The sequence below is a fragment of the Eikenella sp. genome (assembly GCF_057315495.1).
Window position 1 is genome coordinate 1 of sequence record NZ_DBHKXY010000018.1, and the last position, 44118, is coordinate 44118.

Genomic DNA, 44118 nt, shown 5'->3' on the forward strand with positions numbered 1-44118 from the left:
GGGCGAATTGGTGAAAGGCATGGGCGTAACGCTCAAAAACTTCTTCGCCCGCAAAAACACGATTTACTTCCCCGAAGAAAAAACGCCGCAATCCGTGCGCTTTCGCGGCCTGCACGCCCAACGCCGCTATCCGAACGGCGAAGAACGCTGCATCGCCTGCAAACTGTGCGAGGCCGTCTGCCCCGCCATGGCGATCAACATTGAAAGCGAAGAGCGCGAAGACGGTACCCGCCGCACCACCCGCTACGACATCGATTTAACCAAGTGCATCTTCTGCGGCTTCTGCGAAGAAGCCTGCCCGACCGATGCGATTGTGGAAACCCACATCTTCGAATACCACGGCGAGAAAAAAGGCGATTTGCACTTCACCAAACCGATGCTCCTAGCCATCGGCGACCAATACGAAGCGGAAATCGCCAAACGCAAAGCGGCCGATGCGCCGTACCGCTAAAGAACGGAACGCCCGCAGAGTTTTCAGGTAGCCTGAAACGATTGTATGAAATACGAGCAAAACCTGAATATGAAACATGAACAAGATTTCAAAACTGTTGCTGTTTTTATTGATGCCGATAACGTCCCTGCTAAAAAAATAGATTTCATCATTAATGAGCTTGCCAATTATGGCGCGGTCATGGTTCGAAAAATCTATGGTAACTGGAAGAGCGATAGGCTTAAAGGTTGGGAAGAGGTTCTGCTAGATTATGCACTTGCCCCCGTTCAGCAATTTGATTACACCAAAGGCAAAAACGCAACGGATGTGGCCTTAACAATTGACGTAATGGATATGCTGTATTCGGGCAAAATAGACGTATTTTGCATAGTCTCGTCCGATAGCGATTTCACCCCCCTTGCTATGCGCGTGAAAACTGAGGGCAAACAGGTTATTGGATTTGGTCGGCACAGTACATCAAAAGCATTGGTTGCTGCGTGTAATAAATTCCTATTTTTAGATGACAAGCAACACGTAATCACTGATTTGAATGTTAATGTTGCTTCCAGCCGCCGCAATGGAAACCAGCTTAAAATGGACACAGCATTGATGAATTTATTGAGGAATGCTGTTGCAGATTGCTGTGATGAAAACGGTTGGGCAAGCCTGAATCGTGTAGGGCAAGTGGTTAGTAACCAATCATCGTTTGACAGCAAAAATTATGATTATGCCAAACTGGGTGATTTAATCCGTGCAATTGATATTTTTGAGACACAATTAGCAGAAAATCGTTCGCAGCTCTTAGTCAGGAATAAACGGCAAAAGCAGCCCATATAAATGTTTTTGGGTAGCCTGAAAAAAGTTGGCCGTACTAGGAAATTTTAAAAAATCAAACCAGGAAAGTACAAAAGTATGAACTTTCAACTTATTCTGTTTTACCTGTTGGCCGCCATCATCCTGTTCGGCGCGCTGAAAACCGTAACCGTGAAAAACCCGGTGCATGCCGCGTTGTATCTGGTGCTCACTTTCTGTATGAGCGCGATGATGTGGATGCTGATGCAGGCCGAATTCCTCGGCATCACGCTGGTGGTGGTGTATGTGGGCGCGGTGATGGTGCTGTTCCTGTTCGTGGTGATGATGCTCAACATCGACGTGGAGGAAATGCGCAAAGGCTTCTGGCGCAACGCGCCGGTGGCCGCCGTGGTCGGCGTGCTGATGGCTGTGGCCCTGATTATGATTTTGGTTGCGCCTGCCACCGATTTGGCCGCCTTCGGCCAGATGAACGACGTGCCGGCCGACCACAGCAACGTGCGCGAGCTGGGCACGCAGATTTACACCACCTACCTGCTGCCTTTCGAGCTGGCAGCCGTGCTGCTGGTGCTGGGTATGGTGGCAGCCATCGCGCTGGTACACCGCAAAACCTTCAAGCCGAAATACATCAATCCGGCCGACCAGGTTAAAGTGGACGCGAGAAAAGGCCGCCTGCGCATGGTGAAGATGGAAGCCGTGGTGCAGAGGCCGTCTGAAAGCGAAGAAAACAATGGCGAAGCCGCCGAATCCGACGCCGCCGAAGGGGAGGGCAAAGCATGATTACGATTACGCATTATCTGGTGTTGTCCGCCCTGTTGTTCGGCATCAGCGCGATGGGCATTTTCATGAACCGCAAAAACGTGCTGATTTTGCTGATGTCGATCGAACTGATGCTGTTGGCGGTGAACTTCAACTTTATCGCCTTCTCGCGCTACCTCGGCGACAGCGCGGGGCAGATTTTCGTCTTCTTCGTGCTCACCGTGGCCGCGGCCGAATCCGCCATCGGCCTGGCGATTATGGTTTTGGTATACCGCAACCGCAACACGATCAACGTAACGGATTTGGACAGCCTCAAAGGCTAGGGCTACCTGAAAACAGGCCATCTGAAAGTTTCAGGTAGCCTCAAAAGGAAGCCGGAGAGGCTACCTGAAAACGAGCCGCACAAAATTGAAAGATTTATCCGTAAGGATGGCAACAACATGACTGACATGACTTTATACCTCATCATCGCCCTCACGCCCTTGGCGGGCTGTTTGCTGGCCGGGCTGTTCGGCAACACCATCGGCCGCCGGGGCGCGCACACGGTTACCATACTCGGCGTGGCCGTATCCGCCGTGCTGTCGGCCTATGTGCTGTGCGGGTTTATCGACGGCAGCCGTGCCAAGTTTGATGAAAACGTCTATACCTGGCTGACCATGAACGGGCTGGATTTCTCGGTTGGCTTCCTGGTGGACAGCCTTACCGCGCTGATGATGGTGGTGGTTACTTCTGTGTCGCTCATGGTGCACATCTACACCATCGGCTATATGGCGGACGAAGAAGTCGGCTACCAACGCTTCTTTAGCTATATTTCTTTGTTTACCTTCAGCATGTTGATGCTGATTATGTCCAACAACTTCATCCAGCTTTTCTTCGGCTGGGAAGCGGTCGGTTTGGTGTCCTACCTCCTAATCGGCTTCTATTTCAAACGCGACAGCGCGATTTTCGCCAACCTGAAAGCCTTCTTGGTGAACCGCGTGGGCGACTTCGGCTTCGTGCTCGGCATCGGCTTGGTGCTGGCCTATTTCGGTGGCAGCCTGCGCTATGCCGACGTGTTCGCCTACCTGCCCAATGTGGTCGGCAGCACCCTGTTCGGCTGTGATTTGATTACCATCACCTGCCTGTTGCTGTTTGTCGGTGCGATGGGTAAATCCGCCCAATTCCCGCTGCATGTGTGGCTGCCCGATTCCATGGAAGGCCCGACCCCGATTTCCGCGCTGATTCACGCCGCCACGATGGTAACCGCCGGCCTGTTTATGGTGTCGCGCATGTCGCCGATGTATGAGCTCTCCACTACTGCGCTGAGCGTGATTATGGTGATTGGTGCAATTACCGCGCTGTTTATGGGCTTCCTCGGCACGATTCAAAACGACATCAAACGCGTGGTGGCCTATTCTACTCTGTCGCAGCTCGGTTATATGACCGTGGCTTTGGGCGTGTCCGCCTATTCCGTGGCCATGTTCCATGTGATGACCCACGCCTTCTTCAAAGCCCTGCTGTTCTTGGCGGCGGGCAGCGTGATTATCGGTATGCACCACGACCAGGATATGCGCAATATGGGCGGTCTGCGCAAATACATGCCGATTACCTGGTTCACCATGCTGCTGGGCAACCTCGCCCTCATCGGCACGCCGCTGTTCTCCGGTTTCTATTCCAAAGATTCGATTATCGAAGCGGTTCACGCCAGCAACCTGCCCGGCAGCGGTTTCGCCTATTTCGCCGTGCTGGCCAGCGTGTTCGTTACCGCGTTTTACGCCTTCCGCCAATACTTTATCGTCTTCCACGGTAAAGAACGCTGGCGCGAAGCCAAGCATGACCATGACGACGACCACGGCCACCACCACGGCTTGAAACCGTCCGACAACCCGCACGAAAGCCCATGGGTGGTTACCCTGCCGCTGATTTTGCTGGCGATTCCGTCCGTGATTATCGGCTACATCGCCATCGAGCCGATGCTGTACGGCGATTTCTTCAAAGACGTGATTTATGTCAATCACGAGCTGCATCCGGTGATGCACATCATGAAGGAAGAATTCCACGGTGCAATGGCCATGGTGTCGCACAGCCTGTACACGCCCGTGCTGTATCTGGCCGTCGGCGGCGTATTGGCCGCGTGGTTCCTGTATGTGAAAGCGCCGCAGCTGCCCGCCAAAATCGCGCAGACCTTCCGCCCGGTGTATGTGTTGTTTGAAAACAAATACTACCTCGACAACATCTACTTCGCCGTGTTTGCCAAAGGCACGCGTGCGTTGGGCAACTTCTTCTGGAAAGCCGTCGATACCGCAATCATCGACAACGGCCTGGTAAATGGTGCGGCCAAACTGGTCGGCGCGGTGGCAGGGCAGGTGCGCCGCCTGCAAACCGGCTTCATCTACACCTACGCCGCCGCCATGGTTTCCGGCGTGCTGGTGCTGATTGTGGTGTTCTTCTGGCAGCTTTGGTTCAGATAAAGGCTACCTGAAAAAATGGATGCCGATATTTTGCCTGATACACTAGCCGAAGTGCGGCAGGAGATTGACGCGCTGGACAGCCAACTTATCGGTTTGCTGGCGCAGCGGCAGCAGTTGGTTGCACAGGCAGGCCGTCTGAAACCCAAGCACGACGCACAGGCCGTGGCTGCGCCCGAAAGGGTGGCGCAGGTGTTGAAGGCACGGCGCGAACAGGCAGCGGCGGCAGGCTTATCGCCCGATGTGGCGGAAGCCGTGTGGCGGGCTATGATTGCCGCCTTTATCCGTTTCGAGCAGGAAGTAAACCATTCGGGCGGGACAGCTAATTAAGGCTACCTGAAAACTAAAAGGCCGTCTGAAAACACTACACAGAGGAAAAAATGAGCGCAACCGACATCATCCGCGCCGCCGAATTCACCGCCGAGAGGGCATGGGGCGCGCGCAGCATCGCCAATCTAAACGGCACCACCGTGCGCCTGCATTGGACGGACCGGCCCTACAAATGGCATGTGAACGACGGCGAGGAAGTGTTTGCCGTGATGGACGGCGAAGTCGATATGCATTACCGCGAAAACGGCGAAGAGCGCATAGCACGGCTGCAAAGCGGCGACATCTTCTATGCCGGCATCGGCGCGGAACACGTCGCCCACCCGCGCGGCGAAGCGCGGATTTTAGTGATTGAGAAAGAGGGCAGCGTTTAGGCTGTTTGAGGCCGTCTGAAAAGCGGCAAACGCAGAAAAACGACGATTTATTTATTCAAACCACAGGTTACAACTATGTTTTCTAACCATCTTCTCAGCTTGGCAATTTGGCTGCCGATAGCCGCCGGATTATTGGTGCTGGCTACCGGCTGCGACCGCTGTGCCCCCTTGGCGCGGATACTGGCTTTTGTCGGCGCGCTGGCCGGTTTTCTGGTTACCGTGCCGCTGTTTACCCAGTTCGACCGCTTGAGCGGCGGCTTCCAGTTTGCCGAGCTTTATGCGTGGATTCCCGCGCTCAACATCAACTATTCGTTGGGCGTGGACGGCATTTCCGTGCTGTTTGTTATCCTCAACGCCTTTATCACGTTGATGGTGGTGCTTGCGGGCTGGGAAGTGATTCAGAAAAAGGTGGCGCAATACATGGCGGCCTTCCTGATTATGTCCGGCCTGATCAACGGCGCGTTTGCCGCCCGCGATGCCATGCTGTTCTATATCTTCTTCGAAGGCATGCTGATTCCGCTGTATCTGATTATCGGCGTGTGGGGCGGGCCGCGCCGCGTGTATGCCTCGGTGAAACTCTTCCTCTACACGCTGATGGGTTCGTTGCTGATGTTGGTGGCCTTGGTGTATTTGTCGCTGCAAACCGGCGGCAGCTTCGCGATTGAAGATTTCCAAAACATCAAACAAATTCCGCTGTTTACCCAACAGATTCTATTTGCCGCCTTCTTCCTGTCGTTTGCGGTGAAAGTGCCGATGTTCCCGGTGCACACCTGGCTGCCCGATGCGCACGTGGAAGCACCCACCGGCGGTTCGATGGTGCTGGCGGCGATTACGCTGAAACTCGGCGCATACGGCTTTTTGCGCTTCATCCTGCCCATCCTGCCTGATGCATCGCGCTATTTCGCCCCCGCCATCATCGTGTTCAGCCTGATTGCGGTGATCTATATCGGCATGGTGGCTTTGGTACAGACCGATATGAAAAAACTGGTGGCCTATTCCTCCATCAGCCACATGGGTTTCGTTACCCTGGGCATGTTCCTGTTCACCAATCAGGTGCAGTTGCAGCCGTGGGCGTTGAAAGGTGCGATTATGCAGATGATTTCGCACGGCTTCGTTTCCGCCGCCATGTTTTTCTGCATCGGCGTGATGTACGACCGCCTGCACAGCCGCAATATTGCCGACTACGGTGGCGTGGTTACCGTGATGCCGAAATTTGCCGCCTTCATGATGCTGTTTGCCATGGCCAACGCCGGCCTGCCCGCCACTTCCGGCTTCGTGGGCGAATTTATGGTGATTATGGGCGCAGTGAACTACAACCTGTTTGTGGGTGCGCTGGCCGCGCTGACGCTGATTTTGGGCGCGGCCTACACGTTGTGGATGTACAAACGCGTGATTTTCGGCGCGGTGAATAACCCGCATGTGGCCGAAATGAAAGACATCAACCGTCGCGAATTCGCCATTTTGGCGATCCTCGCCGCCGCCGTGCTGGGCATGGGCCTGTGGCCGGAGCCGTTTATTGCCGTGGTGCATCAAGCGGCCAACGATTTGATCGCGCATGTGGCGCAAAGCAAGATTTGAGGTGTGTGAATGAACTGGACTGATTTGAACTTAATCCCCGCCATGCCCGAAATCGTGTTGCTCACGGCATTGTGCGCGGTGTTGCTGGTGGATTTGTGGCTGCCGGATGAGAAACGCGGCATCACTGCCGGCTTGGCTATCTTGGGCGTGCTGGCCGCTGCGGTGTTTCAGGTAGCCTTATGGCCGGGAGAGCCGGTGGAAACCTTCAATGCCATGTTTGTGTTGGACGGTATGTCTTATGCGGCCAAGCTCGCGGTTTATGCCGTGGTGCTGGTGTTGTTCGTGGTGTCGAGAGGCTACCTGAAAGCGCGTCAGATTTATAAAGGCGAATTCTATTCGCTCACTATGTTTGCGCTGCTGGGCATGTGCGTGATGGTGAGCGCCAACCATTTCCTCACCCTGTATATCGGTTTGGAGCTCCTATCGTTGTCGCTGTATGCGCTGATTGCACTGCGTCGCGAGGATACCCGCGCCAGCGAGGCGGCCTTGAAGTATTTTGTGCTCGGTGCGTTGGCTTCCGGTCTGCTGCTGTATGGCATTTCCATGATTTATGGTGCTACAGGTTCGCTGCTCTTGCCGGAAGTGCTGATGGCAGGGTTGGGGCAGTCGGCCAATCCGTGGTTGCTGAAGCTGGGCTTGGTGTTTGTGGTGGTGGCGGTGGCGTTCAAGCTGGGCGCAGTGCCGTTCCATATGTGGGTGCCGGATGTGTATCACGGCTCCAGCACTGCCGTTACCGCGCTGGTGGGCACGGCGCCGAAAATTGCAGCTGCAGTGTTTGCCTTCCGTATTCTGGTGACCGGCCTGGGCGCCCTGCACACCGATTGGGTACCGATGCTGAATATGTTGGCACTGGCTTCGCTCTTGGTGGGCAACTTGGCTGCCGTGATGCAGACCAATATCAAACGTATGTTGGCCTATTCTACGGTATCGCATATGGGCTTCGTGCTGCTGGCGTTTATGGGCGGCCTTGAAGGCTTCAGCGCCGCACTGTATTACGCGCTCACTTATGCTCTGATGGCGCTCACCGGCTTCGGCGTGCTGATGTTGCTTTCGCGTGAAGGGCGTGATTGCGAGGAAATCGCCGATTTAGCCGGCCTGAACCAGCGCCACTCCTGGTATGCTTTCCTGATGCTGCTGGTGATGTTCAGCATGGCCGGCATTCCGCCGCTGGCCGGCTTCTATGCCAAATTCAGCGTGCTGAAAGCATTGGTGGGGCAAGGCTTTGTGTGGTCGGCAGTGTTTGCGGTGGTGATGTCGCTGATTGGCGCGTTCTACTACCTGCGCGTGGTGAAAGTGATGTATATGGACGAATCCGCCGAGCCGGCACAAGCTCCAGTTATGTGTGTAGGGGGTAGGGTGTTGCTTTCCGCTTGCGCCTTGGCCTTGCTCCTGTTCGGCCTGATGCCGAGCCTGCTGATGGATTGGTGCGTATATGCGCTGGGAAAAACCTTCTAAACCAATATTGGGCGGAGCAGAGCGATGACTGCGGCTATGTATCTGCTGTTGCTGGTGGCCTTAGTGTGTGCCAACCTGCCGTTTGTTACGGTGCGCTGGTTTGGCCTCAAAAGGCTACCTGAAAAACGCTTTGCCCACCATTTGCCGGAACTGCTGGTCGGTTTTTCCTTTGTGGCCTTGCTGGCCTATATGTTGGAGGCACAGGCCGGTAGCGTGCACCGCCAGCATTGGCAGTTTTATGTGGCGGTGGTGTGCCTTTATTTAGTGTTCGCCTTTCCCGGCTTTGTGCTGCGCTATTTTTGGCACGGCCGTAACAGAGAATAGGGCTGCCCGCCTCATGCAATAAGGCTACCTGAAAGAAATCTCTCGCTTTGGCAGGGTTTCAGGTAGCCTTAAATCATGCCACATCATTTTGTTTTAATTCTGCCTTCTCATCCTGAGGCGCACTGCGTATAATGCCGCCTCCGCAAACCATCAGCCCCGCAATTACGGGACACCTGAAAGAAGAACCAAACCATGAAAAAAGTCTATATCCGCACCTTCGGCTGCCAAATGAACGAATACGACAGCGACAAAATGCTCGCTGTCCTTGCCGAAGAACATGGCGGCATCGAGCAGGTTGCCGAGCCGGACAACGCCGACATCATCCTGTTCAACACTTGTTCCGTGCGCGAAAAAGCGCAGGAAAAAGTGTTTTCCGATCTTGGCCGCATCAAACCCATCAAACAGAAAAATCCAAACGTAATCATTGGTGTGGCGGGCTGCGTCGCCTCTCAGGAAGGTGCAGCAATTATCGAGCGTGCGCCTTATGTGGACGTGGTGTTCGGCCCGCAAACGCTGCACCGCCTGCCCAAAATGATTGTGGACAAGGAAACGACCGGCTTGTCGCAAGTCGATATTTCCTTCCCCGAAATCGAGAAATTCGACCACCTGCCGCCCGCCCGCGTGGAAGGCGGCAGCGCGTTCATCTCCATCATGGAAGGTTGCTCCAAATATTGCAGCTTCTGCGTGGTGCCTTATACGCGCGGCGAAGAATTCTCCCGCCCGCTGAACGACGTGCTGACCGAAATCGCCAATTTGGCGCAGCAAGGTGTGAAAGAAATCAACCTGTTGGGGCAGAATGTGAACGCCTATCGCGGCGAAATGGACAACGGCGAAATCTGCGACTTTGCCACTCTGCTGCGCATCGTCCACGAAATCCCCGGCATCGAGCGGATGCGCTTCACCACCAGCCACCCGCGCGAGTTTTCCGATGCCATCATCGAATGCTACCGCGACCTGCCCAAGCTGGTGTCGCACCTGCACTTGCCGATTCAAAGCGGTTCCGACCGCGTGTTGAGCGCGATGAAACGCGGCTACACCGCGCTGGAGTACAAATCCATCATCCGCAAACTGCGCGCCATCCGCCCTGATTTGTGCCTGAGCAGCGACTTCATCGTCGGCTTCCCCGGCGAAACCGAGCGCGAGTTCGAGCAAACGCTGAAGCTGGTGAAAGACATCGCCTTCGATTTGAGCTTCGTCTTCATTTACAGCCCGCGCCCTGGCACTCCTGCAGCCAACCTGCCGGATGATACGCCGCACGAAGAAAAAGTACGCCGTTTGGAAGCGCTGAACGAAGTCATCGAAGCGGAAACAGCGAGCATCAACCAAACCATGCTCGGCACGGTGCAGCGCTGCCTGGTGGAAGGTGTGTCCAAAAAAGACCCCGACCAGTTGCAGGCGCGCACGGCGAACAACCGCGTGGTGAACTTTACCGGCGACGTGTCGCTCATTAATCAAATGGTAGAGATCAAAATCACCGAAGCCTTCACCTTCTCGTTACGCGGCGAGCTGGTGGAATAAGGCAAAGGGCTACCTGAAAATTTACTAGGAAGGATAAGCATGAAGAAAATCGCGATAACCGCGCTATTGGGTTTGTTGCTTGCCCCTGCTTATGCCGAAAATCAGCAGGGTTTTGACCAGGATGAAATCTATCAGCAGGTTCAGCTAACGAGCGAATATATTGAAAACGAGCTGAGCAATATCGTGCTGGCGAATTTGGCCGTGATGTCGCCCGAACAAGAGCGGCGGCTGAATACGAGTAAACAGGCAGAAAATGTGTTTAATCAGAGAGCTCGGCGCCAGCTTATGCAAACCTGGCCTGACTATATGAATCGCTGTTATGCCGGCAATGCGGCTAGATTGTGTGCCTATCGCGATATGTATTTCCATCAAATATTTGAATTTGTTATGAAACAAGCTGGCGATCGGCAGCGGATTGTGCCGCTCAATGCGCAAACCCGCGCCTGGATACGGCAGAACCCCCAATTGTCGGAGCAGGCTTCGGCTGAAATAGCTGCGATAGTTCATGAGGCGGGTTTGTAAAGCAGTGCGCTTCGGTATTTTCTTGCCACGGATTCGAGGTGCATGTTTTCAGGTAGCCTGTCAGCATTTTAGGCGTACAATCGTGCTTTTCGGGTATGCAGAAAGGAACAACATGATGAAATTCAAAACCACCCTGTTGGCCGGTATCTTGGTGTTGGCTTGCGGCAGCAGTGCGGCAAAAACCATCGAAGTCAGCCAAGGGTACGGCCTCGATTTCCGCACTCAAAACTACACCCGCCAAAGCACCGTAGTAAACGGCCAAACCGTAGCCTATCGTGCCTATGAAAATATCGTGTATGTGGCTAATCCGGCCGACAGTGCTCATCAAACCATCAATATCTACATCCCCGAAGCCTATTTCAACGGCGGCAGCATCAACGGCTACACCGCGCAAACCGCGCCCATCTTCCTGCCCAACCAAATCGGCGGCTATATGCCAGCCAAAGCCGGTGTGCCGGGGAAGGGTGGTTTCGGCCCAAGCAAAGAGGGGCAGGTTGACGCCATGCAGGCTGCTTTGGCCAGAGGTTATGTGGTGGCCTCGCCCGGCGCGCGCGGCCGTACCGCCGCCACCGGCAAAGCGCCTGCCGCGATTGTTGATTTGAAAGCAGCCGTGCGTTACCTGCGTTTCAACGATGCGGTGATGGCAGGTGATGCCGAAAAAATCATCTCCAACGGCACCAGCGCGGGCGGTGCTTTATCTGTGTTGCTCGGTGCCAGCGGCAATCAGGCCGACTACGAGCCCTATCTGCAACAGCTTGGTGCCGCTCCGGCCAAAGACCATATTTTCGCCGTTTCCGCCTATTGCCCGATTTCCATTTTAGATCATGCTGATGCTGCCTATGAATGGCAGTTTAACGGCGTGAATGACTACCAAAAAATGGATATTTCCATGATCGATTACCATGTTGAACGCAAATTGGTAAACGGTACGCTCACCAACGGGCAAATCCAAATTTCAGGTAGCCTTAAAGCCCAATTCCCAGCCTATGTGAACAGTCTGCACCTGCGTGATTCGCAAGGCCGGGCACTGCGGTTAGACGCGCAGGGCAACGGCAGCTTCAAAAACTATGTTGTCTCCTTCCTGCGCCGCTCGGCCCAAAGCCAGCTGGATGCAGGCAAAGACTTGAGCAGCCGCAACTGGCTCACTATCCGCAACGGCAAAGTGAGCGCCGTGGACTTTGCCGCCTATGCCAGCACCACCGGCCGCCAGAAAACCCCGCCAGCTTTCGATGCGTTGGATTTGAGCAGCGGCGAAAACCAACTGTTCGGCACCGCCACCACCGACAAACAGCACTTCACCGACTTCTCCTACCAACACCGTGCCAATGCGCAAGCCACCCTGGCCGACCCGCAGACGGTGAAGCTGATGAACCCGATGCATTACATTAGCCGCCACACCGCGCCACAGCATTGGCGCATCCGCGTTGGCACTGCCGATAGCGATACCTCGCTGGCCATAGCTGCTATCCTCACCGCCAAGCTGCAAAACAGTGGCAAACGGGTGGACTTCGCCCTGCCGTGGGACGTACCGCACAGCGGCGATTACGACTTAGACGAACTGTTTGATTGGATGGATAAAACCGTACGCCGGCCGCGCGGCTAACCACTGAGGCTACCTGAAAAATGTTCGGCGCATGTTTTCAGGTAGCCTTTATAATGCGTCAAACACAAAGCAAAAGAGACATAGGCTCGCTGAAAATTAAACCGGAGCCAGATCCAGTCAGAAACCCTTATACCAACCCTTTTCCCAACCACACTTGAAACATCATGCAATCCTTTCTAGACCGTTATTTCAAACTTTCCGAAAACAAAACCACCATCCGCACTGAGCTGATGGCGGGGCTCACCACCTTCCTCACCATGTGCTATATCGTCGTGGTGAATCCGCACACCCTGTCGCAGGCGGGGATGGATTTTGGTGCGGTGTTCGTGGCTACCTGTATTTCCGCCGCCATCGGCTGCCTGATTATGGGCGCGCTGGCCAATTATCCGATTGCGCTGGCGCCCGGCATGGGGCTGAACGCCTATTTCACCTTCAGCGTGGTTAAAGGCATGGGCGTGCCGTGGCAGGTGGCGCTGGCGGCGGTATTTGTGTCCGGTATCATATTTATTTTGTTCAGCTTTTTGAAAGTGCGCGAAATGCTGGTGAACGCGCTGCCGATGAGCCTGAAAATGGCGATTGCCGCCGGCATCGGCCTGTTTTTGGCGCTGATTGCGCTCAAAGGCTCGGGCGTGGTGGTGGGCAATGAGGCCACGCTGGTGCACATGGGCGAATTCCGCTTGCCGGTGGAGGGGCAGCCGGGCGTGTATACGCCGAATTGGCCGATGCTCTTGGCGCTGCTGGGCTTTTTCATCATCGTGGTGCTGGATTATTTCCGCGTGCGCGGCGCCATCATCATCGGTATTTTGGGCGTTACCCTGCTGGCGGTGCCGCTGGGGCTGACCCGCTTCGAGCGTGTGGTGTCGGCCATTCCCAGCGTGGCGCCCACCTTTATGCAAATGGATTTCAACCATCTGTTTTCAGGTAGCCTGGTTGCAGTGATTTTCGTATTTTTCCTGGTGGATTTGTTCGATAGCACTGGCACGCTGGTGGGCGTGGCGCACCGTGCCGGCCTGTTGGAAAACGGCAAGTTGCCGCGCTTGAAAAAAGCCCTGTTTGCGGATTCCGTGGCCATTGTGGCTGGTGCAGTGTTGGGCACTTCCTCTACCACGCCCTATGTGGAAAGCGCCTCCGGCGTGGCTGCGGGCGGCCGCACCGGGCTTACTGCCGTTACCGTGGGCGTGCTGATGCTCGCCTGCCTGTGGTTTTCACCGCTGGCCGAAGCTGTGCCTGCCTTTGCCACTGCGCCTGCGCTGTTGTATATCGGCATCCACATGATGCGTTCGGCCACCGAAATCGACTGGCACGACATGACTGAAGCGGCGCCTGCCTTCCTTACCATGGTGTTTATGCCGTTTTCCTATTCGATTGCCGACGGCATCGCCATGGGTTTCATCAGCTATGCCTTGGTGAAACTGTGTTGTGGCCGATCCCGCGACGTACCGCCCATGGTGTGGGGCGTGGCCGTATTGTGGGCATTGAAATTCTGGTTCTTAGGCGCATAAGGCGCGGTTGACTAGCAGAGAGCAAAGGCTACCTGAAAGTTTTCAGGTAGCCTTTTGGTATGTGTGGCAGAAATGAGAATATGGTGATGCTTCAATAGGAATAGTTCAGATATTTGAAAAACGCAGCAAAATTCTGCGGAACATGGTTTGGCGGCAGCTTGTTGCGTCAGCTGCTATCCATGGCAGTGTAAAGGTGGAATATGGTTATACATGGTTGCCAAATTAAATCAGCATAAATATTCCCTAATTCTTTGCTAATTATAGATAAGTATAGTACGATTAATTTGAATGATTTTAATAAGGCGGGGCTGAGCATGGAGTTTCTGCACGCAATCAACCAATCCTTGTTTTTGTTTATTAATGCCGATCATGATGATCATCCGAGCGGCATAGTGATTGCTTTGTTGATAGCAGAGTATTTAACCGCCATCACGCTGGTTGCGGTGGCGGTTTACTTGGTTTGGAAACATCGGTATCGGCGTGTTATCTGCTTGAATGTGCTGTGCAGCCTGCTGTTGGGCATGACGGCAACTTATCTTATCCGCAAGGGCTGGCATGTGCCGCGGCCGTTTGATATGCAGCTGGGTACCAATTTCTTGGCACACAGCGTCACTTCGTCTTTTCCAAGCAAACACATGACTTCGCTCACTGCCCCGCTGATGAGTATGTGCCTGTTTGCTCCAACGCGGCTGGTGGGCGTGGCCGGCTTGGTTGTGGCAATGAGCGTGGCATGGTCGCGGGTGTATCGGGCGTGCATTGGCCGCTGGATATGGCCGGGGCGCTGCTGGTGGGTTTGCTGGCGGCTTTAACCGTAAAGTATGGCTTACGCCCGTTGTGGATGCGCTGGCTTGATACGGCCGATGGCCAGTTTGCCATTCAGGATAAACAGGCTACCTGAAAACGTTGTGCCAAGAGAAAGAGGCTACCTGAAAGTTTTAGCTCGATTGGAGCTATGCTTTCAGGTAGCCTGTTTTTATTGGGCTTTATGGCGAATCCATTGAACTTCCAATACGGCGTTAACCCGCCTTATATCGATTGCCATTTGATCGGCTATGGACACACTTGCCCAAATCAATCATAACGGCGGCATTTAATATCGGAATCCTCGCAGAAGATCGCGTTTTGCTCAGCCTGGCAGGCGCGGCGGACTTGGGCGCGGGCGAGGCCTTCGTTGTGGCTGGTGGCTTCATAGGTTTTGCTAAACGGGGTAACGCTGCACACATAAGCAGGATTGCGGCCTGTGCGGTGCTCAATGACGACTTCGCGCACATTGCCGTTGCGGGCAGGTTGATTGCGTTCCAACACGGCAATGCGTGCTTCCAAATCGGCAATGCGCCGCTCCAGCGTACTAATGCGCGCGGCATCGTCGGCCGGCGCGGCATAGAGCGCGGTGGGCAGGGTGGAGAGGGCAAGGAGGAGGGGAAGTAGTTTTTTCATGAAAATCATTGAGTTGGGGTTGAAGTTGTATTTCAGGTAGCCTTTTCGGGGGCGGAATGCTACCTGAAAAATGGAAAATAAAACAGGGCAGGTGTGAATGAAAGGGTTGGGGGTTTGCCTAGTATGGGTGAGCCGATACCCAGCTGGTTGGTTTTGCTCAAGCTTCAGTTCGGCAAACGGCGGCAGATGCTTTGCGCCATTTCTTGACCGGTTTGGTCGTCGATTTGGGTTTGACGCATGGTGCTGGCATCGAGGCTGTCGATGCGCAGGGCGATGGTTTTGGCCTGGCGATCACTATCGAGGATGGTGGCGATGCGGTGCTCTATGTTACGGAGTTCTAGATTGTTGCCGATGGTTTGGCGGGTAGCAGCATCATGCTGCGGGCGGGCACGGTTGCTGTTCCAGACGAGGATCAGGGTATCGTTGGATAGTTGCCAGGTGCCAGTGGCGCTTTGCTGGAAACGGAAGTCAAGGCCTTGGCGGCGGAAGGTATAGTCGCCAATACTGTTGGCGTAGTGGTTGGGGCGGAGGGTGAGGCTGTCGGTAACGGTGGCATAGATGCTGGGGTATTCTGTGGTGCAACGCCATTGGCCGGCAAGTTGGGCTTCGTTGAGAGGCGCTGCATTAGCGGCGCTGATGGTAGCGGTGAGGATAAGGATGGGAGTGAGTTTTTTCATAATGGTTCTGGTGCAGATAAGGTTGGTTTGGTGGGAGTTAGGTTTCAGGTAGCCTGCTTCTTGCCACAGGCTACCTGAACCTTATGGCTAACGCCTTACACGCCTGCTAGGTTGCAGAGGTATTGCCATAAGAGCGGCACGGGGCGGCCGGTGGCGCCTTTTTCTTTGCCGGTTTTCCAGGCGGTGCCGGCGATGTCGAGGTGCGCCCAGGTTTGCTCTTGGGTGAAATGGGCGAGGAAGGCGGCGGCGGTGAGGGTGCCGGCGGGGCGGCCGCCGATATTTTGCAGGTCGGCAAAGTTGGATGTGAGCTGCTCGCTGTATTCTTCAAACAGGGGCAGTTGCCAAGCTTTGTCGCTGCTTTGGCGGGCGGCTGCGAGCAGGCTGTCGGCCAGTTCCTGATTGTTGGCCACCAGGCCGCTGGCGGCGCTGCCCAGTGCGATCACGCAGGCGCCGGTGAGGGTGGCTACGTCGATGAGGGCGGCGGGCTTGAATTGGGCGGCGTAGGTGAGGGCGTCGCACAGGATTAGGCGGCCTTCGGCATCGGTGTTGAGGACTTCGATAGTGGTGCCGTCCATGGCGGTTACGATGTCGCCGGGCTTGTTGGCGGCGGCATCGGGCATGTTTTCGCAGGCGGGGGCGACGGCGATGAGGTTGATGGGCAGTTTGGCGCGGGCGGCGGCAATGAAGGTGCCGATTACGCTGGCAGCGCCGCACATATCGAATTTCATTTCGTCCATTTCGGCACCGGGCTTGAGGGAGATGCCGCCGCTGTCGAAGGTTACGCCTTTGCCTACCAGCACGACGGGTGCGGCATTTTTATCGGGCGCGCCGAAATAGGAAAGCTCGATGAGGCGCGGCTCTTGGGCACTGCCTTTGGCTACCGACCAAAATGATCCCATGTGCTCGCGGATGTAGTCGGCACCGAGGATTTTGGCAGATGCTCCGGCGGCTTGGGCTTCGGCGCGGGCGGTATCGGCCAAATAGGCGGGCGTACAGATGTTGCCGGCGGTGTTGCCGAGGTCTTTGCACAGATTGATGCCGTGCAGCAGGGCTTGGGCGCGGCCGAGCGCATCTTGGGCGGATTGGTCGGCGGCGGGAGCATAGAAATCGGCCTGTTGCAGGGCGGCGGGTTTGGCGGTTTTTTTGAAGCGGTCGAAACGGTATACGGCTTCGCCCAGCGCGATAGTGAGTACATTGAGAGCGTCGACCAATTCGGCGGTGGAGAAGGCGCTCAAATCGATGGCAAGCACGGGCTGCTTCTGTGCCCAACCGGCGGCATGGCGGAAGGCTTTGGTCAGCGTGTCGCGCTCTGTGTTGTCGAGTTTGAGCACGGCGGTGTCGGCAAAGCTGCCGTTGGCGGGCGTGTGGGCGGCGGCGAAGGGTTCGCTTTCGGTGAGCGTACCGTAGAGTAGGGCGGCGGTTTCATCGACCGGGGCGGCGGTGCACAAAAACAGGCGGGCAGCTTGGCCGGCGGGCAGGGCGTCGGAGTGGAGATGGAATTGCATGTTGGTCCTTGGGTTGATTAGGGTGGAAAACGGGTGGCATTTTATCGCTTGGCGCGGGGGAAAGGCTACCTGAAAATAAATGGGTGCAAAACAAAAGAACAGGCTACCTGAAAATTTTCAGGTAGCCTGTTTATGATGCAGCGATAAAAGCTTACATCACTTCTAGCGTGTCGATACCCAAGAGGCTGAGGCCGGTTTGCAGGGTTTGGCCGGTGAGGGCGGCCAGCTGCAGGCGGGTGTTGCGGGCGCTGCCTTCGGCTTTGAGGATGGGGCAGGCTTCGTAGAAGCGGGAGAACAGGCTGGCCACTTGGTAGAGGTAGGCGGCGAGGTAGTGCGGGTAGGAACTGTCGGCCACGGTTTGCAGTACGTCTTCAAACTTCAAAAGTTCGGCGGCGAGCTGGCATTCCAGGGGCTCGGTGAGCACGGGCTGTTCGGTCCGGCTCCATTCGCCGGCTTTTTTCAGCACGCTCTGCACACGGGTGTAGGCGTATTGCAGATAGGGCGCGGTGTTGCCTTCAAAGGAGAGCATGTTGTCCCAATCGAAGATATAGTCGCTGGTGCGGTTTTTGCTCAAATCGGCATATTTCACGGCACCGATGCCGACGCTGCGGCCGATTTGGGCGGCGGTGGTGTTGTCTAGCTCGGGATTTTTCTCTTTCACCAAGGCGGTGGCGCGCTCTACGGCTTCATCGAGCAGTTCGACCAGCTTCACGGTGTCGCCACTGCGGGTTTTGAAGGGTTTGCCGTCTTTGCCCATCATGGTGCCGAAGCCGATGAATTCGGCTTTTACGTTTTCAGGTAGCCAGCCGGCTTTACGAGAGGCGGCAAAGAGTTGGCCGAAATGCAGGCTTTGGCGGGTGTCCACTACATAGATGATGTGGTTGGCTTTGAGCTCGCGCACACGGTAGCGGATGCAGGCCAAATCGGTGGTGGCGTAGAGGAAGCCGCCGCCTTGTTTCTGGATGATGAAGGCGGCGGGATCGCCTTCTTTGTTTTTGAATTCATCGAGGAAGACTACTTTGGTACCGCCGTCGTCTACGGCTAAACCGCTGGCCAAAAGTTCGTCTACTACGGGCTGCAAGTCGGCATTGTAGGAGGATTCGCCGCGCACATCTTCCGGTTTGAGCAGCACGCCGAGCCGGTTATATACGTTTTGCGCGTGTTTGAGCGACATGGCCACAAACTGCCGCCACAGGGCGAGCACGGCTTCGTCGCCGCTTTGCAGTTTCACCACGTATTCGCGCGCGGTGTCGGCAAAGGCCGGGTCTTCATCGAAACGCACTTTGGCGTTACGGTAGAACTGTTCCAAGTCGGCCAGTTCGAAATGTTCGTTCTGCGCCTGCTGTTCTACCAAATAGGCCACTAACATGCCGAATTGGGTGCCCCAGTCGCCCACGTGGTTTTGCGCAATCACACGGTGGCCGAGGAAGGAATGGACGCGGTTGAGGCTGTCGCCGATGATGCTGGAGCGCAGGTGGCCGACGTGCATTTCTTTAGCCAGGTTGGGCGAGGAGTAGTCGATAACGATGGTCTGCGGTGCGGCGGCCTGCGCCACGCCGAGGCGGCCGCTTTGCAGGGCGGCGTGCACTTGCTTGGCCAAAAACTGCGGGTTCAGGCGCAGGTTGATGAAGCCGGGGCCGGCCACTTCGGCGGAGGCAATCAGCCCGTTGCCGGCCAGGGCTTCGGCCACTTTCTGTGCCAGCTCGCGCGGGTTTTGTTTGCGCTGCTTGGCCGCGCCCATCACGCCGTTAATTTGGAAATCGCCGAATTCGGGGTTTTTGGCCGGTTGCAATACTACCGGTGCGCCTTCGATACCGGCAGCGGCAAAGGCTTGTTCGGCTTCGCGGTTAAGGAGATGAGATAAGTTCATGATGTTTTCAGTTTTGGTAGATAAACAATAAAAATCTGTAATTTAGCTTCGGGTTAAGCGCTGCACGGCAGCAGCGACCAGCAGGGTGGCGGCGATGCCGCACACGGTGTGTAGCGCAAGAATCAGGCCGGCATGTAGCCAGTCTTTGTGCAGCAGGCGTACGGACACCTCGCTGGAAAGCGCGGAAAAGGTGGTGAGGCTGCCGAGAAAGCCCACTATCAGTGCATTTTGCAGTGGCTGGGTAAGCTGCTTGCCGGCCAACAGTAAGCCCAATACCGTGCCGGCCAGCAGGCAACCGAGCAGGTTGGCCAACCAGGTGCCAAAGGCGAATTGGGCAAACAGCGGATTGAAACGCAAACCCAGCTGCCAGCGCAACAAGGCGCCGAGAGCGGCGCCAACGGCAATCAAAGCGGGCTGGCTGTAAAGCGGCAGATTCATTTTTCAGGTAGCCTTTGGGCTTTCAGGTAGCCTTCAGATAGCAGGCTGTATGCTAGTTCGGCTTTGATTGTATTGCAGTGTAAGGCCGTTTGTCTTCAGGCTGGTTCTATTTTCAGGTAGCCTTAAAGCGCAGCAATCAGCTGCAGCACCATTTTGGCGGAATGCACGGAAGCAGTCTTTAAAAAGGTTTCGAAGCTGATGTCGGCTTCTTCGTCGGCGAGGTCGGAAATAGCGCGAATAACCACAAACGGCACGCCGAAGCGGTGGCAGCTCTGAGCGATGGCGGCAGCTTCCATTTCTACTGCCTGCACATCGATAAAATGGCGGCGCACTTCAGCCACGGATTCGTTGCTGTGTACGAATTGGTCGCCGCTCACAATCAGCCCACGGTGTACGGCGGCGTGTTCGAATGCGGTGGCGGCTTTTTCCGCAGCGGCGCACAGGGTGGGGTCGGATTCAAAGCGCGCGGGCATATGCGGTACATGACCGACGGCGTAGCCGAAAGCAGTAACGTCCACATCATGATGCGCAGTTTGCGTGCCGATTACTACGTCACCCACTTTCAGTTCGCCGCCCAAGCCGCCGGCGCTGCCGGTGTTGATGACGAAATCGGGTTGATGGCGTTGCAGCACCAAGGCGGTGCTGAGCGCAGCATTCACTTTGCCAATGCCGCTTAAGGCCAATACGACGTTTTTACCGGCGTATTCGCCGCGATAAATTTCGAAATCGGCCACATGCGCATTGCGCAGATTTTGTAGATTTTCTTTGAGCAGCTCGATTTCCGGCGGCATAGCGCCGATGAGTGCAATGGTTTGGGACATGGTTGGATTCTTTCAAACCGCCCGCACAGGCAATGGATGCGGGCGGCGTATGAATAAGCAAAACGCACTGCCTGTAAGCAACAGCCAGTGCGCTGGGGATGCCTGTTTATTGCTCGGCGTCGGCGGCAGGTTTCTGCTCGGCGGGCGGCTGCAGGCTCACGGCGCGTGCCGGAACAATGGTGGAAATCGCGTGTTTGTACACCATTTGCGTTACCGAGGTGTTGCGCAGCAACACCACATATTGGTCAAACGACTCTACCTGTCCTTGCAGTTTGATGCCGTTCACCAAATAAATGGATACCGGCACATGTTCTTTGCGCAGTGCGTTTAGAAAAGGATCTTGTAACATTTGTCCTTTAGTTGCCATAGTTTATTTTACTCCGATTATTTTTGTTCAAACTTTTTCAGGTAGCCTCCTTTTTGCGGGATATTTCCCGTGCCGGGCGGCTGAAAACTGAAAAAAGGTGGCGAATTGTAGCCGTTTGGTGCAGCTTTTTCCAACCTTTTTATGCAAGCTATTGATGAGTAAAGTTCTTTTTATGAGGCAGGTCAAACCGAATGCGCGATAGGCTTGCTTTGGATGGATTGTTTATAAACGTTGGAATTTCGTTGCTCTTGTATAATCCGGTAGTTAACGCGATACGCATAAAGGGAAATTAAGATGGGCATCAAACATTGGCCAGAAAACGAGCGGCCGCGCGAGAAACTGTTGCATCGTGGTGCGGGAGCATTAAGCGATGCGGAACTGTTGGCCATCCTGTTGCGGGTAGGTACGCAGGGGATGAGTGCGGTGGATTTGGCACGCTATCTGTTACAGGAATTTGGCTCACTCAACCGACTGTTTTCCGCACCTGCCGCCGAACTGACGATGCACAAGGGCATGGGCGAGGCGGCTTATTGCCAGTTTGCCGTTGTGCGAGAAATTGGACGGCGTTTGCTGGCCGAGGAAATGCGCGATACACCGGCTTTCAATTCACCCGATGCGGTGGCCGATTATCTGGTACTGCAACTGGGGCACGAGCCGGTGGAAGTGAGTGTGGCGATGCTGTTGAGTAGCAGCCATAAGCTGATTGCATTTCAGGAGCTGTCGCGCGGCACGGTGGCGGAAAACACGGTGTATATCCGCGAGGTGGCAAAGCTTGCCCTGAGCCATCATGCCGCTTCGCTGATTATCGCGCACAATCACCCTGGCGGCTCGACCGAGCCTTCGCCAGCAGATTTAGCCTTCACCCGTCGCCTGCAACAGGCATTGGCGCTGCTGGATGTGCGGTTGTTGGATCACTTTATCGTGGCGGGTAATCGGGCAGTGTCGTTTGTGGCAAACGGGTGGATGCGGGAGTTGGCGGAGGATGGGGATGTTTGGGCTGGATAGGTTGTTTTGTATCAATTTATAGCGAGAGAGCAGTGCTAGAAAAGGCTACCTGAAAACGTGGTGCAGCAGAGCTGCTGCCAGGTTTCAGGTAGCCTTTCTTATGTTAGACCGCGGGTTTGGCTATCCGCCTTTAAAACGAATAGCGGGCGTTAAAGAAGAAGCTGCGGCGGCGTTCGTTATAGGTGCGGGCGGTGCCGGCGGTACGCAGGATGGTTTTGTCGAACAGGTTGTTCACGCCGGCACGCAGGCTGACGGTGTCTTTCCAGTTGTAGCCGACGTTGAGCCCGAACACGCCGTAGCTGCCCAGTTCATGCTCTTTCAGCTTGCTGCCGCCGTCTTCATAGTACACGTCGATGAAGCGGGTGGGCCGAGAGCCGGTTTTTTGGCGGCCGTAATGGGTGTAGGTGGCGTTTAAGTCCCATTCGGGAGTGATTTGCCAATTGAGTGTGCTGTTGATGGTGTATTTGGGCACAATCGATACGGGATTACCGTAGAACTTCTCTTCGTTACGCTGAAAATAAGTGAAGTTGGTGCTGAAGTTCAGTTTGTCACGAATCAGCGGCAGGGTTACGTTGCCTTCGAAGCCGGCGAGTACGGCTTTGCCGCGGTTGCCCCATTGGTACACGTTGGTGGCGGTGTAGTTGCGCCAGATGTTGGTGCCGGCGCGGTTGTTGCTGCGGCGCACGTCGCGGTTGTAGCCGCCGGGCGGGGCATCAATGGTGGTTACGAATTCGCCGTTGTCGACGATGCGGTTGCGGTAGTCGTTGTGGAAATAGGCCAGCGAGGCGAGGTAGCCGTCTTTGTTGAACTCGAAACCGATTTCTTTATTGATGCTGGTTTCGGGTTTGATGTCTTTATTGCCGACAAAGTAGCAGGCACGACCCCAGTCGAAGCCGCCTGGACGGTTGTTGAGATAGGGGTCGGTGGGGCGCTGATCGTTGCCTGCGCCGGTGCCTCCGGTGGCACTGTTATTTTGTGCGTTGGGGTTGTCCCAGCGGTTGTGTTCGTCGATGGGGCAGCCGTGGCTGGCATTGGTCAGCATGTAGTTGGGCTGGGTTTGGTATAAGTTGGGCGCTTTGAAGGCGCGGGCGATGCCGCCTTTGATCCGCCAGTTGTCGTTCAGGGCGTGGGAGAAGTTGAACGAGGGGGAGAAGGTGGAGCCGAAGGCGGTGTTGTAGTCCCAGCGCAGGCCAGGGGTCAGGAAGGTGCGGCCTTGGTTGAGGGAAATATTGTCTTCCACATAGATGGCAAAATCATTCTGACTGCCTTTGCCGCTGCGGCCGGTGCTGGCAAGCCACGGGATATTGCCGTAGGTTTGCATGGTTTGCTTCATGGACGCGGAATCGTCGAGTACGGAACGGCCGCCTTCCACGCCCACGGTGAGGGTATGGCGCCCCAAAGGCAAATCGGCACGGCTGCCGAAGCGGTAGTTTTTCAAAATGCTGTCGGAAAAGCCGGTGGTACTGTTGTAGGCACCCTCGGTGCTGCCGAGCAGGCCTTCGGGCAGGCGGCTGTTTACGGTTTTGTCGAAGCTGATGTAGCTTTCCAAGTCGCCCCATTCCCAGTTGCCTCGGTGGGTGAGGGTGTAGCTTTGGCGGTAGAGGCGGGCGGTTTCTGTGCCGATAAGCGGGAAGGCAACGTTGCGCACGGCTGGAACGAGTACGTTGCTGCTTTGAGTGTCGCCGTTGTAGATATTGCCTTGGCGGCTGTAGGAGGCATCGAAGGTAAGGCGTTGGGTGGGGCTGATGTCCCATTGCAGGCGGCCGGCGATGTCGCGGTTGCGCACGCCTTCGCGGCCGGCGCTCAGAGCCGTGCCGGTGTTTACGCTGTTGTTGATGTCGAAATTATCGGGGCTGGTTTTGTTGAGGCTGCCGTAGAGGCGGAAGCCGAGGGTGTCTTGCACGATGGGGCCGGATACGATGAAGTTGGCACGGCGGGTAGCGCCTTGGCAGGTACCGCTCTGCGGCTGTTCGATATAGGTGCCTACGCTGCCGTGGAATTCGCGGGTGATGGATTTGGTGCGGATGTTTACCACGCCGCCCATCGCGCCGGAGCCGTAGCGGGCAGCGGCAGGGCCGCGCAACACTTCGATTTTTTCAATCATTTCGGGCGGTACCCAGTTGGAGTCACCGCGCGTGTTGCGCACGCCGCCGCGGCCGTAGCGTTCGGCATTGCGCGAGCGCACGGGTTTGCCGTCGATCAGAATCAGTGTGTTTTCCGGGCCCATGGCGCGGATGTCGATTTGGCGTTTGTTGCCGCGTGTGCCGCCGGGCGAGTTGGTGCTGAGAGTAACGCCGGGCATTTTGCTGACGATTTCGGAAATGTCGTTGCTCACCGGCATACGCTGCAGGTCTTGTTTGGTGATTAGCGAGGAACCAAGCTGTTGTTTAACTTGGGCTTCGGCAGTGATGTAGATGGTTTCCAGCTCGGCACTGTCGGCAATAGGTTCGCTGGCAGCAGGTGCGGTTTCGGCAGTGGCGAAACCAGAGAGAAGGAGTGCGTTGAGCACGGTGAGGCGGAACAACTTGGCTTGCATTTGGCGTGAGTCCTTGTGAGCGGTTTGTTCAAAAGTAAGTAGAGAGATAGTTTTCAGGTAGCTTGCTGTGCATCAGAGGCTACCTGAAAATATTGTTTCGGCAGGCGCGGCATGGTTGCCGAGTTTTGCGGGGGCGGATAATCGGTTTTTGGCGCGGTGCAAACCATCAGGCGGAAGGACTAGTCCTATCGGCTATGCGGCAGGCTGGGTGGCGGAGCGGAAATTGGCGGCCTGCAGCCATGCTGGCATTCGCACGCCGCATCCGCCGGAAGGGGAAGGCGGGGCATACTCCTTTCGTACGATAAAACGAGGTTTGCCTTGCAGATAGAATGCGGCAGTTTTCCCTGCCTGTTTCCGATGCCTTATGTCTGTGCTGCCGCCCAAACGTTCTGCCGGCTATCTGCTGCTGATGGCCACTCTTGCCTGCCTGTTGCTGCTGGCGGTGTTGTTTTCCCTGTCGTGGGGGCGCTATCCCATGCCACCGGGCGGGGTGTGGCGCAGCCTGATGCAGGGCGCGGTGCAGCTGGCATCTGAGTGGCATTTGCCCTTTGCAGCAAGCCTGCCGCAGATTCAGGCCGACGAGGTGCAGGCCAATATTGTGTTGAATTTGCGCCTGCCGCGTATTTTGGCCGCGATGCTGGTGGGCGCGGCGCTGGCGGCTTCGGGCGCAGTTTATCAGGGGATTTTCCGCAACCCGCTGGTGTCGCCCGATTTGCTTGGCGTGTCTTCTGGTGCTTGCGTAGGCGCGGCGTTGTCGATTCTGCTCGGCTGGAGCATTTGGGGCACGCAAGCAGCGGCCTTTGCCGGCGGACTGTTGGCTGTGGTGATGACTTTAGCGCTACCTCGGCTGATAGGGCGCGATTCGGCAGTGATTTTGGTGCTGGCGGGGATTGTGGTGTCGGGCTTTATGTCGGCCACGCTGGGGTTGATGAAATATCTGGCCGATCCGGAAACCGAGCTGGCGGAAATCGTGTATTGGCAGATGGGCAGCCTGGCAAAATCGGAATACGGCAATCTGGTGGCGCTGGTGCCGGTAATGCTGCTGGCCGCCGGGGTACTGATGGCGATGCGTTGGCGCATCAATGTGTTGTCGCTGGGCGATAGGGAAGCGCGGCTAGTGGGGGCGGAAATCCGGCGTGAACGTACGATTATGGTGGTGTGCGCCACGCTGCTGACTGCCTCGGCGGTGTGCCTGAGCGGCACCATCGGCTGGCTGGGCTTGGTGGTGCCGCACTTGGCGCGGCTGGCGGCTGGCGACAACAACCTGCGCACGCTGCCGCTCTCCATCTTGGCCGGCGCGCTGTTTCTGCTGTGCACCGACACGCTGGCGCGCAATCTGTATGAGCAGGAAATCCCGCTGGGCATCATCACCGGCTTTATTGGCGCACCGTTTTTCGCTTGGGTGCTGGTGCGGCAGAAAGTGGCAGATTAGTTTTCAGGTAGCCTCATCCGGTAGGCTAAGGTGTGAACGGTTGCGACTGTGCGCTTTCCTGCTGGCGCAGCCAAACGGAGCGCGGTTTTTCGGGAAACAAGGGCTTGCATGTTCGAAGCGGCGTAGCCGCAAGTTGCGAGCCCGCCCGAAAAATCGCGCTGAATGAGGGAAGTTTGGCGAAGCCAAACCTGTGCCCGCAGTCGCTTTTCTTTTGCTTCCTTTTCTTTGGCGAAGCAAAGAAAAGGAAGTGCCCCGCGCCGGCATGAGGCGCAAAGGTGAACAAGATACAAGCGGTGAAGGCTACCTGAAATCTTACCGGTCACTCGCAACTACTCATCCATCACCAAATGAGTTAAAGGTATTACGTTTACCGCGTTTCGTTAGAAATACAGCATGCTGAATATCGAAAACCTGCATTACGCCTACCGCGGCCGCCCCGTGCTCAACGGCGTGAACCTGCACATCGGATGCGGCACACTGCTCACGCTGCTCGGCCGCAACGGCGCGGGCAAATCCACCCTGCTCAACTGCATCGCCGGCCTACTTGCTCCGCAGCAGGGGCGCGTTCTGCTGAACGGGCAAAACGTGCAGGCCATGCGGCCGCGCCAGATTGCGCGGCTGGTGGGCTATGTGTCGCAGGCCGCGCCGCAAACCTACCGCTACAGCGTGTTGGATTATGTGGTGCTGGGGCGCGCCGCTCATTTGAGTTTGGCTGCCAAGCCGAAAGATGAAGACTACGCTGCCGCCATGCAGGCTTTGGAAACGCTGAATATCGCCCACCTGGCCGGGCATATATATATGGAAACCAGCGGCGGTGAGAAGCAGCTGGCCAATATCGCCAAAGTGCTGGTACAGCAGCCTGAATTGATTTTATTTGACGAGCCCACTTCTGCGCTCGATTACGGCAACGCCGTGCAAACCCTGCGGCTGGTGGCGGATTTGTCCGAACGCGGCTACACCATCATCATGACCACGCACAATCCCGAACATCCGCTGCTCCTGCACGGCCGCCTACCGCAGAGTCAAACCGCCATCCTGGGCCGCGACGGCACGCTACAGGCCGGCAACACCGCCGATATTTTGAGTAACGAAAGGCTGGAGCAGCTCTACGGCGTCGGCCTGCGCCTGCTCGACGTGCCCGATTGGCCGCGCCGCGTGTGTGCCGTGGCGCAATTGTGAACGGCCAAATTTCAGGCTACCTGAAACCGGGAAACTTGTTTTAACCCCGTTGAAGCTAATGCTTTCAGGTAGCCTTCAATTCCACCCCAAGCTCTCAAGCAAAAAGGAAAAACCATGTTTTCAACACCAAGCAAACTCAGCGCTGCCCTGTTTGCCGGCCTACTGCTCGCCTTCCAGCCCGTGCACGCCCGTACCGTGCGCGACATTAACAACCAAAGTGTAGAACTGCCGCAACAGGTAAACCGCATTGCCGACCTGTGGCCGGCCAACAACCAAGTGGTACTGATGCTCGGCGGTGCCGACAAACTGGTGGCCACCACCGAAGCCGTCCGCAACCTGCCGTGGTTTGCCAAAGTGTATCCGCGTATTAAAAACGTGCCTGCCTTGAGCAACGGCCAAACCGTGCAGAGCGAAGCGCTGCTCGGCGTGCGCCCTGATGTGGTGCTGCTTTCCCAGCCCGCCATGCAGCAGCAGGTGCGGCGCGCCGGGATGAAGCCCGTGCTGGTGCGCTTCCAAGACTTTAACGGCCTCAAGCAAACCGTACGCATCACTGCCGACGTAATTGGCGGCAACGCCCCGCAAATCGCCCGCCAATACAACGCCGAATTAGACGGCAACCTGCGTTTCGTACGCAGCCGGCTGGCCAATCTGAGCGACGCGCAGAAACCTACCGTGTTGCACCTCACCGGCGGCGCCAACCTGCGCCGCATTGACGGCGGTCGTTCGATAATCGGCGAATGGATACGCATTGCAGGCGGTCGCTCCGCATTGCCCGAACAGGCCAACTTGAGCGAAGTGTCGATGGAAGCCATTGTTCAGGCTAATCCCGATGTGATCATCGTGGGTGGGCGCAACACCGCGCAGGCCATCGCCCGCATCAAACAAGACCCGGCCTGGCAAAACATAAAAGCCGTACAGAACAACCGCTTGCACGCCAACCCGATCGGCACATTCGGCTGGGACCGCTACAGTACCGAAGCTGCCCTGCAAGTATTGTGGGCAGCCAAGCTGCTGCATCCGCAACGGTTTAGCGATGTGGACATGACAGCCAAAACCCAAGATTTCTACCGCCGCTACTACCGCTACAACCTCAGCGCGGCCGAAGCACAGCGTATCTTGCAAGGCTTAGACCCACAATAGGAAAGCGCACGGCAAACAGGCTACCTGAAAACGGCGATGTGTTTTCAGGTAGCCTTTTTATAGTGGGTTAGCATAAAGAATGCTACGGCGTTGGCTTGCCTGGCCGTAACGCGTGTACTGCCTGCGGCTTGCCGCCTTGTCTCATTCTTTATTTAAATCCACATTTTCAAGTAGCCTGTTGCAGCGGCTACCTGAAAATTCTGCGCAATCTTGCCTGCCGCATTACAGCCACAACCATGCCCATACGCGACGGCCTTCGTTTTGCAGCAACAGGTAGGTGCGCACGGCGGCGGCGGTGGGCATGCATTCCACGCCGACGCCGCTTGCCGCGGCAGCAATGCGTGGGTGTAAAAACTGTTGCCGTTCGCCGGTACCGATGAGGATTACTTCGGGCCGGCTTGCAGCGGCGCGGGCTAGGTCTGCAGCTTGCAGTTCGGCTGCGGAGGGAAGGTTGACGGTTTGCACGCTGCCGCTGCCGTCGAGTAATACGGCTTGGCAGTAGGTGTGGCCGTCAATTTCGATTTGGCCGGCCTGATAGTGATCGATGTGGCAGGCGGAGGTGGGCCGGTGTTCTTGAATCAGCATAATTTGTTTGTGTTTGAATGGGTTGTAGGCTACCTGAAAGCATAGGCTGCAAGGAGATTGAAACGCTTGGCTTCGAGGCGGTGTGGCTAAATGTGTAAGTGTTTCTATTAAAAGGTGTAAAAAGCGGGGTTTTCAGCTAAGATAGCGGCTTTCTGTCCGCTTTCGGATTTTATTGTTTATCAGCTTGGTCGCCCGCATGGCAGGCCGGCATATTTAGAGCAAAACGGCAAATTGGCGCTTGGCGCAGCCGTAATCATAACAAGGAGTCAGCATGCAACCAATTAGAATTGGCATCTTGGGGATGGGTACCGTCGGTGGCGGTACGGCCAAATTGTTGTCGGAAAACGCGCAGGAAATCACGCGCCGCTTGGGGCGCGAAGTGCGCATCAGTATGGCCGCCAGCCACAATACCGACCGCATCCGCAAACTGTGCCCGAGTGACACGGTGGTGTCGGACGATGTGTTTCAGGTAGCCCGCAGCGCGGATGTGGATATCGTGGTGGAGCTGATCGGCGGTACGGATACGGCACGCGAAGTGGTGTTGTGCGCCATTGAAAACGGCAAACACGTGGTAACCGCCAACAAAAAACTCTTGGCCGAATACGGCAACGAAATTTTCGCGCTGGCGGCGGAAAAAAATGTGATGGTGATGTTTGAAGCGGCGGTGGCTGGCGGTATCCCGATCATCAAAGCCCTGCGCGAAGGTCTGGCTGCTAACCGCATCAAATCGGTGGCCGGCATCATCAACGGCACCAGCAACTTCATCCTGAGCAATATGCGCTCCCACGGCAGCCCGTTTGCCGACGTGCTCAAGCAGGCACAGGAGCTGGGCTATGCCGAAGCCGATCCGACTTTCGATATCGAAGGCCACGATGCGGCGCACAAACTGAGCATTATGTCCGCGCTTGCGTTCGGCACGCCGATTAATTTCCAACACTGCTACCTGGAAGGCATCAGCAAGCTGGAAAGCCAAGACATCCGCTACGCTGAAGAGCTGGGCTACCGCATCAAACTGCTGGGCATCACCCGTAAAACCGATGAGGGCGTCGAACTGCGCGTACACCCCACGCTTGTGCCGGAGTGCCGCCTGTTGGCGCAGGTGGAAGGCGTGATGAACGCTGTGCTGGTGCAATCCAATATGGTGGGCGAAACCTTGTATTACGGCGCCGGTGCCGGTGCTGCTCCCACTGCCAGCGCCGTGGTGGCCGATATCATCGACACCGCCCGCTTGATGAACGCCGCCAGCGAGCAGCGCGTGCCGCCGTTGGCTTTCCGCAGCAACGAAGAACTGCCCGTGTTGCCAATCGATGAAATCACCAGCAGCTACTACCTGCGCGTATCGGCGCAAGACAAACCCGGTGTGGTGGCCAATATCGGCCGTATCCTTGCCGAACAAGGCATCTCCATCGAAGCCCTGTTGCAAAAAGGTGTGATCAACCACGAAAACGCCGAAATCGTGATTCTCACTCATCAGGCTAAAGAAAAGCACATCAAGGCCGCCATTGCCCAAATCGAAGAGCTGGAGCACGTGTTCAAGCCTGTGATGATGCTGCGTATGGAAAGCCTGCATGGCTGAGATCAAAACTGATGAAGCTGCACGCCGTAAACGCCGCCGCACCCTTATCGGCTGGCTGGTGGTAACGGCGGTGCTGGTGCTCGCTTTTGCACTCGTGCCGCGTCTGTATGCGCCGGATAAGGACGACATCAGCCGCCGTATCGTGGAGGCCTGCATCCAAAATATGCCTGCCGTGCCGCAATGGCAGGCCGATTTGGCCAAACACGGCCTTGCCGGCCAAAGCGATCGTGTACTCGAGCCCTACTGCCGCTGCCTGTGGGAAGAGCCGGTGCAAAAACTCAGCACGGAAGATATCCGCAGCCTGCCTAAACTCTCGCCGCAACAGCAGCTGGACAAACTCGGCGGCAGCGAAGCCTTCCTGCAGCGGCAAGAGCAATGCCTGGCGGCACAGGCCGGGCGTTAAGCATTAAGTATCTGGCCAAATCGAAGGCCGTTGTCGATACGAAATTAAAGGCTACCTGAAAACTTGGTTGAAGTTTTCAGGTAGCCTTTTGTTATTTGGATAATGAATGGCGAGGGCAGAGTTATTTACCGCTGTTGTCGGCGAACAGATCTGGCTCGAATAAATCCGGCTGATTTTCGCTTTGGCGGCAGTCGATATGGATGTCTTCTGTTACTGTGCAGCAGCAGGTGAGGATTTCGTTGGGCAGAACCAGAGCCAGCGGGCATTCTCGGTATGCAACGCTGCCAGATAGGAGTTTGACTCGGCAGGAGCCGCAATAGCCGCTGCGGCATTGGTATTCGATTGCGTGGCCAGTACGCTCCAAAGCTTCGAGCAGGGTTTCGCCTTCCTGCAGGGTGAAGCGGGTGCTGTGGGTGGTGATCTGGGGCATGGCGTGTGATGTTTGGTTTGGTGTAGTGAAAATTTCAGGTAGCCTTTATGCGCTGGCAGGCATAAAGGCTACCTGAAATTGTTTGGCCGGAACAAGGCCGGATTTCTTTTCGGGTTAAAGCTGACTTGCGGTCTGCTTCAGGATGTAGAGGTTGGCCAGTTCTCCTTCCACTTGTTTGCCGTCGGCATCCAGCGCCCAAATCTGACCGTTGCCGATTTGGTAGAGTCGCTCGCTGCCGGCTTTGTCGAGCTGGAATACTTCTTGCGGCTTGCGCCAAGTGAAGCGGCCTTCGGTTTTTTCGGTAAACGGCTGGCGCTGCTTATAGGTTTCGGTGAGTAGGTAGCTGCCGTCTTCTTGCAATATCAAGGTGGTTTCGATGCCTTCGCAAGAGGCGCAGGGCAGCACGCCGTAGTAGCGACCACTCCATTGGGCGGCAGGTTGTGCAGCAGTGGAAGCGGCCGATGCGGCAGGCTCAGCAGCAGGCTGTGAAGTAGCAACGGTGGAAGCAGCCGCTGGGGTGGAGGCTGGCGCGGCATTGTCTTGCGGGGCACAGGCGGCCAGCAAGAGGATAAGGGGGAGGACGGATCTTGTTTGCATCTTAAATCCTTTCTCGATGGTTTGGCATTGTGACGAACTAACGGGTAAGTTGCCAACGGCCGTCGCGTTTGGTAACGAGGATGTTGTAGCTGTTTTTGGCATCTTCGTAGGAAGAGAGACCAGTGAATACTTTGATTTCACATGTGTAAATTCCACGCTTAATTTTACCGCCACCGGTACGGGTGCAGGATTTGCCCGTGGCTAAATGACTGCCTTTAGGCAGGTTGCGGTTGGCCTCATTAGCCAGTTTTAGCACAGTTTGCTGCGGTGGGGGTGTAACAGTTATATCGCCGGTGCTTAGGTAATTGTAACCGCCGTAGGCGATAGCCCCGATGATGAGCCAGCTAACGAGTTTTCCAATGTCCATAGAAATATCTCCTTAAATGAGGTGGTTTGATTAACTTATTCTGCTTTGAAAATCGACATATCAGTAGTAATAGGTGTTTCCAGGGGAGTATCAGTCTCAGCTTCTGCTGCAGCCAGTTGTTTTTTCTCGGCCAAATACTGCCCGATTTGCCGTACCAAATCCTGCGTGCCCTGATGGGCGAGTGCGCTGATTTCAAATAGGCGCGGGGTTTGCCAATCGAAGCCAGACTCACCGGGGGCGGGGTAGTCCCAGCCGACGGCTTCGAGGAATTCGGCTTTGCGTTCGGCAGCCTCTTCCGGCGTGAGCATATCCAGCTTGTTCAGCACCAGCCAGCGCGGTTTGTCGAACAGTTCGTCGTCGTATTTTTTCAGCTCGTTGATGATGGCCAGTGCTTCGGCGGCGGGGCTGACGGCTTCGTCGAACGGGGCTAAGTCTACCACGTGCAGCAAGAGGCCGGTACGCGAAAGGTGTTTTAAAAAGCGGTGTCCTAGCCCGGCGCCTTCGGCTGCGCCTTCAATCAGGCCGGGGATGTCGGCCATCACAAAGCTTTGGCCTTCATCCACGCGCACCACGCCCAGGTTGGGGTGCAATGTGGTGAAGGGGTAGTCGGCCACTTTGGGGCGGGCGGCAGATACGGCGCGGATCAGGGTGGATTTGCCGGCATTGGGCATGCCCAACAGGCCGACGTCGGCCAGCACTTTCAATTCCAACAGCAGGCGGCGCGCTTCGCCGGGTTCGCCGGGCGTGGCTTGTTTGGGCGCACGGTTAACCGAGGATTTGAAATGGATGTTGCCCAAGCCGCCTTTGCCGCCGCGTGCCAGGCAAACTCGCTGGCCGTGCTGCGTGAGGTCGGCCACGATTTCGCCGGTGTCGGCATCGCGGATCAGTGTGCCTACGGGCATTTGCAGCTCGATATCGTCGGCGCCGGCACCGTAGCGGTCGGAGCCGTGGCCTTTTTCACCGTTCTGCGCCTGATAGCGTTTTACGAAACGGTATTCCACTAAGGTGTTTACGTTTTCGCTGGCCAGGGCAAACACGCTGCCGCCGCGCCCGCCATCGCCGCCGTCGGGGCCACCACGCGGAACGTATTTTTCACGGCGGAAGCTGACAGCGCCGTTACCGCCGCGCCCGGCAGCAACTTCGATTTTGGCTTCGTCGATAAATTTCATTTATGTGCTTTCCGTTTTCAGGTAGCCTCTTTGGGGCTACCTGAAAATCTTAATTCGTTATTGGGATGATGCTTGCGGCCGGAATTGGTGTGACAGTGCGCCGAATTTTGGTTTAACCCGCCGAGCAAATGCGAACATTATAAAGGACTGGCGCAAAGGCTACCTGAAAATTTGTAAGCTGCGTTCAGGTAGCCTCTGCCAGCCTTACACGGTCAGCATCACATATTTGGTTTCCAAATATTCGTCCAGCCCGTATCTGCCGCCTTCGCGGCCGATGCCCGACTGCTTTACGCCGCCGAATGGGGCGGCTTCGTTGGAAATCACGCCGGTGTTGATGCCGACCATGCCGTATTCCAAGCCTTCCATCATGCGCGTGGCCGTGCCGAGGCTGCGGGTATAGCAATAGGCGGCTAAGCCGTATTCGGTGGCGTTGGCCTGTTGCAACACGTCTGCTTCGCTCTCGAAACGGAACACGGGGGCGAGCGGGCCGAAGGTTTCTTCGCTCGCTACTTTCATGCCGGCATGGGCGTGGCGGATAACGGTGGGCTGGAAGAAGAGTTCGCCTGCCGGATGCCGCGTACCGCCGGTAACTACTTCGCCGCCGTGGGCGAGCGCATCGGCCAGGTGTTCTTCCACTTTGGCCAGCGCGGCTTCATCAATCAGCGGGCCGCATTCCGTACCGCTTTCTAAGCCGTTGCCCACTTTCAGGTAGCCTGCTGCTTGGGCGAATTTGCGCACAAATTCATCATACACGCCGCTTTGCACATAAATGCGGTTGGCACACACACAGGTTTGGCCGGCATTGCGGAATTTGCAGGCAATCGCGCCGGAGACGGCAGCATCGATGTCGGCATCGTCGAACACGATAAACGGCGCGTTGCCGCCCAGCTCCATCGAGGTTTTTTTGATGGTGGAGGCGCATTGCGCCTGCAGCTGGCGGCCGACGGCGGTGGAGCCGGTGAAGCTGAATTTTTTCACCGTATCGCTTTCGGTGAGCACGCGGCCGATTTCGCGCGACGAGCCGGTGATCACATTGAACACGCCCGCCGGAATGCCGGCGCGCTCGGCTAGGGCGGCGATGGCCAGCGCGGAAAACGGTGTTTGCGAAGCGGGGCGGATGATGAAGGTGCAGCCGGCGGCCAGAGCGGGTGCGGCTTTGCGCGTGATCATGGCGTTGGGGAAGTTCCACGGCGTAATCGCGGCGCATACGCCAACCGGCTGCTTGAACACCACAATACGCTTGTCGGGCGCGGGGCCGGGGATGGTGTCGCCATACACGCGCTTGGCCTCTTCGGCATACCATTCGATGTAGGACGCGCCGTAGGCAATTTCGCCGCGTGCTTCGGCCAGCGGTTTGCCTTGCTCCAGCGTGAGCAGGGTGGCGAGTTCCTCCTGCGCTTCCATCATCAGATCAAACCAGCGGCGCAGGATTTGGCTGCGCTGTTTGGCCGTGAGTGCACGCCAGACAGGCAGTGCGGCCTGGGCGGCGGCCACGGCGCGTTCGGCTTCCGCCGCGCCCATATCCGGCACGCTGCCGATGGTTTCGCCGGTGGCGGGGTTGGATACGGCAATGGTGCGGCCGCTATCGGCATCAAGCCATTGGCCGTTGATGTAGCATTGGGTGCGCAGGAGGGCGGGGAGCTTGGGCTGGGTCATGGGGAGGGCTCTTTAAGAGAGGCTACCTGAAAGGTAGGTGGGCAGGATGCTGGCCTGCGGTTGAGTTTTAGCTTGGTGGGAAGTGCTTTAGCCTTTTTCAGGTAGCCTTTAGGTTAGTCGGTTTGCTCGTTTTGCCAAAGGGTTTTCAGCAGTTCGCTCATTTTGGTGGAATTTTCGGCATGGCGGGTTGCTTCTTCGGCGGCGTAGGAGGCGGCTTTGGCGGTATCCCATTCGGCGGGGTCTGCATCGGGCAGGATGCGGTTTGTTTTGTAGACGCGTTTGCTGTCTTTGGAAAAGGTTTCGTGTAGGTGCTGCCAAGTGGCGGCATCGGCACGGGGGAGTTTGCGTTCGCAGTAATAGACGTGTTTGCCGTCGTGGGAAAAGCCGTGTTTGCCTGCCTCGTCCGCTGCTTCGCGCCAGGTTTGCGGGTCGCTGCCTTTCAGGGGTTTGCCGTCAAAGAAGACGGTGTCGCCGTCGGTGGCGTAGAGGCCTTGAAGTAGGCGGAGTACAAGGGGATTGGCGGATTGGATTTTGCTGCCTGCGTAATAGGCTTGCGTGCGGTCGGCAGCGTAACCTTCGCCGAGATGGCGGAAGGTGGCGGCATCGCTGCCTTGGAGCGGGCGCAGGGAAGTTTCGTATTCGCAATATATGGCATCGGCATCGCGCCAGTAGCCCTCGCCGAGATGGGCGAAGCTGTCACGTTGCACGGCGGCAAGCAGTTCGGCGCCGTGGTAGACATGGTTGCGGTCGCGGGCAATCAGGCAGTCCGGTTCGGCGAATACTTCGAAGGTGGCGGGTTCGCAGCCGCGCAGTTTGCGGTAGGTGCCGGTGCCGCCGAATTGGACGGTGTTGCCTTGGATGCGCCAGCTGTGTTCGGTTTCGTCGAGTTGGGAGAGGGGAAGCCAGGTCATGGGTGTTTGCTCGAATCGGTGTGGGGGAACATTGGTTCGCTCCGCAGAAACTCTGCTTCGAATGCGTCGAACTATCGTTTCGGGCAGTGGTTTGGTGCGGCAGTGTCGGGCATTTATGCCCAAACTGTGTATGCTTGAGAGGCTGCCTGAAAGCGAATTGACAGCTTTCAGGTAGCCTTTGCCTATTTACTCCAGCTCCAGCACGGCGGAGGTGTATACATCTTGCACGTCGTCCAGTGCTTCCAGGGCGTCGATTAGGCGCTGCATTTTGGCGGCGTCTTCGCCGGTGAGTACGGCTTCGTTTTGGGCGCGCATGGTTACGTCGCCGTCTTCGGCTTTGAAGCCGGCGGTTTCGAGTGCGGCTTTGATGCCGGCCCAGTCGTTGGGGGCGGTGATGACTTCGAACGAGCCGTCGTCGTGGGCAACGACGTCTTCGGCGCCGGCTTCGAGGGCGGCTTCCATCAGAGCGTCTTCTTCGGTGTCGGGGCCGAACAGGAGGTAGCCTTGGTGTTTGAAGTTGAAGGCCACGCAGCCGTCGGTGCCGAGGTTGCCGCCGTGTTTGCTGAAGGCATGGCGCACGTCGGCTACGGTGCGGGTTTTGTTGTCGGTGAGGCAGTCCACCATCAGGGCGGCGCCGCCGATTCCGTAGCCTTCGTAGCGCAGTTCGATGTATTCCACGCCTTCGAGGTTGCCGGTGCCTTTGTCGATGGCGCGTTGGACGTTGTCTTTGGGCATGTTTGCGTCCCAGGCTTTGTCCATGGCCAGGCGCAGGCGGGGGTTGGAGGCGGGGTCGCCGCCGCCGAGGCGGGCGGCTACGGTGATTTCTTTGATCAGTTTGGTGAAGATTTTGCCGCGTTGGGCATCAACGCGGGCTTTTTTGTGTTGGATATTCGCCCATTTGCTATGGCCGGCCATATTACTTTCCTTAATTTATCTGGTTGGGATGACAAAGCGCAATTTTAGCATTTTCAGCCAGCCTGTTGAACAGCGGGACGGGCGGATGGTGCGGATAGTTTTTTTAGGTAGCCTTATCTGGGGAATAGAGGCTACCTGAAAATTGGTGGGTTTATTGCGGCGCTTCGCTAAACAGCGGATTGAAGCCGTTTAACTCCAGCGCTTGGGGGTAGTCGGGCATGGCGGCATTTTCGGGCAGGATGTCGCGCAGCAGGCGGATGTGTTCCACTTGGCATTCGGTCATCAGATCGAGGAAGTTTTGCACTACGGTATCTACGGAGTCTGTAGGCGCGAGCTGCCAGCGGAAGGTTTGCGGCACCAAGCCGTAGCTGTGGTCGGTGGCGCTGAAGCTGAACACAATCTGCCCGCCTTCTTGGGCGGCCACGGCCACGCCGACGCGCGGGCTTTGCAGGCGCACGGCGCGGATGGCGTTGGCGGCGAATACGTCCAGCGCCATGCGCTGGCGGGTGTGGCTGCCGTTGCGGATGGCCTCGAGCGGGGCGGCTGGGTCGAGCGGGTTGGCAAACAGGGTGAGGCCGGGCAGGGCGAAACGTTCCTGCCAATACTGCATCAGGGGCAGGGCGGCCTGGCCGAGTTTGCCGGGGGCTTCGGGCGCGTTGTAGCCCAGGGCGTACACCACGTGCACGCTCTGCCCAGAGGGGATCGCGATTTCTGCCGAGCCGGTTTGCGCGGCGGCAAACTGTTCGGCAGCGGCACGGCTTTGTTTGGCGGCAAACCATTGTTCCAACTTAATGCGGCTGATTTGTTCGGCAGTGAGCAGCATGGGCAGCCACATGGTTTGCGCCAGATGTCGGATGGGCTCGAATTCAGCCAGTTTGGCATTAAGTGCGGTAGCATCGAGAGCGGTTGGCAGGGATGCGGCCTGGTTGCAACCGGCCACGAGCACCACGGGCAGGGCGAGCCAGCCGGTTTCTTCGGCAGTGGCGGGGCGCAGGGTTTGCTCCATGGCCTGCCACAGGACGCGGTAAACGGCATCGCTCGGCGCCATGCTCAGTGCCACGGAAAGGGAGGTGAGGTGGCGCGATTGCAGCATTTGGAAAATCAGGCTGTGCAAGGTGCCGCCGGAAAGTTTGCTTTGGGCGCGGGAGCGGTTGGCGGCCACGGCTTCGGCGTGCAGCAGCAGTTCGTTTTTCACTTCTTGGGCGGGATAGGGGCGGGGGTCGGGGAGGAGATGGTTGTTCATAATGATGATGGTAAGGTTACGGGTTGGGTTGGTGTTGCAACATGTGCATAATGAGTCGGATAAGGGTGTCTTTTTGTGCGGGCGCGGATTCGGCCACCAATAGGGTGAGCGCGGCCAGGCCGGTGTCGTTGATAACAGCGCGGCCGTCTGCGCGGAACAGGCGGCGGTTTTGGTGCAGGAAATCAACAAACAGAAAGGCACCGCTGCGCTTATTGCCGTCGGCAAATGGATGGTTTTTCACGATAAAGTAGAGCAGATGGGCGGCTTTGCTTTCGATGCTGGGGTAAGCGGGCGCGCCGAATACGCTTTGCGCGAGGTTGCCGAGAATGGCGGCTAAGCCGTCTTCGCGTTCGCGGGCAAACAGGTCGCTGGCTTCGCCGCGGGCGATGAGTTCGGCTTTGAGTTGGCTTAGGGCGCGGCGTGCAGCTTCGGGCGTTGGCAGGCTGCCGCCGTTTTCGCCCGCCGGCTCTTGCAGCAGGCCTTCATCGTATTGTTGCAGCCAGAGGAAGGTGTGGGTGTAGCGGCTGACGATATCGACCAAGCCTCGGCCGGCTTCCAGCGTGAGGGCGGGCGAGGCGGCAGTGGTTTGAATCAGCTGCAAGGCTTGTTCGAGCTCGTCGGCGTTTTGCTGCAGGCGTTGTTGGTTAAGCGCGTAGCCTTTGAGCAGGTAGTCTTTCAGTCGGGCGGTGGCCCAGCGGCGGAACTGGGTGGCATTTTTGGATTTCACGCGGTAACCCACGGAAAGCACTGCATCCAGATTGTAGTGTTTGATTTGCCGCGTTACCTGACGTTTGCCTTCGACTCGAACTACCGAGTAATCCTCGGTAGTTACTTTTTCTTCCAGCTCGGCTTCGGCATAGATGTTTCTCAGGTGCAGACCGATATTGTCGGTGCTGGTGTCAAACAGGTGTGCCATCTGCGCTTGCGACAGCCATACGGTGTCGGTGTCGAAGCGGACTTCAACTTGGGTTTGTCCGTCTGCGCTTTGGTAGATTTCGATTGGGTTATTCATGCGTGTGATGTATTTATGATTGGAGGAAGGCTACCTGAAAAACGGAGTGGCGGTTTCAGGTAGCCTTTCGCCTAATCGGCCAGCGGGGCGAGCATTTGGGCGAAAGCTTGCTCAAACTGGGCGAGGCCGTCTTGCTGGAGCTTGGCGGCCAAGGCTTCGAGGTCGATGCCGAGGGCGGCAACTTCGTCCAGAATCGGCTGCGCGGGCACGGCGGGGCGGGAAAGGGCATCGGCGGCGCGGCCGTGGTCGGTGAAGGCTTGGAGCACTGCATCGGGCAGGGTGTTGACGGTGTGCGGGGCAATGAGATTATCCACATACAGGGTGTCGGGGTAGGCAGGGTTTTTCACACCGGTGCTGGCCCAGAGCAGGCGGGCGGTGGGTACGGCACTGCTTGGTTGGCTGAAGAATTGCTGCCAATCCCGATAGGCGGCCTGAGCCAGGGCCAGCGCGGTTTTGCCTTGCAGCTGCGGCGGCAGCTGCGGGTCGAGCGCGGTGTCGATGCGGGAGATGAAAAAGCTGGCCACCAGCTGCGGCGCGGCCTGGCCGGCGCGTTGCGCCAAGCCTTGTTGGTAGGCTTGGTAGGCGCGCACGGTTTGGGCACGGGAAAACAGCAGGGTAAGGTTGATGTTGATGCCGTCGGCCACTAAGTCGGGCAGGGCGGCGAGGCCGGCATCGGTGGCGGGGATTTTAATCATGGCGTTGGGGCGGCCGATCAAACCCCACAGGCGGCGTGCTTCGGCGATGGTGCCTTCGGTGTCGTGCGAGAGCGCGGGGTCGCACTCCAGGCTCACCAAGCCGCTGTTGCCTTCTGCGGCAAACTGTGCGGCAAATACATCGCAGGCGGCCTGTACGTCGGCCACGGCCAAGGTTTCGTAGCGCGCCTTGGCAGAAAGCGGCTGCTGCTTTAATTGGGCTATTTCGGCTGTGTATAATGCGTCGCCGGCCAGCGCTTGGCGGAAGATGGCCGGATTGGAGGTAACCCCGCTCACGCCGCTTTGCTGCAACTTAGCCAGTGTGCCGGATCGCACGAGCGAACGGGAAAGGTTATCGAGCCAAATTTGCTGGCCGAGCTGTTTGACTTCCTGCAAAATAGCCATATTTTGAGCCTCTGCTGAATGTGTAAATTTTGGAAATTACCCGATTCCGGCGGCCGCTGCAAGCCGGAATGAAGAAAGAAGAATGATGAGTGAACAACAATATCTCGCCCACGCCCGCGAAGTGCTGGCGATAGAAGCCAATGCATTGCGTGCCCTGTCCGACTCGTTGGACGGCAGTTTTTCACGCGCCTGCGAAGCCGTGCTGGCCTGCGAAGGCCGCGTGGTGGTGAGCGGCATCGGCAAGAGCGGACATATCGGGCGCAAAATTGCCGCCACACTGGCCTCCACCGGCACGCCCGCCTTTTTCGTGCACCCGGCCGAAGCCGCGCACGGCGATTTGGGCATGATTGTGGATGGCGACGTGGTGCTGGCCATTTCCAACTCCGGCGAGAGCGACGAAATCGCCGTGATTCTGCCCGCGCTCAAGCGCAAGAACATCACGTTAATCGGTATGACCGGCCGTCCCGAATCCACGCTGGCGCGCCATGCCGACATCCACCTCACCGTGGCCGTACCGCAGGAAGCCTGCCCGCTCGGCCTCGCACCCACCAGCAGCACTACCGCTGCATTGGCTTTGGGCGACGCGCTGGCCGTGGCGCTGTTGCGTGCCCGCTCCTTCACGCCCGATGATTTTGCGCTGAGCCATCCTGCCGGCAGCCTGGGCAAACGCCTGCTGCTGCAAGTGGCCGATGTGATGCACACGGGTGACGAATTGCCCGTGGTGCGCCCGGATACGCCTTTTGCCGACCTGATTGTGTGCATGAGCGAAAAAGGCTTGGGCATGGTGGCCGTGGCCGACGAGGCAGGCTACCTGAAAGGCATTTTTACCGACGGCGATTTGCGCCGCCTGTTCCAGCAGCAGCGCGACCTCTCCGGCCTCACCGCCCAAGCTGTGATGGGCGCGCATCCGAAAACAATCACGCCGAATCGGCTGGCTACCGAGGCGCTGAAAACCATGCAGCAAAACCGCGTAAACGGCTTGCCGGTGTGCGATGAGGCGGGCAGGCTGTTGGGCGCGCTGAATATGCACGATTTGCTCAAAGCGCGGATTGTGTAGTCGCGCCGGGTGGTTGCCATAAAGGCTACCTGAAAACCGAAGCTAAGTTTTCAGGTAGCCTTTGCCTTTGGAAAAATCAGATGAAACAACAAACTATTCCTTATGCCGCGCCGCTGTTGGTGTTGGGCTGCGTGGTGTTCGGGCTGGGCAGCCTGATTGTGAAATTTGTGCAGGTGGGCTCGTATGCAGTGGCGTTTTGGCGGCTGGCAGTGGCGGCGGTGGTGTTTTGGCTGTTGATGCGCCATTTCGGGCAGAAGCTGCCGCAGAGCCGCCAGGCGTTGCGCTTTGCAGCGTTGGCAGGGGTATTTTTAGCTGTCGATTTGGCGTTATGGCACGAGAGCATCCATGCGGTGGGGCCGGGCATTTCCACGCTGCTCAACAGCTTGCAGATTTTCTTTTTGACAGCCATCGGCGTGGTTTTTTACGGCGAACGCTTGGGCAAGCTGCAGCTGGCGAGCTTGCTGTTGGCGGTGGCTGGGGTGGCACTGATCGGCAGCCCGGAGTTCGGGCACAACGGCCGGGTGGTGTGGGGGTTTGTGAGCGGTACGGCTTCGGGGGCGATGTTGGCGCTGTCGATGGTGTTTGTGCGCAAAACGCATGAGGTGGAGCGGGTGGCGCTGTTTCCGATGATGATGGTGCTCAGCGCGGGCGGGGCGCTGGCATTGGTGGTGCCGGCGCTATTGTTCGACAGTGGGGCGCTGCATCCGGCAAACTGGCGCGATGTGGGGCTGGTGCTGGTGTATGGTGTGGTGATGCAGTGCTTTGCTTGGGGTTTGATTGCTTATGCGATTCCGCTGCTGTCGCTCTCGCTCACCGGGCTGCTGCTGCTTTCCGAGCCGGTGGCGGCGCTGTTGATTGATTACTTTCTGCTGAGCAAGCCGATTAACGGCTGGCAGTGGATCGGTGCGACGCTGACTTTGGCGGCGATTTATTTGGGTTCGCTGAAGAAAAGCACGGCTTGAGGCTACCTGAAAATGCATGTGGCGGGTTGCTGCGAAGTAAAAACCTGCTTGGTCGATTAAAGCTATATTCCTGCCGATGCGTGGCATTTGGTTTTCAGGTAGCCTTATTTTTTGCTGGATAATCGGCGTTTTATTGCTTTAAATTTTAGTTTGAATAAATAAAATTGCCGATATTTGGCGATACGGTGCTTGACTGAATGGGGGCGATTCTTTACGATTGCTTGCAAAATTGTTGTTGATGTAAGTTGCGGCGGCCGCTGAGCTTTGGCAAATGGCCGCCATTCACATTTTAAGAGGTATTCAACGTGTCTAATCCGCAAAATCCCAAGCGCGAAACCTTCTCCAGCCGGCGGGCGTTTATGTTTGCCGCCATCGGCTCGGCAGTGGGTTTGGGCAATATTTGGCGCTTTCCCTATGTGGCGTATAAAAACGGCGGCGGGGCGTTTATCCTGCCGTATTTGGTGGCGCTGCTCACGGCGGGCATCCCGCTTTTGTTTCTCGATTATGCGGTGGGCCACCGCTACCGCGGCTCGCCGCCGTTGGCGTTCCGACGCCTCGACCGCCGGTTTGAAACCATCGGCTGGTGGAATGTGTTGGTAAACGTGCTCATCGGGCTTTACTATGCGGTGATTTTAGGTTGGGCGGCCAGCTACACCTATTATTCGCTCAATGCAGCCTGGGGCGCGAATCCTGCCGATTTCTTCTTTAAAGACTATTTGCAGATGGCTTCGGATGTGTCGGCGCAGATGCAGTTTGTGGCACAGGTAACCGTGCCGCTGGTGTTGGTATGGCTGGCCACGCTGCTGGTTTTGGCCTTCGGCGTGCAAAAAGGCGTGGCGCGCGCGTCCACTTTCTTTATGCCGCTGTTGGTGGTGATGTTTGTACTGTTGGTAGGGATCGCGCTGTTTTTGCCGGGCGCGGCCAAGGGGTTGGACGTGTTGTTTACCCCGGATTGGAGCAAGCTGGCCAGCTCGGAAGTGTGGGTGGCGGCTTATGGGCAGATTTTCTTCTCGCTCTCGGTGTGCTTCGGCATCATGATTACTTATTCTTCCTACATGAAGCGTGATTCAGACTTAACCGGCACCGGCATGGTGGTGGCGTTTGCCAACAGCAGCTTCGAATTGCTGGCCGGTATCGGCGTGTTTGCCGCGCTGGGCTTTATTGCCACGGCCAGCGGGCAGCAGGTGGGCGATGTGGCCGCCGGCGGCATCGGCCTGGCCTTTATCGCGTTTCCCACCATCATCAACCAGGCGCCGGCCGGCGCGCTGATCGGCCTGCTGTTTTTCGGCTCGCTGGTGTTCGCCGGACTCACTTCGCTGATTTCCGTGCTGGAAGTGGTGATTGCGGCGGTGCAGGACAAACTGAAAACCGGCCGCGTGGCCGCCACGCTGGCGGTGGGCGTGCCGATGATGACGGCTTCCGTGCTGTTGTTCGGTACCACTACCGGCTTGCCGGTGTTGGACGTGTTGGATAAATTTGTGAACACCTATGGCATTGTGGCCGCCGGCTTCCTGTATGTGCTGTGCGTGGTGCTGAGCCGACATCTGGGTGTACTCTCCCGCCACATCAATAAAATCTCTTCGCTGAAAGTGGGCAAAATCTGGCTGCTGTTTGTGGGCTTTGTTACCCCGCTGGTGCTGGGCACCATGCTCTTCACCGACACGCGCTCGCTGCTCACTGAAGGCTACGGCGGCTACCCGGCTTGGTTTGTGAACATCTACGGCTGGGGCACGGCCATCGGGGTGGTGGTGTTTGCCTTCCTGCTTTCCCGCCTGCCGTGGAAACACGAAGACAAGCTGCAAGAAACCCCTGTTGAAACCGAAGGAGACGGACAATGAGCACGATTGCGATTGTGATGATGGTGGTGGCGCTGGTGGTGATTTGGGGCGGCTTGATCGTGTCGATCATGCGGCTGCCGGAAGACCACGGCAGCGGACAGGAGTAAGCAGCCGATTGTGAACAAAGGCTACCTGAAAGTTTCAGGTAGCCTTTTTTAGTTTTCAGGTAGTCTCACTGCAAGTAGACATTAGACCTCTTGCGAAAATATTCATCCCATCGCATTAACCAGTCCTGCAATCAGAT

Annotated in this window: 44 protein-coding genes; 25 read left to right on the forward strand and 19 right to left on the reverse strand. The window is 57.0% G+C overall.

Annotated elements, in window-relative coordinates; genetic code table 11:
* From nuoI to ACO6EE_RS02670, 15 genes are all read left to right on the forward strand, one after another.
* Positions 1-451: NADH-quinone oxidoreductase subunit NuoI (gene nuoI / locus ACO6EE_RS02600; RefSeq protein WP_485959015.1), on the forward strand; the 451-nt coding region annotated here is incomplete at its 5' end.
* 45 nt (positions 452-496) lie between these two features.
* Positions 497-1267, forward strand: coding sequence for an NYN domain-containing protein (locus tag ACO6EE_RS02605; RefSeq protein WP_485959017.1), 771 nt, complete (start codon positions 497-499; stop codon positions 1265-1267).
* Positions 1268-1342: 75 nt separating this feature from the next.
* The gene (locus ACO6EE_RS02610) at positions 1343-2020 is read left to right on the forward strand and encodes an NADH-quinone oxidoreductase subunit J (RefSeq protein WP_485959019.1); all 678 of its coding nucleotides are present in this window, start codon (positions 1343-1345) and stop codon (positions 2018-2020) included.
* Positions 2017-2322, forward strand: a complete 306-nt coding sequence (gene nuoK, locus ACO6EE_RS02615; protein ID WP_003773732.1) for an NADH-quinone oxidoreductase subunit NuoK — start codon at positions 2017-2019, stop codon at positions 2320-2322. The genes ACO6EE_RS02610 and nuoK overlap by 4 nt, the downstream gene beginning before the upstream one ends.
* 117 nt (positions 2323-2439) lie before the next feature.
* Complete coding sequence (gene nuoL / locus ACO6EE_RS02620) at positions 2440-4449, forward strand: NADH-quinone oxidoreductase subunit L (RefSeq protein WP_485959021.1); 2010 nt, start codon at positions 2440-2442, stop codon at positions 4447-4449.
* Positions 4450-4464: 15 nt separating this feature from the next.
* Positions 4465-4776 carry a chorismate mutase gene (locus ACO6EE_RS02625; protein WP_485959022.1) on the forward strand — a complete coding sequence of 104 codons (312 nt, stop codon included), beginning with the start codon at positions 4465-4467 and terminating at the stop codon, positions 4774-4776.
* 50 nt (positions 4777-4826) lie between these two features.
* Positions 4827-5147 carry a cupin domain-containing protein gene (locus ACO6EE_RS02630; protein ID WP_070542456.1) on the forward strand — a complete coding sequence of 107 codons (321 nt, stop codon included), beginning with the start codon at positions 4827-4829 and terminating at the stop codon, positions 5145-5147.
* Between the two features lie 75 nt (positions 5148-5222).
* On the forward strand, positions 5223-6725 hold the full coding sequence (locus ACO6EE_RS02635; protein ID WP_485959024.1) for an NADH-quinone oxidoreductase subunit M: 1503 nt from the start codon (positions 5223-5225) through the stop codon (positions 6723-6725).
* A 9-nt stretch (positions 6726-6734) separates the two neighbouring features.
* Entirely contained in the window at positions 6735-8180 is a 1446-nt protein-coding gene (gene nuoN, locus ACO6EE_RS02640; protein ID WP_485959025.1) for an NADH-quinone oxidoreductase subunit NuoN, read from the forward strand.
* 24 nt (positions 8181-8204) lie between these two features.
* On the forward strand, positions 8205-8504 hold the full coding sequence (locus ACO6EE_RS02645) for a DUF2818 family protein (RefSeq protein ID WP_485959026.1): 300 nt from the start codon (positions 8205-8207) through the stop codon (positions 8502-8504).
* Between the two features lie 192 nt (positions 8505-8696).
* Positions 8697-10022, forward strand: a complete 1326-nt coding sequence (gene miaB, locus ACO6EE_RS02650) for a tRNA (N6-isopentenyl adenosine(37)-C2)-methylthiotransferase MiaB (RefSeq protein WP_485959027.1) — start codon at positions 8697-8699, stop codon at positions 10020-10022.
* 39 nt (positions 10023-10061) lie between these two features.
* Positions 10062-10544 (forward strand): hypothetical protein, encoded by a 483-nt coding sequence (locus ACO6EE_RS02655; protein ID WP_485959029.1) that lies wholly within the window; start codon positions 10062-10064, stop codon positions 10542-10544.
* 112 nt (positions 10545-10656) lie between these two features.
* The gene (locus tag ACO6EE_RS02660; protein ID WP_485959030.1) at positions 10657-12147 is read left to right on the forward strand and encodes a subtype B tannase; all 1491 of its coding nucleotides are present in this window, start codon (positions 10657-10659) and stop codon (positions 12145-12147) included.
* Positions 12148-12311: 164 nt separating this feature from the next.
* A complete protein-coding gene (locus ACO6EE_RS02665) occupies positions 12312-13649 on the forward strand; it encodes an NCS2 family permease (RefSeq protein ID WP_485959032.1) in 1338 nt (445 codons plus the stop codon).
* 314 nt (positions 13650-13963) lie between these two features.
* Positions 13964-14458, forward strand: a complete 495-nt coding sequence (locus tag ACO6EE_RS02670; protein ID WP_485959033.1) for a phosphatase PAP2 family protein — start codon at positions 13964-13966, stop codon at positions 14456-14458.
* A gap of 262 nt (positions 14459-14720) precedes the next feature.
* On the opposite strand, the gene ACO6EE_RS02675 is transcribed toward ACO6EE_RS02670, so the two are convergent.
* From ACO6EE_RS02675 to hfq, 7 genes are all read right to left on the reverse strand, one after another.
* Positions 14721-15086, reverse strand: a complete 366-nt coding sequence (locus ACO6EE_RS02675) for a hypothetical protein (RefSeq protein ID WP_485959034.1) — start codon at positions 15084-15086, stop codon at positions 14721-14723.
* 164 nt (positions 15087-15250) lie between these two features.
* On the reverse strand, positions 15251-15763 hold the full coding sequence (locus ACO6EE_RS02680) for a hypothetical protein (protein WP_485959035.1): 513 nt from the start codon (positions 15761-15763) through the stop codon (positions 15251-15253).
* A 95-nt stretch (positions 15764-15858) separates the two neighbouring features.
* A complete protein-coding gene (locus ACO6EE_RS02685) occupies positions 15859-17268 on the reverse strand; it encodes a leucyl aminopeptidase (protein WP_485959037.1) in 1410 nt (469 codons plus the stop codon).
* 151 nt (positions 17269-17419) lie between these two features.
* On the reverse strand, positions 17420-19138 hold the full coding sequence (gene argS / locus ACO6EE_RS02690) for an arginine--tRNA ligase (RefSeq protein WP_485959039.1): 1719 nt from the start codon (positions 19136-19138) through the stop codon (positions 17420-17422).
* 42 nt (positions 19139-19180) lie between these two features.
* On the reverse strand, positions 19181-19576 hold the full coding sequence (locus ACO6EE_RS02695) for a fluoride efflux transporter FluC (RefSeq protein WP_485959040.1): 396 nt from the start codon (positions 19574-19576) through the stop codon (positions 19181-19183).
* 122 nt (positions 19577-19698) lie between these two features.
* On the reverse strand, positions 19699-20397 hold the full coding sequence (locus tag ACO6EE_RS02700) for a 5'-methylthioadenosine/adenosylhomocysteine nucleosidase (RefSeq protein ID WP_485959041.1): 699 nt from the start codon (positions 20395-20397) through the stop codon (positions 19699-19701).
* A gap of 106 nt (positions 20398-20503) precedes the next feature.
* Positions 20504-20764, reverse strand: coding sequence for an RNA chaperone Hfq (gene hfq / locus ACO6EE_RS02705; RefSeq protein WP_003822900.1), 261 nt, complete (start codon positions 20762-20764; stop codon positions 20504-20506).
* Between the two features lie 294 nt (positions 20765-21058).
* Between hfq and radC the strand changes: the two genes are divergently transcribed.
* Entirely contained in the window at positions 21059-21769 is a 711-nt protein-coding gene (gene radC, locus ACO6EE_RS02710; protein WP_485959042.1) for a RadC family protein, read from the forward strand.
* A gap of 130 nt (positions 21770-21899) precedes the next feature.
* Here the strand turns inward: radC and ACO6EE_RS02715 are convergent, their stop codons facing one another.
* Complete coding sequence (locus ACO6EE_RS02715; protein ID WP_485959044.1) at positions 21900-24305, reverse strand: FepA family TonB-dependent siderophore receptor; 2406 nt, start codon at positions 24303-24305, stop codon at positions 21900-21902.
* 364 nt (positions 24306-24669) lie between these two features.
* On the opposite strand from ACO6EE_RS02715, the gene ACO6EE_RS02720 reads away from it, so the two are divergent.
* The 3 genes from ACO6EE_RS02720 to ACO6EE_RS02730 all read left to right on the forward strand — a co-directional run bounded on the left by ACO6EE_RS02720 (position 24670) and on the right by ACO6EE_RS02730 (position 28056).
* A complete protein-coding gene (locus ACO6EE_RS02720) occupies positions 24670-25737 on the forward strand; it encodes a FecCD family ABC transporter permease (protein WP_485959046.1) in 1068 nt (355 codons plus the stop codon).
* Between the two features lie 393 nt (positions 25738-26130).
* Positions 26131-26916 (forward strand): ABC transporter ATP-binding protein, encoded by a 786-nt coding sequence (locus ACO6EE_RS02725; RefSeq protein ID WP_485959047.1) that lies wholly within the window; start codon positions 26131-26133, stop codon positions 26914-26916.
* A gap of 114 nt (positions 26917-27030) precedes the next feature.
* Positions 27031-28056, forward strand: a complete 1026-nt coding sequence (locus ACO6EE_RS02730; protein WP_485959049.1) for an ABC transporter substrate-binding protein — start codon at positions 27031-27033, stop codon at positions 28054-28056.
* A gap of 222 nt (positions 28057-28278) precedes the next feature.
* On the opposite strand, the gene ACO6EE_RS02735 is transcribed toward ACO6EE_RS02730, so the two are convergent.
* The gene (locus ACO6EE_RS02735) at positions 28279-28641 is read right to left on the reverse strand and encodes an Mth938-like domain-containing protein (protein WP_485959051.1); all 363 of its coding nucleotides are present in this window, start codon (positions 28639-28641) and stop codon (positions 28279-28281) included.
* Positions 28642-28912: 271 nt separating this feature from the next.
* On the opposite strand from ACO6EE_RS02735, the gene ACO6EE_RS02740 reads away from it, so the two are divergent.
* A complete protein-coding gene (locus ACO6EE_RS02740) occupies positions 28913-30217 on the forward strand; it encodes a homoserine dehydrogenase (RefSeq protein WP_485959052.1) in 1305 nt (434 codons plus the stop codon).
* Positions 30210-30620, forward strand: coding sequence for a hypothetical protein (locus ACO6EE_RS02745; RefSeq protein ID WP_485959054.1), 411 nt, complete (start codon positions 30210-30212; stop codon positions 30618-30620). The genes ACO6EE_RS02740 and ACO6EE_RS02745 overlap by 8 nt, the downstream gene beginning before the upstream one ends.
* Before the next feature lie 121 nt (positions 30621-30741).
* On the opposite strand, the gene yfaE is transcribed toward ACO6EE_RS02745, so the two are convergent.
* The 10 genes from yfaE to tal all read right to left on the reverse strand — a co-directional run bounded on the left by yfaE (position 30742) and on the right by tal (position 40017).
* Positions 30742-31050 (reverse strand): class I ribonucleotide reductase maintenance protein YfaE, encoded by a 309-nt coding sequence (gene yfaE, locus ACO6EE_RS02750; RefSeq protein WP_485959056.1) that lies wholly within the window; start codon positions 31048-31050, stop codon positions 30742-30744.
* Positions 31051-31164: 114 nt separating this feature from the next.
* A complete protein-coding gene (locus ACO6EE_RS02755) occupies positions 31165-31647 on the reverse strand; it encodes a copper resistance protein NlpE (RefSeq protein WP_485959058.1) in 483 nt (160 codons plus the stop codon).
* Between the two features lie 37 nt (positions 31648-31684).
* Positions 31685-32014, reverse strand: a complete 330-nt coding sequence (locus ACO6EE_RS02760; RefSeq protein ID WP_485959059.1) for a hypothetical protein — start codon at positions 32012-32014, stop codon at positions 31685-31687.
* Positions 32015-32049: 35 nt separating this feature from the next.
* Positions 32050-33183, reverse strand: a complete 1134-nt coding sequence (obgE, locus tag ACO6EE_RS02765) for a GTPase ObgE (RefSeq protein ID WP_485959061.1) — start codon at positions 33181-33183, stop codon at positions 32050-32052.
* A 204-nt stretch (positions 33184-33387) separates the two neighbouring features.
* The gene (locus tag ACO6EE_RS02770) at positions 33388-34839 is read right to left on the reverse strand and encodes an NAD-dependent succinate-semialdehyde dehydrogenase (protein ID WP_485959063.1); all 1452 of its coding nucleotides are present in this window, start codon (positions 34837-34839) and stop codon (positions 33388-33390) included.
* A gap of 113 nt (positions 34840-34952) precedes the next feature.
* A complete protein-coding gene (locus ACO6EE_RS02775) occupies positions 34953-35750 on the reverse strand; it encodes a DKNYY domain-containing protein (RefSeq protein ID WP_485959065.1) in 798 nt (265 codons plus the stop codon).
* Between the two features lie 186 nt (positions 35751-35936).
* The gene (locus tag ACO6EE_RS02780) at positions 35937-36665 is read right to left on the reverse strand and encodes a YebC/PmpR family DNA-binding transcriptional regulator (protein ID WP_003822885.1); all 729 of its coding nucleotides are present in this window, start codon (positions 36663-36665) and stop codon (positions 35937-35939) included.
* Positions 36666-36816: 151 nt separating this feature from the next.
* Positions 36817-37908: a conjugal transfer protein gene (locus tag ACO6EE_RS02785; protein WP_485959067.1), complete on the reverse strand. Its 1092-nt coding sequence runs from the start codon at positions 37906-37908 to the stop codon at positions 36817-36819.
* 16 nt (positions 37909-37924) lie between these two features.
* Positions 37925-38920 (reverse strand): virulence RhuM family protein/type II toxin-antitoxin system death-on-curing family toxin, encoded by a 996-nt coding sequence (locus tag ACO6EE_RS02790; RefSeq protein WP_485959069.1) that lies wholly within the window; start codon positions 38918-38920, stop codon positions 37925-37927.
* 71 nt (positions 38921-38991) lie between these two features.
* Positions 38992-40017, reverse strand: a complete 1026-nt coding sequence (tal, locus tag ACO6EE_RS02795; protein ID WP_485959071.1) for a transaldolase — start codon at positions 40015-40017, stop codon at positions 38992-38994.
* A gap of 82 nt (positions 40018-40099) precedes the next feature.
* Between tal and ACO6EE_RS02800 the strand changes: the two genes are divergently transcribed.
* From ACO6EE_RS02800 to ACO6EE_RS02815, 4 genes are all read left to right on the forward strand, one after another.
* Positions 40100-41074 carry a KpsF/GutQ family sugar-phosphate isomerase gene (locus tag ACO6EE_RS02800; RefSeq protein WP_485959073.1) on the forward strand — a complete coding sequence of 325 codons (975 nt, stop codon included), beginning with the start codon at positions 40100-40102 and terminating at the stop codon, positions 41072-41074.
* 80 nt (positions 41075-41154) lie between these two features.
* Positions 41155-42036 (forward strand): DMT family transporter, encoded by an 882-nt coding sequence (locus ACO6EE_RS02805; RefSeq protein ID WP_485959075.1) that lies wholly within the window; start codon positions 41155-41157, stop codon positions 42034-42036.
* 305 nt (positions 42037-42341) lie between these two features.
* A complete protein-coding gene (locus ACO6EE_RS02810) occupies positions 42342-43874 on the forward strand; it encodes a sodium-dependent transporter (RefSeq protein ID WP_485959077.1) in 1533 nt (510 codons plus the stop codon).
* Positions 43871-43981 carry a methionine/alanine import family NSS transporter small subunit gene (locus tag ACO6EE_RS02815; protein ID WP_035580098.1) on the forward strand — a complete coding sequence of 37 codons (111 nt, stop codon included), beginning with the start codon at positions 43871-43873 and terminating at the stop codon, positions 43979-43981. The genes ACO6EE_RS02810 and ACO6EE_RS02815 overlap by 4 nt, the downstream gene beginning before the upstream one ends.
* The last annotated feature ends 137 nt before the right edge of the window (positions 43982-44118 follow it).

Coding starts and splice junctions, on each gene's coding strand:
- ACO6EE_RS02605 (WP_485959017.1), top strand. CDS start 497: ATGAAATACGAGCAAAACCTGAATATGAAACATGAACAAGATTTCAAA.
- ACO6EE_RS02610 (WP_485959019.1), top strand. CDS start 1,343: ATGAACTTTCAACTTATTCTGTTTTACCTGTTGGCCGCCATCATCCTG.
- nuoK (WP_003773732.1), top strand. CDS start 2,017: ATGATTACGATTACGCATTATCTGGTGTTGTCCGCCCTGTTGTTCGGC.
- nuoL (WP_485959021.1), top strand. CDS start 2,440: ATGACTGACATGACTTTATACCTCATCATCGCCCTCACGCCCTTGGCG.
- ACO6EE_RS02625 (WP_485959022.1), top strand. CDS start 4,465: ATGGATGCCGATATTTTGCCTGATACACTAGCCGAAGTGCGGCAGGAG.
- ACO6EE_RS02630 (WP_070542456.1), top strand. CDS start 4,827: ATGAGCGCAACCGACATCATCCGCGCCGCCGAATTCACCGCCGAGAGG.
- ACO6EE_RS02635 (WP_485959024.1), top strand. CDS start 5,223: ATGTTTTCTAACCATCTTCTCAGCTTGGCAATTTGGCTGCCGATAGCC.
- nuoN (WP_485959025.1), top strand. CDS start 6,735: ATGAACTGGACTGATTTGAACTTAATCCCCGCCATGCCCGAAATCGTG.
- ACO6EE_RS02645 (WP_485959026.1), top strand. CDS start 8,205: ATGACTGCGGCTATGTATCTGCTGTTGCTGGTGGCCTTAGTGTGTGCC.
- miaB (WP_485959027.1), top strand. CDS start 8,697: ATGAAAAAAGTCTATATCCGCACCTTCGGCTGCCAAATGAACGAATAC.
- ACO6EE_RS02655 (WP_485959029.1), top strand. CDS start 10,062: ATGAAGAAAATCGCGATAACCGCGCTATTGGGTTTGTTGCTTGCCCCT.
- ACO6EE_RS02660 (WP_485959030.1), top strand. CDS start 10,657: ATGATGAAATTCAAAACCACCCTGTTGGCCGGTATCTTGGTGTTGGCT.
- ACO6EE_RS02665 (WP_485959032.1), top strand. CDS start 12,312: ATGCAATCCTTTCTAGACCGTTATTTCAAACTTTCCGAAAACAAAACC.
- ACO6EE_RS02670 (WP_485959033.1), top strand. CDS start 13,964: ATGGAGTTTCTGCACGCAATCAACCAATCCTTGTTTTTGTTTATTAAT.
- ACO6EE_RS02675 (WP_485959034.1), bottom strand. CDS start 15,086: ATGAAAAAACTACTTCCCCTCCTCCTTGCCCTCTCCACCCTGCCCACC.
- ACO6EE_RS02680 (WP_485959035.1), bottom strand. CDS start 15,763: ATGAAAAAACTCACTCCCATCCTTATCCTCACCGCTACCATCAGCGCC.
- ACO6EE_RS02685 (WP_485959037.1), bottom strand. CDS start 17,268: ATGCAATTCCATCTCCACTCCGACGCCCTGCCCGCCGGCCAAGCTGCC.
- argS (WP_485959039.1), bottom strand. CDS start 19,138: ATGAACTTATCTCATCTCCTTAACCGCGAAGCCGAACAAGCCTTTGCC.
- ACO6EE_RS02695 (WP_485959040.1), bottom strand. CDS start 19,576: ATGAATCTGCCGCTTTACAGCCAGCCCGCTTTGATTGCCGTTGGCGCC.
- ACO6EE_RS02700 (WP_485959041.1), bottom strand. CDS start 20,397: ATGTCCCAAACCATTGCACTCATCGGCGCTATGCCGCCGGAAATCGAG.
- hfq (WP_003822900.1), bottom strand. CDS start 20,764: ATGGCAACTAAAGGACAAATGTTACAAGATCCTTTTCTAAACGCACTG.
- radC (WP_485959042.1), top strand. CDS start 21,059: ATGGGCATCAAACATTGGCCAGAAAACGAGCGGCCGCGCGAGAAACTG.
- ACO6EE_RS02715 (WP_485959044.1), bottom strand. CDS start 24,305: ATGCAAGCCAAGTTGTTCCGCCTCACCGTGCTCAACGCACTCCTTCTC.
- ACO6EE_RS02720 (WP_485959046.1), top strand. CDS start 24,670: ATGTCTGTGCTGCCGCCCAAACGTTCTGCCGGCTATCTGCTGCTGATG.
- ACO6EE_RS02725 (WP_485959047.1), top strand. CDS start 26,131: ATGCTGAATATCGAAAACCTGCATTACGCCTACCGCGGCCGCCCCGTG.
- ACO6EE_RS02730 (WP_485959049.1), top strand. CDS start 27,031: ATGTTTTCAACACCAAGCAAACTCAGCGCTGCCCTGTTTGCCGGCCTA.
- ACO6EE_RS02735 (WP_485959051.1), bottom strand. CDS start 28,641: ATGCTGATTCAAGAACACCGGCCCACCTCCGCCTGCCACATCGATCAC.
- ACO6EE_RS02740 (WP_485959052.1), top strand. CDS start 28,913: ATGCAACCAATTAGAATTGGCATCTTGGGGATGGGTACCGTCGGTGGC.
- ACO6EE_RS02745 (WP_485959054.1), top strand. CDS start 30,210: ATGGCTGAGATCAAAACTGATGAAGCTGCACGCCGTAAACGCCGCCGC.
- yfaE (WP_485959056.1), bottom strand. CDS start 31,050: ATGCCCCAGATCACCACCCACAGCACCCGCTTCACCCTGCAGGAAGGC.
- ACO6EE_RS02755 (WP_485959058.1), bottom strand. CDS start 31,647: ATGCAAACAAGATCCGTCCTCCCCCTTATCCTCTTGCTGGCCGCCTGT.
- ACO6EE_RS02760 (WP_485959059.1), bottom strand. CDS start 32,014: ATGGACATTGGAAAACTCGTTAGCTGGCTCATCATCGGGGCTATCGCC.
- obgE (WP_485959061.1), bottom strand. CDS start 33,183: ATGAAATTTATCGACGAAGCCAAAATCGAAGTTGCTGCCGGGCGCGGC.
- ACO6EE_RS02770 (WP_485959063.1), bottom strand. CDS start 34,839: ATGACCCAGCCCAAGCTCCCCGCCCTCCTGCGCACCCAATGCTACATC.
- ACO6EE_RS02775 (WP_485959065.1), bottom strand. CDS start 35,750: ATGACCTGGCTTCCCCTCTCCCAACTCGACGAAACCGAACACAGCTGG.
- ACO6EE_RS02780 (WP_003822885.1), bottom strand. CDS start 36,665: ATGGCCGGCCATAGCAAATGGGCGAATATCCAACACAAAAAAGCCCGC.
- ACO6EE_RS02785 (WP_485959067.1), bottom strand. CDS start 37,908: ATGAACAACCATCTCCTCCCCGACCCCCGCCCCTATCCCGCCCAAGAA.
- ACO6EE_RS02790 (WP_485959069.1), bottom strand. CDS start 38,920: ATGAATAACCCAATCGAAATCTACCAAAGCGCAGACGGACAAACCCAA.
- tal (WP_485959071.1), bottom strand. CDS start 40,017: ATGGCTATTTTGCAGGAAGTCAAACAGCTCGGCCAGCAAATTTGGCTC.
- ACO6EE_RS02800 (WP_485959073.1), top strand. CDS start 40,100: ATGATGAGTGAACAACAATATCTCGCCCACGCCCGCGAAGTGCTGGCG.
- ACO6EE_RS02805 (WP_485959075.1), top strand. CDS start 41,155: ATGAAACAACAAACTATTCCTTATGCCGCGCCGCTGTTGGTGTTGGGC.
- ACO6EE_RS02815 (WP_035580098.1), top strand. CDS start 43,871: ATGAGCACGATTGCGATTGTGATGATGGTGGTGGCGCTGGTGGTGATT.